At 71.7% G+C, this 57671-nt stretch carries 40 protein-coding genes (1 of these 40 cut by a window edge); 20 read left to right on the top strand and 20 right to left on the bottom strand.

Annotated features, from left to right (window positions below; all coding sequences use genetic code 11):
• The 11 genes from FRADC12_RS19960 to FRADC12_RS19910 all read left to right on the top strand — a co-directional run.
• Positions 1–628, top strand: partial view of a fumarylacetoacetate hydrolase family protein gene (locus FRADC12_RS19960; RefSeq protein WP_045877772.1) — the 3' portion only. The gene continues 185 nt to the left of window position 1, outside the view; only the last 628 of its 813 coding nucleotides appear in the window; its start codon lies off the left edge, out of view; it ends in the stop codon at positions 626–628.
• Positions 628–2190 (top strand): FAD-dependent monooxygenase, encoded by a 1563-nt coding sequence (locus FRADC12_RS19955; RefSeq protein ID WP_045877771.1) that lies wholly within the window; start codon positions 628–630, stop codon positions 2188–2190. Before FRADC12_RS19960 ends, FRADC12_RS19955 begins: the two co-directional genes overlap by 1 nt.
• The gene (locus FRADC12_RS19950; protein ID WP_045877770.1) at positions 2187–4280 is read left to right on the top strand and encodes an acetate--CoA ligase family protein; all 2094 of its coding nucleotides are present in this window, start codon (positions 2187–2189) and stop codon (positions 4278–4280) included. The genes FRADC12_RS19955 and FRADC12_RS19950 overlap by 4 nt, the downstream gene beginning before the upstream one ends.
• Positions 4261–5961, top strand: a complete 1701-nt coding sequence (locus FRADC12_RS19945) for a (2,3-dihydroxybenzoyl)adenylate synthase (protein WP_045877769.1) — start codon at positions 4261–4263, stop codon at positions 5959–5961. The genes FRADC12_RS19950 and FRADC12_RS19945 overlap by 20 nt, the downstream gene beginning before the upstream one ends.
• Entirely contained in the window at positions 5958–6683 is a 726-nt protein-coding gene (locus FRADC12_RS19940; protein WP_045877768.1) for a maleylpyruvate isomerase family mycothiol-dependent enzyme, read from the top strand. The genes FRADC12_RS19945 and FRADC12_RS19940 overlap by 4 nt, the downstream gene beginning before the upstream one ends.
• Before the next feature lie 221 nt (positions 6684–6904).
• On the top strand, positions 6905–7453 hold the full coding sequence (locus FRADC12_RS19935; RefSeq protein WP_045877767.1) for a quercetin 2,3-dioxygenase: 549 nt from the start codon (positions 6905–6907) through the stop codon (positions 7451–7453).
• Positions 7454–7576: 123 nt separating this feature from the next.
• Entirely contained in the window at positions 7577–8545 is a 969-nt protein-coding gene (locus FRADC12_RS19930; protein WP_045877766.1) for an amidohydrolase family protein, read from the top strand.
• Between the two features lie 34 nt (positions 8546–8579).
• Complete coding sequence (locus FRADC12_RS19925) at positions 8580–9515, top strand: alpha/beta hydrolase (protein ID WP_045877765.1); 936 nt, start codon at positions 8580–8582, stop codon at positions 9513–9515.
• Positions 9516–9569: 54 nt separating this feature from the next.
• Positions 9570–10340, top strand: a complete 771-nt coding sequence (locus FRADC12_RS19920) for a dienelactone hydrolase family protein (protein ID WP_045877764.1) — start codon at positions 9570–9572, stop codon at positions 10338–10340.
• Positions 10340–11788: a ferredoxin reductase family protein gene (locus FRADC12_RS19915; protein WP_084011059.1), complete on the top strand. Its 1449-nt coding sequence runs from the start codon at positions 10340–10342 to the stop codon at positions 11786–11788. The genes FRADC12_RS19920 and FRADC12_RS19915 overlap by 1 nt, the downstream gene beginning before the upstream one ends.
• A gap of 585 nt (positions 11789–12373) precedes the next feature.
• Complete coding sequence (locus FRADC12_RS19910) at positions 12374–13489, top strand: ABC transporter ATP-binding protein (protein WP_045877763.1); 1116 nt, start codon at positions 12374–12376, stop codon at positions 13487–13489.
• A 114-nt stretch (positions 13490–13603) separates the two neighbouring features.
• Here FRADC12_RS19910 and FRADC12_RS19905 read toward each other — a convergent pair whose 3' ends face one another.
• The 4 genes from FRADC12_RS19905 to FRADC12_RS19890 form a co-directional block, all read right to left on the bottom strand.
• A complete protein-coding gene (locus FRADC12_RS19905; RefSeq protein ID WP_084011058.1) occupies positions 13604–16264 on the bottom strand; it encodes a family 78 glycoside hydrolase catalytic domain in 2661 nt (886 codons plus the stop codon).
• 63 nt (positions 16265–16327) lie between these two features.
• On the bottom strand, positions 16328–17233 hold the full coding sequence (locus tag FRADC12_RS19900; RefSeq protein ID WP_045877762.1) for a carbohydrate ABC transporter permease: 906 nt from the start codon (positions 17231–17233) through the stop codon (positions 16328–16330).
• Between the two features lie 4 nt (positions 17234–17237).
• Positions 17238–18035, bottom strand: a complete 798-nt coding sequence (locus tag FRADC12_RS19895) for a carbohydrate ABC transporter permease (protein ID WP_232303912.1) — start codon at positions 18033–18035, stop codon at positions 17238–17240.
• A gap of 200 nt (positions 18036–18235) precedes the next feature.
• Positions 18236–19552, bottom strand: a complete 1317-nt coding sequence (locus tag FRADC12_RS19890) for an ABC transporter substrate-binding protein (RefSeq protein ID WP_232303911.1) — start codon at positions 19550–19552, stop codon at positions 18236–18238.
• A gap of 380 nt (positions 19553–19932) precedes the next feature.
• Between FRADC12_RS19890 and FRADC12_RS19885 the strand changes: the two genes are divergently transcribed.
• Positions 19933–21000 carry a LacI family DNA-binding transcriptional regulator gene (locus FRADC12_RS19885; protein WP_045877760.1) on the top strand — a complete coding sequence of 356 codons (1068 nt, stop codon included), beginning with the start codon at positions 19933–19935 and terminating at the stop codon, positions 20998–21000.
• A 77-nt stretch (positions 21001–21077) separates the two neighbouring features.
• Here FRADC12_RS19885 and FRADC12_RS19880 read toward each other — a convergent pair whose 3' ends face one another.
• Entirely contained in the window at positions 21078–26012 is a 4935-nt protein-coding gene (locus FRADC12_RS19880; protein WP_045877759.1) for a diguanylate cyclase, read from the bottom strand.
• A gap of 259 nt (positions 26013–26271) precedes the next feature.
• Here FRADC12_RS19880 and FRADC12_RS19875 point away from each other — a divergent pair, with 259 nt between their 5' ends.
• Positions 26272–27087, top strand: coding sequence for an alpha/beta fold hydrolase (locus FRADC12_RS19875; RefSeq protein ID WP_052711031.1), 816 nt, complete (start codon positions 26272–26274; stop codon positions 27085–27087).
• A 72-nt stretch (positions 27088–27159) separates the two neighbouring features.
• Here FRADC12_RS19875 and FRADC12_RS19870 read toward each other — a convergent pair whose 3' ends face one another.
• The 3 genes from FRADC12_RS19870 to FRADC12_RS19860 form a co-directional block, all read right to left on the bottom strand.
• Positions 27160–28272 (bottom strand): ABC transporter substrate-binding protein, encoded by a 1113-nt coding sequence (locus FRADC12_RS19870; protein ID WP_045877758.1) that lies wholly within the window; start codon positions 28270–28272, stop codon positions 27160–27162.
• A gap of 217 nt (positions 28273–28489) precedes the next feature.
• On the bottom strand, positions 28490–29962 hold the full coding sequence (locus FRADC12_RS19865) for an aldehyde dehydrogenase family protein (RefSeq protein ID WP_045879909.1): 1473 nt from the start codon (positions 29960–29962) through the stop codon (positions 28490–28492).
• 80 nt (positions 29963–30042) lie between these two features.
• Positions 30043–31260 (bottom strand): cytochrome P450, encoded by a 1218-nt coding sequence (locus tag FRADC12_RS19860; protein ID WP_045877757.1) that lies wholly within the window; start codon positions 31258–31260, stop codon positions 30043–30045.
• Positions 31261–31476: 216 nt separating this feature from the next.
• Between FRADC12_RS19860 and FRADC12_RS19855 the strand changes: the two genes are divergently transcribed.
• The 4 genes from FRADC12_RS19855 (at position 31477) to FRADC12_RS31575 (ending at position 35517) form a co-directional block, all read left to right on the top strand.
• Positions 31477–32010 carry a TetR/AcrR family transcriptional regulator gene (locus FRADC12_RS19855; protein ID WP_052711029.1) on the top strand — a complete coding sequence of 178 codons (534 nt, stop codon included), beginning with the start codon at positions 31477–31479 and terminating at the stop codon, positions 32008–32010.
• A 54-nt stretch (positions 32011–32064) separates the two neighbouring features.
• Positions 32065–32916 carry a coniferyl-alcohol dehydrogenase gene (locus FRADC12_RS19850; protein ID WP_157488955.1) on the top strand — a complete coding sequence of 284 codons (852 nt, stop codon included), beginning with the start codon at positions 32065–32067 and terminating at the stop codon, positions 32914–32916.
• Positions 32917–33404: 488 nt separating this feature from the next.
• Positions 33405–34457: an NAD(P)H-dependent amine dehydrogenase family protein gene (locus tag FRADC12_RS19845; protein WP_045877755.1), complete on the top strand. Its 1053-nt coding sequence runs from the start codon at positions 33405–33407 to the stop codon at positions 34455–34457.
• A 250-nt stretch (positions 34458–34707) separates the two neighbouring features.
• Positions 34708–35517 carry a hypothetical protein gene (locus FRADC12_RS31575; protein WP_045877754.1) on the top strand — a complete coding sequence of 270 codons (810 nt, stop codon included), beginning with the start codon at positions 34708–34710 and terminating at the stop codon, positions 35515–35517.
• A gap of 128 nt (positions 35518–35645) precedes the next feature.
• Here FRADC12_RS31575 and FRADC12_RS33875 read toward each other — a convergent pair whose 3' ends face one another.
• Positions 35646–35768 (bottom strand): hypothetical protein, encoded by a 123-nt coding sequence (locus tag FRADC12_RS33875; protein ID WP_255355212.1) that lies wholly within the window; start codon positions 35766–35768, stop codon positions 35646–35648.
• A gap of 190 nt (positions 35769–35958) precedes the next feature.
• Positions 35959–36768, bottom strand: coding sequence for a class I SAM-dependent methyltransferase (locus tag FRADC12_RS19835; protein ID WP_045877753.1), 810 nt, complete (start codon positions 36766–36768; stop codon positions 35959–35961).
• A gap of 82 nt (positions 36769–36850) precedes the next feature.
• Here FRADC12_RS19835 and FRADC12_RS31570 point away from each other — a divergent pair, with 82 nt between their 5' ends.
• Complete coding sequence (locus tag FRADC12_RS31570; RefSeq protein ID WP_157488954.1) at positions 36851–36991, top strand: hypothetical protein; 141 nt, start codon at positions 36851–36853, stop codon at positions 36989–36991.
• Between the two features lie 123 nt (positions 36992–37114).
• Here FRADC12_RS31570 and FRADC12_RS19830 read toward each other — a convergent pair whose 3' ends face one another.
• A complete protein-coding gene (locus FRADC12_RS19830; RefSeq protein WP_232303910.1) occupies positions 37115–38281 on the bottom strand; it encodes a TetR/AcrR family transcriptional regulator in 1167 nt (388 codons plus the stop codon).
• A gap of 430 nt (positions 38282–38711) precedes the next feature.
• Here FRADC12_RS19830 and FRADC12_RS19825 point away from each other — a divergent pair, with 430 nt between their 5' ends.
• Positions 38712–40331, top strand: a complete 1620-nt coding sequence (locus FRADC12_RS19825) for an MDR family MFS transporter (RefSeq protein ID WP_232303909.1) — start codon at positions 38712–38714, stop codon at positions 40329–40331.
• A gap of 78 nt (positions 40332–40409) precedes the next feature.
• On the opposite strand, the gene FRADC12_RS19820 is transcribed toward FRADC12_RS19825, so the two are convergent.
• The 9 genes from FRADC12_RS19820 to FRADC12_RS31565 form a co-directional block, all read right to left on the bottom strand.
• A complete protein-coding gene (locus FRADC12_RS19820; RefSeq protein ID WP_045877752.1) occupies positions 40410–41174 on the bottom strand; it encodes an SDR family NAD(P)-dependent oxidoreductase in 765 nt (254 codons plus the stop codon).
• A gap of 186 nt (positions 41175–41360) precedes the next feature.
• Positions 41361–42533, bottom strand: a complete 1173-nt coding sequence (locus tag FRADC12_RS19815; protein WP_045877751.1) for a CaiB/BaiF CoA transferase family protein — start codon at positions 42531–42533, stop codon at positions 41361–41363.
• Positions 42534–42694: 161 nt separating this feature from the next.
• Positions 42695–44902: an enoyl-CoA hydratase-related protein gene (locus FRADC12_RS19810; RefSeq protein ID WP_084011384.1), complete on the bottom strand. Its 2208-nt coding sequence runs from the start codon at positions 44900–44902 to the stop codon at positions 42695–42697.
• Between the two features lie 47 nt (positions 44903–44949).
• Entirely contained in the window at positions 44950–46209 is a 1260-nt protein-coding gene (locus tag FRADC12_RS19805) for an acetyl-CoA C-acyltransferase (protein ID WP_045877750.1), read from the bottom strand.
• Between the two features lie 171 nt (positions 46210–46380).
• Positions 46381–47052 (bottom strand): alpha/beta hydrolase, encoded by a 672-nt coding sequence (locus tag FRADC12_RS19800; protein WP_045877749.1) that lies wholly within the window; start codon positions 47050–47052, stop codon positions 46381–46383.
• Between the two features lie 568 nt (positions 47053–47620).
• Positions 47621–48580, bottom strand: coding sequence for an SGNH/GDSL hydrolase family protein (locus FRADC12_RS19795; RefSeq protein WP_052711027.1), 960 nt, complete (start codon positions 48578–48580; stop codon positions 47621–47623).
• A gap of 649 nt (positions 48581–49229) precedes the next feature.
• Positions 49230–51308 carry an ABC transporter ATP-binding protein gene (locus FRADC12_RS19790; RefSeq protein WP_232303908.1) on the bottom strand — a complete coding sequence of 693 codons (2079 nt, stop codon included), beginning with the start codon at positions 51306–51308 and terminating at the stop codon, positions 49230–49232.
• Positions 51309–51420: 112 nt separating this feature from the next.
• Positions 51421–54012: a HelD family protein gene (locus FRADC12_RS19785; RefSeq protein ID WP_045877748.1), complete on the bottom strand. Its 2592-nt coding sequence runs from the start codon at positions 54010–54012 to the stop codon at positions 51421–51423.
• 170 nt (positions 54013–54182) lie between these two features.
• Positions 54183–54842: an HhH-GDP family DNA glycosylase gene (locus FRADC12_RS31565; RefSeq protein WP_045877747.1), complete on the bottom strand. Its 660-nt coding sequence runs from the start codon at positions 54840–54842 to the stop codon at positions 54183–54185.
• A gap of 297 nt (positions 54843–55139) precedes the next feature.
• On the opposite strand from FRADC12_RS31565, the gene FRADC12_RS28595 reads away from it, so the two are divergent.
• Positions 55140–57530 (top strand): serine/threonine-protein kinase, encoded by a 2391-nt coding sequence (locus tag FRADC12_RS28595; protein WP_052711025.1) that lies wholly within the window; start codon positions 55140–55142, stop codon positions 57528–57530.
• Positions 57531–57671: the final 141 nt, after the last annotated feature.

Below are 57671 nucleotides of genomic sequence, written 5' to 3'. Positions count from 1 at the left end.
GCCTGCCCCACGCAAGGTGCTGTGCGTCGGGCTCAACTACCGCACCCACATCCTGGAGATGGGCCGCCAGCTGCCCACCCACCCGACGCTGTTCGCGAAGTTCGGGCGGGCGCTCGTCGGCGCCTTCGACCCCGTCGTGCTGCCGGCCGGTTCGCGGGAGGTCGACTGGGAGGCTGAGCTCGGCGTCGTCATCGGCGCCGAGGTCCGGCACGCCACACCCGGGCAGGCCGCCGCCGCCATCGCCGGCTACACCGTGGTCAACGACGTCACCGCCCGCGACTTCCAGTACCGCACGACGCAATGGCTGCAGGGCAAGACCTTCGAACGCAGTACGCCCGTCGGGCCGTGGCTGGTCACCGACACAGAGCCAGGCGAGATCTCCTGCGACGTCGACGGCGAGCAGGTCCAGAAGGCCCACACCGCGGATCTCGTCTTCGGACCGGCCGACCTCGTCGCGTACATCTCACAGATCATCACGCTGGAGCCGGGAGACCTCATCGCCACCGGCACCCCGGGCGGCGTCGGGCACGCCCGCAAGCCACCGCGTTACCTGTCAGCTGGTTCACGGATGGTGACGCGGATCGAGGGTATCGGCGAGCTGCGCAACACGTTCGTCGAGGAAGCCTGATGCGCATCGCCGTTGCCGGAGGAGGCCCCGGCGGGCTGTTCTTCGCCACCCTGGTCCGGCGGGCCCTCCCGTCGGCCGAGGTCACCGTGTTCGAGCGCAACCGCGCCGAGGACACCTTCGGCTTCGGAGTCGTGTTCTCGGACCGCACCCTGGCCGGCATCGACCAGGCAGACCCGGTGCTGCGCGAGGCGCTGAGCACGCACGGACGCCACTGGGAGGACATCGAAGTCCGGGTCAAGGGCGAGCGGATCCGCTGCGGTGGTAACGGAATGGCCGCGATCGCCCGGCAGGCCCTCCTGTTCCTCCTGCAGCAACGCGCCGAACAGGCCGGCGCCCGGCTGCGGTTCACCACGCCGGTGTCGCTGACCGGCCTCGGCGGCTATGACCTCCTCGTGGCCGCCGACGGCACCAACTCCACCGTCCGGGGCCAGCTCGGCACCGACCTGGGCGTCGAGGTCGACACTGCCACCGCGAAGTTCATCTGGTTCGGCACCGACTACCTGTTCGGCGGCCTCACCTTCGTGCACGAACGCGGCCCGGATGGCATCTTCGCCGTACACGGCTACCCGATCTCCGACCGCGTCTCCACCTTCATCGTCGAGACGGACGAGGCGTCCTGGCGCCGCGCCGGCCTCGACGAGTTCGACGTGACCCAGACGCCCGGCGCCAGCGATATGAAGTCGAAGGCATACCTGGAGAAGCTGTTCGCGGACCAGATCGACGGCAGGCGGCTGCTCACCAACAACTCCCGCTGGGCCAACTTCCGCACCCGCCGCACCCGCCGCTGGCACACCCTGAGCCCGCGGCCCGTGGTACTGCTCGGCGACGCCGCGCACACCGCGCACTTCTCCGTCGGCTCGGGCACGAAGATGGCGATGGAGGACGCGATCGCGCTCGCCGCCAGCCTGGGCGAGCACCCCGATGACCTCCCCGCCGCCCTCGCCGCGTACGAGGTGGCCGCGCAGCCACCCGTCCGCCAGATCCAGGACTCCGCGCGGCCCAGCCTCTCCTGGTGGGAACACTTCGGCCGTTACCACGACGCGTTCGAACCGTGGCAGTTCGCCTACCATTTCCTCACCCGCAGCATCACCGACGCACGACTTGCGCGCCGCGCCCCCGCCTTTGTCGCCGCCAGCCATGAGGCGTGGACCGCGCTGCACGGCGCCGAGCCCCTGCAGACCCCGGTCTTCCACGCCGGCTGGGCCGCGTCGGAACGGGTTCTGCGCGTCACCACCGAACCGGACGGCACGCCATGCACCGTCGATGGCCTTCCGCTGTCGACGCACCCGCGCCCCGCCCCGTGGGGCGCCCTGCTCACCGCCCCCGACGACGAGGCCGGACTCGCTGACGCGGCCCGCCGGCTGGTGAGCCTCATCGTCGACGCGGCCCCGGTCCTCGTCGCGGTCCACGGGGGAACCCCGCTCACGCGTACCTTGCTGTGCGAGCACGCCCGGATGGAGCTCGGCCTGCCCGCGCTGCTCATCGAACCGACGCTCGACCAGGACCACGCCGTGACCGCGGTGCTGTCCGGCCGTGCCGACCTCGTCGGCGTCGCCGCATGAGCCGCACTGCGCCCGCCGCGCTGACGGCAGACGAACGCCTGACCGCACTGTTCGACCCGCGGGGCATCGCGGTCGTCGGAGCGTCTCGCGGCCCCGGCAAGCTCGGTGCCGCGCTGGCACGCTCCCTCGCGCCGTTCGCCGCCACCGGGCGGCGCCTGGCACTGGTCAATCCGCGCGACGACACGATGTACCGGACGGTCACCGACGCGGCGCAGGACGGGCCGATCGATCTGGTGACGATCTGCGTCCCGGCCGCGGCCTGCGCGCCGGTCCTCGCCGAAGCCGCCGGCGCCGGCGCCGGCGCCGCTGTGATCTGCGGGGGTGGGTTCGCCGAAGCCGGCGGTCCCGGCGTCGGGTACCAGCACGACCTGGCCCGTATCGTCGCGGAGACCGGCATCCGGCTTCTGGGCCCCAACACGAGCGGATTTCTCGCCCCGCACAGGAGCCTCACCGCCAGCTTCGTGCCCGGCGCCGGAACCGTCCCGGCCGGGTCGGTCGCGATCGTGGCGGCCAGCGGCGGCGTCAACCATGCTCTGGCGTTCATGCTCACCGAGGCCGGACACGGGATCAGCCTCGCTGTCGGGCTCGGCAACGCCGTCGACGTGTCGGCCCCCGACGTCCTCGACCACCTCGCCGGCAACCCGGCGACCCGGGCCGTCGCACTGCACGTCGAGTCCGTCCACGACGGGCCGCGTCTCGTCGACAGTGTCCGTCGACTCGCCCGGTCCCGGCCCGTCGTCGCGCTCGTCGTCGGCCGGTACGACATCGGTGCCTTCGCCGCCTCGCACACCGGCGCCCTGGCCACGTCCTGGCAGACCACCCGGGCGGCACTCGCACAGGCCGGCGCCGTCCTGGTGTCCGACGAGCGCGAGCTGGTCGACGCGGTCGGCGCACTCGCCGTCACGCGCGCGCGGCCCACTATCGATCCCGGGGTCGGCCTGGTCACCGCTCAGGCCGGCCCCGGGCTGCTGCTGTTGGACGACCTCAAAGGCCGGCGAACCCGCATCCCCGATCTGACGGCGGCCACCCAGGACCGGCTCGCCCAGCTGTTACCGCCGCTGACCTTCCAGCGCAACCCCGTCGACACTGGCCGGCCCAGCGAGGTCCTCAGCGAGGTTCTCACGGCCGTGAGCGACGATCCGGGTGTCGACGTCATCGCCGCCTACGCCCTGCACGAGCCCGACGCGGTCGACCTCGTCGCCGCGGCCAGCACCGGCCGCCGCCCGGAGGTACCCCTGGTGCTGGGCCTCGGCGGCGTCGGTGCGGCCGTCGACCACGACCGGCGTGCCCTCCTCGCTGCCGGGGTCGCGGTCGCCAGCAGCCCGCGCGGCGTGGCGGCCGCCGTCGCCGCGCTGACCTCCGACGCCCACGCCCGCGCGGCCACGGCCAGCGGCATCGGCACGACCAGACCCGCCGGTCCTGTGGTCCACGGCGTCACCGGCGCACACGACGAGGACCAGGCCAAGCACCTGCTCGACCAGCTCGGCATTCGCACGCCGCGGCGCCGCGCCTGCACCGACAGGGCCGCCGCGCACGCGGCGCTTGCCGAGCTGGGAGCCCCGGTGGCGGTGAAGGTGCTTGACGGGGCAATCCTGCACAAGAGCGAGGCCGGGGGCGTGCACCTCGACATCCACAGCGCCGCGGACCTCGACCGAGCGCTCGACCGGCTCGACGCGATCGGGGCGCACAGGTATCTCGTCGAATCCATGGCGCCGAGCGGCATCGACCTCATTGCCGGCGCGCGCCGCGACCCGGTCTTCGGGCCAATCGTGCTCGTCGGCCTGGGCGGCACAACCGCGGAGGCCGTGGCCGACGTGGCAATCCGCCTCGCTCCCATCGACCCTGCCCACGCCGCTGCCATGCCCTGCGACCTGGCCGCACGAGAGGCCCTCTTCGGATGGCGCGGCGGCCCGGCCCTTGACACCAGCGAGCTCGGCCGAATCCTCGCCGCACTCGGTGATCTGCTCACCGCCAACCCGGCGCTCGACGAGATCGAGGTCAACCCGATCCGGCTGACAACAGACGGCCTCGTAGCGCTCGACGCCGTGGTCATCACCAGGGATGTTGATGATGCCCAGCCCGATCTCTGACCACATCGTCCCGTGGCCCCCGGCCGAGGCGCGGCGGTTCATCGCCGAAGGCTACTGGCCGGGCACACCGCTCGGCGCGCTCCTGCGCTCCGTGGCCGACCGGGCACCGCAGGCGCCAGCCGTCGTGGACCCCGGCGCGGACGGCGGACGCGGTGTGCAGCTCACCTACGCTGACCTGCTCGACCGCGCAGACGCGGTCGCCGTGCGCCTGCACGACCTGGGCATCTGTCGCGGCGACCGGATCGTCGTGCAGCTTGGCAACGGCTGGGAGTTCGTCGTACTCACGATCGCCTGTCTGCGCGCCGGCGTCGTGCCCGTCATGGCTCTGCCCGGACACCGCCGTGCCGAGCTGACCTACCTCGCCACCCATGCCGAAGCCGTCGCGATGGCCGTACCGGACCAGCTTCGCGGCTTCGACCACCAGCAACTCGCGGATGCCCTCGCCGGGCCGGTCACCGCGGTCACCGGCGCCGCGTGGCATGTGCTCGTCGCTGGTGACCACATCGCGCCCGGAAGTGTCGACCTGCGGGCGCTGTGCGCACCTTCCGAATCACCGGACGCGGCCCGGTCCCAGATGGACGCCACCGCACCGGACGCGCCCGACATCGCCGTGTTCCTGCTGTCCGGTGGTACCACCGGGCTTCCCAAGCTCATCGCCCGTACCCACAACGACTACGCCTACAACGCCCAAGCCAGCGCCAGGATCAGCGGGATCGACGCCAACACCACATACCTCGTGAATCTGCCGGCCGGGCACAACTTCACCCTTGCCTGTCCCGGCATTCTCGGCACCCTGCTCAGGGGCGGCCGCGTCGTCACCGTCACGTCGCCGGAGCCCGCCCGCGCCTTCGCGACGATCGCCGCGTACGGCGTCACGCATACCGCCGTCGTCCCAGCTGTCGTCGGCCGCTGGCTGGACTACGCCAACGAGCACGGCGCCGGGCAGCTGGCCAGCCTGCGCGTCCTGCAGGTCGGCGGGGCCCGGCTGGCCGACGAGCTCGCCCGCGCCGTGAAACCCATCCTCGGGACGACCCTCCAACAGGTGTTCGGCATGGCCGAAGGGCTGCTCAACTTCACCCGGCTCGAGGACCCCGACGAGGTCATCTGCACCACCCAGGGCCGTCCGCTGTCGCCGGCCGACGAGGTCCGGCTCGTCGACGAGCTCGACCGCGAGGTACGCCTCGGGCAGTCTGGCTCGCTGCTCACCCGCGGGCCATACACCCCCCGCGGCTACTACCGCGCCGCCGAGCAGAACGCCCGCGCCTTCACCGCGGATGGCTGGTACCGCTCCGGCGACATCTGCCGGTGGACACCCGACGGGAACCTCGTCGTCGAGGGCCGCGACAAGGATATGATCAACAGGGGCGGTGAGAAGATCTCCGCGGAAGAGGTGGAGAACCTCGTCTACCTGCTGCCGGCCGTCAGCCAGGTCGCTGCCGTGGCCATGCCCGACCCGGTCCTCGGCGAGCGGGTCTGTGTCTACGTCGTGCCGCGTCCCGGCACGACCACCACACTGCAGGACGTTCGCGAGACGATGGAAAAGGCCGGAGTCGCCCGGTTCAAACTCCCCGACCGGCTCGTCCTCGTTGGCCGACTTCCCATCACCAACGTCGGCAAGATTGATAAGAAGGCTCTCCGCGCCGACATCGCCCAACGGATCGCGACGGGCGCTATGGCATGACCGGCCGGCACGATATCTCCGTCACCCTGCCCTGGCTCCGAGAGGGCACCACCCATCTGCTCAGTCAGGTCGCCAAGCTAACCGACGACGAGTTCCGTACACCCAGCCTCCTGCCCGGCTGGACCCGCGGACATGTCATCGCGCACGTCGCCCGCAACGCCGAAGCCCTCGGCCGGCTGGTGGACTGGGCCCGAACCGGCGTCGAATCCCGGATGTACTCCAGCGCTGGGCAACGTGCCGACGAGATCGCCCGGACCGCGGCCGAGGCCGCACCCATCCTGCGCCAGGACGCCGCCAGCACCGCCCAAGCCCTGGACCACAGCCTCGCCCAGCTCAGCGACGAGCAATGGCACAGGCAGATCCGCAGCGCGCTCGGCCGGGTCATTCCCGCCGCCGAGGTGCCATGGCTACGCATCCGCGAGGTGTGGCTGCACGCCGTTGACATCGACACCGGCGCGACCGTCCACGACATCCCCGCCGATATCATCGACCTGCTCCTCGATGACGTCACCACCACACTCTCCGCGAAACCCGGCTGCCCCTGCCTCGTCCTGGCACCAACCGACCGCGAACGTGCCTGGGCGCTGGGCGGCGCCGGGCAGCACGCCGGACCGCACCCTGCGGTCCGCGTGCCGGCAGCCACCACCGCCGGCTGGCTGACCGGCAGACCCGCCTTCAATGATCTTCCAATATCGTTGCCGCCACTACCGGCCTGGCTATAAGGCACTGCCCCACATCCCTACGCCGGCGCACCGCCGAATGTGACGCAAGCTGGCCCGCCATCGTGGGCCATCGAACCGTCCTTGGCGAGTCCGGCTTCATTGAGGTTGAGGTCGATGGCCCGGCAACAGGACGGCTGAGAACTCCTAGCGCCTGACCCGCCGGTCCCCGTTCGCCCCACCCTCCGTCTGGTTCCGCATCAAGTCACGACAAGGAGCATGCAATGACCAAGGAAATCCGCACCCATAAGGACTGGACCGCGCTTCCGGGGCGGCCCGCGCCGTTCGTACTGCGGTCCGGGGAGGGGGAGCACTCGATCGTTGTGGATCAGATCGCCACGGTCATGCTGAGCGGCAAGGAAACCGGCGGCCAGTTTGGCCTCCAGATCGTCGAGGGCCCGCGTGGCGACGTGATCCCGGCTCATCTGCACCCCGACGCGCACCACACCATCTGGGTTCTGAACGGTGCCGTGCGGGTGTGGGCCGACGACCGCAATGGCCTCAGCATGGCCACGACGCTCGAACGGGACGACTTCCTGTTCATCCCGGCCGGGACGCTGCACACCTACCAAATCGTGTCCGGTACCGCACGGATGGCCGGGATCAACACCGGCGGGTTCGAGCGGTTCGTACACGCCATGGGCGTGCCGACCGGGCAGAAGGATCTCCCGGTCGGGCCGATTCCGCCTGTCGCCGAGGACTACCAGGCCGCCGGCGTGGAATTCGGCATCGAATTCCATCCGGAATGGGACCCCACCGGCGCACAGCGCTGAGCGGCGTTACACCGCGACGGGCCGAAACGGTGGCTGATCCCTCGTGGACCGTTTTGACCGCCCACCCCGGCCTGACATGACCGGCACCGTCTCTTGATTATTCCGCCGAGGAGGAGTGTCACCGTGTCCGCTGATGAGCCGGGTCTGGTCGACGTCCACGCCCACTTCGTCACCGATTCCTACGTCACCCAGGCGAGTGCTGCCGGCCACGGGCGACCCGACGGCCTGCCGGCCTGGCCCGGCTGGTCGGCCGAGGAGCACCTGGAACTGATGGACCGTTGCGGCATCGACACCGCGCTGCTGTCCCTCTCGTCGCCAGGCGTGCATTTCGGCGACGACGCCGCCGCCCGCGAGCTCGCCCGGGAAGTCAACGAGTTCGCGGCCCAGGTTGTGGAGGAGCACCCAGGCCGCTTCGGCCTGTTCGCGACCCTGCCACTGCCCGATGTCGACGGGGCGCTGAGCGAGATCGCGTACGCCTTCGACACGCTCAGCGCCGACGGCGTGGTCCTGGAGACGAACGCCCACGGCATCTACCTCGGTGACCCGAAGCTGGAGCCGGTCTTCGCCGAACTCGGCCGCCGCGGCGCGGTTGTGCTCCTGCACCCCACGTCCCCGGCGTGCTGGGAGAAGTCCGCGCTCGGACGCCCCAGCCCTATGATCGAGTTCATCTTCGACACCGCCCGAAGCGTCACCGACCTGCTGTTCGCCGGCACCCTCGAGCGCCAGCCTGAGCTGAAGGTCGTCGTCCCGCACTGCGGCGGGGCACTTCCCGTGCTCGCGGACCGCATCAACGCCTTCATGCAGCTGTTCATGGCCGGTCAGGAGACCGCCGCCCCCGACGCCGCCGCCCAGTTGCGCCGCCTGTACTACGACACGGCAGGCACCCCCTTCCCCCGCCAGATCCCGGCGCTGCTGGGCCTGGCCGACCCGGAGCGGCTGCTGTACGGCAGCGACTACTGCTGGACCCCGGCGCCGGCCGCCCAGGCCCACGCCGCCTCCTTCGATGCCGCCGAGGCGCCGGTCAAGGGCGCCAGCTGGCGGTCCTTGACCACCGCCAATGCCCACCGCCTGCTGCCCAAGCTCGCACGCTGATCCCACCCCACCGCAACCTCCCCGAGGACGAGTCATGGCCCCGATCGACCCATCGCGCTTTCCCTTCGCGCTCCTTGCCCCGCCCGATCCGGCGGCCCTGCCGCTGCCCCCGGCGGCATACCCCGTCCCAGGCGTACGGCAGCTGCGCGGCGCCATCTACGCTTTGCCGGAAGGCCAGCGCCCGCTGGAGCTCGACCTGTGGCTGCCCGACGGCACCCCGGACGGCGCGCCGCCCCCGCTCGTCGTCTTCGTCCACGGCGGAGCCTGGCGCATGGGCCGGCGCGACACCTTCGGCCCCCGTTTCAGGGCCTGGCAGCCCGACCCCTTCGCGCGGCTGGCCCAGGCCGGCCTCGCCGTCGCCTCCCCCTCGTACCGGCTCAGCGGCGAGGCCACGTACCCCGCCCAGCGCGACGACCTGGCCGCTGCCCTCGCCTGGCTGCACACCCGCGCCAAGGAGATCGGGCTCGACACCAGCCGCACCGTGCTGTGGGGTGAAGCGGCCGGGGGCCACCTGGCCGCCTTGATCGCGCTCACCCTCCGCGGCGCCGAGGACACCGCGACCATCACCGGCTGCGTCACCTGGTACGCGTCCAGCGATCTGAACGCGCTTGCCGCCGACCACCCCGACGGCGTCTACGACGCCCACGATCCCCATACGTTCGAAGCGCGCCTACTCGGTGCCCCGGCGGGCGACGACCCCGCATTCGCCCGGGACGCCAGCCCCGTCTCGCATGTCACCCCCGACGCGCCCCCCTTCCTCATCCTGCACGGCACGGAGGACGCCCTCGTTCCCAGCGGCCAGTCCGTCCGCCTCGCCGAGGCACTGCGCGAGGCGGGCACCACACCGGACCTGCTCCTGATCAAGGGCGGCAATCACCTGTGGGTCGGGCTGCCTGACGCCGGCGTCGAGGAAGTGTTCAACCGCACGCTCGACTTCATCGTGGGTCACACCCGCCCGGCCGGCGCCTGACGCCGCGCCCGGCCGCGCCGTACCAGCCAAGCAGCAGAAGGAAGATCACCGCAAATGATCGTTGTCCGCGGCACGACCGTTGAAGTTCCGACCCAGGACGGCGCCGCCGACGCCTACCTGGTTCACCCCGCCGACAATGCCGCCCACCCGGCGGTACTGCTCTACATGGACGCCTTCGGCCTGCGCCCCGGGCTGATGGGGATGGCCGACCATCTCGCTGGCGCGGGCTACACCGTGCTGGTCCCCAACCTCTTCTACCGCCACGGGCAGGCCCCGGTCGTCGCTCTCCCCGACTTCATCGACTCGGCCCATCGCCCGGCCTTGTTCGAGCAGATCCGCCCGATCGCGGCGGAGCTGACCCCGGACCGCGCGATGCGCGACGCCGACAGCTACCTGGCCTGGCTAGCCGCGCGCCCGGAAACCACAGGTGGACCAGCCGGCGTCGCCGGCTACTGCCTGGGCGCCGGCCTCGCCCTGCGCACGGCGGGGACCTACCCCGAGCGCGTCGCGGCCGCAGCCGGTTTCCACGGTGCGCGCCTGGCCACCGACGCCCCCGACAGCCCGCATCTGCTCGCCGACCGGATCACGGCAGAACTGTACTTCGGCCACGCCGGCGAGGATCCCTCGCTGCTTCCCGAAGAGGTCGAACGCCTCGACAAGGCACTCGCCGCGGCCGGCGTCCGCCACCGCACGGAGGTCTACGCCGGCGCACAGCACGGCTACACCCAGGCCGATACCGTGGTCCACGACACCGGCGCCGCCGCGCGGCACTGGGCCGCGCTGCTGGATCTCCTCAGCCGTGTTCTGAAACCTACGGGTGCGTGATGACCGACATCCCACAAGGGGTCACGGGGCCCGACGCGGCGCACGGCCCGGCGGACCGCCGGGCGCGCGACCGGGCGCAGCCCGTGCCGCACCGCCGGACCCTCGTGACCTCCGGTCTCGTGCCGCCCTGGTACCGGCAGGCGGGGCCGCTGACCGTCGTCCTGCTCGTCACGGCGTACGCGGCGCTCTGGGTCGCCGCACGGCCCGCCGGCGTCGCGACGGTCACCTTCCTCGGCCAGCTCGCGGGCGCCGAGACGATACTCCTGCTCTCTGTCGGCCTGGTTCTGGTGAGCACCCTGCCGTGGGTCGAGCGTTGGTTCGACGGCATCGACCGGGCCGCGATCTATCACCGCAGGGCCGCGATCGCCGGCCTGGTCCTCCTGGTGCCACACGTGGCCCTGGCCACCAACCCGGCACCGAGCGGGCCAGGCCCGGCCCTCGCGGCGGTCGCGACGATCGGCCTGCTCGCACTCGTCGTGTGGTCGGTGCTGCCGCGGTGGCGATCGGTGCTGCCGCCTGTCCTGCACCGGGTAACCGAACGCGCGACCCGACTGCCCGGCGTCGCCCTCGTCCGCCGCATCCTCGGCGGCTACGAGCGCTGGCGCAGCTTCCACCGGCTCACCGGCCTGTTCGTCGCGGCCGGGTTCCTCCACGGCCTCCTCGACGCGACGACGTTCGGCTCGCCGGCGCTGCGCTGGTCCTACGTAGCCATCGCCGGCGCCGGGCTGGCGTTCTACGTCCACCGCGAGCTCTTCGCCCGCCGGTACCTGCCGCTGCACGACTACCAGGTCGACCGGGTGACGACCGTCGGCGACGGGCTCGTCGAGATCGAGCTGCGGCCGCTCGGCAGCCGGCTCGACTTCGTCCCTGGCCAGTTCGCGATGCTCTTCCTCGAGGCTCGCGACGGCTGGCACCGGCACCCGTTCACCATCGCGAGCGCCCCCGGCGAGCACGTCGTCCGGTTCACGGTCAAGGCGCTCGGGGACTGGACTGGCGGTCTCGCCGACCTCGTCGAGCCGGGGATGCCCGCGGTGATCGCCGGGCCGCACGGCCGATTCACCCACCGCAAGGGCACCGCGCACCAGGTCTGGGTGGCCGGCGGCGTCGGGGTGACACCGTTCCTGTCGTGGCTGCGCACGCTCGAAGAGCAGCCCGTCCACGGCGAGGTCGACTTCTTCTACACCTCGGCCGAGGACCCGGTGCCGTACGCCGAGGAGATCACGGCAATCGCGGCCCGGCACGCCGGCGTCCGGGTACACGTCGTCCGCAGTGCCGTCGACGGCCGGCTCACCCCGGCGACCGTGCTCCGCCTCGCCACTGCCCCGCCACGGGACCTGTCGGTGTTCCTCTGCGGCCCCGAGCCGCTCGTCGAAGCGATGACCGAAGGCCTGCGGGCCGGCGGCGTCCCCGCCGGCCGGTTCCACCGTGAGTACTTCGACTGGCGCTGACGAGGCTCGGCCCCGCTCGGCCCACCGCTGCGCCGGTGGGGTGTGGTGTGGAGTGCGGGCCCAGGCACACGTGGTCCGGCCAGGAAGGCATCCCCCCTTGACGCGACCCCCCAGGCCGCCTAGCGTGGAAAGCCATACTATGAATCGTTTCAATTTGCTCCGCCCGGCGGGCCGCCCTCGTCTCCCGGTGCGCCCGCCTGACAAGGCGAGAAGGTCCGCTGGGCCGGGTCGGGCGTCCCTGGATTCCGCACCCTCGTCGCCGGCCCCTGACGGCGGCAAGCAGCTCGCCAGCCAGCACGGGCGGGCCGCGAGGCCGCTCGCGCCGGGCCCGGCCGACCAGCCGCCGGCGATCCGCGTCCCGTGTTCCTGCCCTCCGTGCGCCGGACGCGGTCACGCGGCCGTCACCTATTCCCTACGGCCCCGTTTCGGCGCCGGCGACGGCTCGAAAATTTCACCGAAGTATTGACCAGGTTAAGCTCGACAGCTTACATTCCTTCGTATCGTCTCGTCCGGCCTGCACCAATCCAGCGCCGGACATCACTCGGATCGTCCGGCACGTTCCTGCCGGTGAGAGGGACGCCTGCGATGGCAACTGTCAACTTCGCCAAGGTCAGTAGAAGCTACCCGGGTAGCACAAGCCTGGCGGTGGACACGCTCGACCTTCAGATCGCGGACGGGGAGTTCCTCGTCCTTGTCGGCCCGTCGGGCTGCGGCAAGTCCACTTCGTTACGCATGCTCGCTGGGCTCGAGGAGGTGGATTCCGGGGAGATCTGGATCGGCGACCGCGAGGTCACCGATGCCGCTCCGAAGGACCGGGACATCGCCATGGTCTTCCAGAACTACGCGCTCTACCCGCATATGACCGTCGCCGACAACATGGGTTTCGCGCTGAAGATTGCCGGCGTCGGGAAAGACGAGCGCCACCGGCGGATCAGCGAAGCCGCGAAGCTGCTGGACCTCGAGCCCTATCTGGAGCGGAAGCCGAGAGCGCTTTCGGGCGGGCAGCGGCAACGGGTCGCGATGGGACGAGCCATCGTCCGGGAACCGCAGGTGTTCCTGATGGACGAGCCGCTGTCCAACCTGGACGCCAAGCTGCGCGTTTCCACCCGCACCCAGATCGCTTCCCTGCAGCGCCGGCTGGGGATCACCACCGTCTACGTCACCCACGACCAGGTCGAGGCGATGACAATGGGTGATCGGGTGGCCGTTCTCAAGGCCGGCAAGCTGCAACAGGTCGATGCTCCGCTCGCCCTCTACGAGCGGCCGGCCAACGCCTTCGTGGCCAGCTTCATCGGGTCACCCGCGATGAACATCGCCGAGGTGCCGCTGCGCAACGACGGTGTCCAGCTCGGCGATGCCGTCATCCCGCTACCGCGCGAGACCGCGCAGGCAGCGGCCGCCGAGGGCGCCACGACGGTGACAGTCGGGTTCCGGCCTGAGGCGTTGGAGGTGAACGGCGGCGGCCCGGCCTTCGAGGCCTTGATCAATCTTGTCGAGGAGCTCGGCCCCGACGCCTACCTCCACGGAAGCATCGTCTCCCCTGTGCTGGCCTCGCCCGCGGAAGAGGGCAAGAACGCCGACGTGGTAGCGCGAGTCAGCCCCCGCGGCGTCCCGCAGCGGGGCGAGAAGGTCCGGATGAGCATTCGCGAAGGCGAGCTCCACGTGTTCTCCGTCAAGACCGGTCTGCGCCTGCCCGGCTGAACCAGCTTCACGGCGCGTCCCACGGAACTCATTCCGTGGGACGCGCCGTGATTCCGTAGAAGCCGGATACCGGCCAGGGTAAGACGGGTAAGACCGATCGACGGCAAACGGATGTCAGGCCGAGCAGCGGTCCGGTGTGTCCCGGCCGGACCGCTGCTCGGCGTGAGCGTGGTTACCCGACAGTGCGGCATGACCGCGGCCAGGGGTTTCGACGGTGTGCTTCCCGGGCCCCAGGGTGAGCCGCTCACGCCCGGGGAGCTCCACCATCCCGGCGCATCCCTCGGGCACCGTGACGCGGGCGGTCATTCCGTCCCCGGTCAGCTCCCAGGACAGCGCCGCCGTCCCGTACGGAGTCTCGTGGCGGGTGTTCGCCCACGTGATTCCGCCGCCGGGACGCGGCCTGTAGGCAATGGTGCGGTAGCCGGGCGCTGCTGGGGCGATGCCTCCGACGACGCGGTGCAGCCAGTCAGCCACGGCACCGAAGGCATAGTGGTTGAACGACGTCATGCCGCCGGGGTTGAGGCTGCCGTCGGGGCGCAGGCTGTCCCAGCGTTCCCAGATCGTGGTCGCTCCCCGGGTCACAGGGTAGAGCCAGGAGGGGCACTCGGTCTGCTTCAGCAGCCGGTAGGCGACGTCCAGGTGTCCTGTATCCGTCAGGGCATCGCAGATGAGTGGGGTGCCGACGAACCCGGTGGCGACGCGGGCGTCTTCCGCCAGGACCAGGGCGGCGAGCCGGTCGCCGGCGGACTGGCGCTGCGCGGGGTCGACGAGCAGGCCAAAGGCGAGGGCCAAGCAGTAGGCGGTGGGGCTGTCGCTCGTCAGGCGGCCGGACGGCAGCACGTAGCGGCGGCGGAAGGCCCGCGCGACGTCGTCGGCCAAGGTGGCGTACCGCGCCGCGGCGCCGGAGTCGCCAAGCTCCGCCGCCGACCAGGCCAGGAGCCGGGCCGACCACGCGAAGTAGGCGGTGGCGACGAGGTAGCGGTCGGTCCGCGAGGCCGCCGGGTCGTCGGGCGGAGCGGAGGGGTCGAGCCAGTCCCCCAACTGGAACCCGGTGTCCCACAGCAGGCTGGGTCCGGCGAGCCGTGCCACGAGGTCGACCCAGGCCTGGCCCGCGGGGAACTGCCGGCGCAACAGCTCACGGTCGCCGAAACGCTCGTAGAGCACCCAGGGAGCCACGGTCACGACGTCGCCCCAGGCGGCACCGGGACGGATCGGAGTCCACAGCGGGCCGCCGGGGATCACGGGGACATACCAGGGGACAGCGCCGTCCGGCCGCTGTTCGATGGCGACGTCGGTGAGCCAGGAGTCGAGCATCCCGGCGCAGTCATACAGGAAGCTCGCGGTGGGGGCGAAGATCTGCAGGTCGCCCGTCCAGCCGAGCCGTTCGTCGCGGGCCGGGCAGTCGGTGGGGATGTCCACGAAGTTGCCGCGCATACTCCAGACGACGTTCTCGTGGAGCCGGTTGATCAGGTCGTCACTGCACTCAAACCAACCGGTGCGGCGCATGTCGGTGTGGTGGACCAGCGCGGTCACGGCGTCGGTGTTCAGCTCGCCCGGCCAGCCAGTGACCTCTGCGTAGCGGAAACCGTGCAGGGTGAACCGCGGCTGCCAGCTGCGCGGCCCGTCGCCCGCCGTAATGTACGTGTCGGTCGCGCGGGCTTCCCGCAGCGGCCGGGTGGCCAGTTCTCCGTCCTGCAGAACTTCCGCATGCCGCAGGGTGATGGCGGTCCCGGCCGGGCCGTCGACGGTGATACGCAGCCGCCCGACGAGGTTCTGGCCAAAGTCGAGCAGGTAGCGGCCGTCCGGTCGGCGGGTGATCGCGACCGGGCTGACCTCCTGGGTGCACCGCACCGGCGGGCCTTGCGGCGCGACGAGGGTGCGGGGGTCGCGGGTGCCGACGGCGACCGGCGCCCAGCCGGCCGTGCGTTCGGCGAATGGCGTCGCCCAGTTCGGGTTGTCCAGGCGAGCGTCGAAGACCTCGCCCTCGTACAGGCCGCTGGCCATGACCGGCCCGGGCGCGGCGACCCATGAGGAGTCCGTCGCGATGACGGTGCGGGTGCCGTCGTCGTGGGTGACCTCGAGCTGAGCGATCAGGGACAGGTCAGCGCCGTAGATGTTGCGGGTCCCGCCGTTGAAGCCGAGACGGCCCCGGTACCAGCCATCGCCGAGCCACGCGCCGATGGTGTTGGCACCCTCGGACAGCTGGTCGGTGATGTCGTAGGTGCGGTAGCGCAGCCGCGCGTGGTAGACGGTCCACCCGGGAGCCAGGACGTCGTCACCGACCCGCTTTCCATTGATCTCCGCTTCGAACAGGCCGTGGGCGGTGATGTACAGACGGGCGCGCGCGACGCGCCGGGCGAGGGTGAAGTCCCTACGTACCCGGACCGGACGCCGGTCGCTGTCAGGGATTTCGAGCGAGTCCGCGCGGACGGGGACGGCGAGCCAGTCCGACGCCGCCAGCAGGCCAGCCTCGACGGCTCCCGGCGGGCTCCAGTCGGACGGCTCATCAGGTCGTTCCCCGGCCCAGACCCGGACCCGCACGGTGACACGCTCACGGGACGCGAGCGGTACGCCAGGCCAGGGAACCAGAACCTGGTCGGAGCTGTCGATGCGGCCAGTGCGCTGCACGTGGCCGCATCGGTCCAGCTCAATCTCATACCCGGCCTGGACCCCGGCGCCGGCCGGAAGCACCCATGACAGACGCGGTTCGGCGACCCCGACGCCGATGCCGTCCCGAAGGTGCTCGAACGACACCGGGCCAGGCTGGCGGAGCATGCATCAGACCTTCCGTGACGGCGCGGTGCCCCAACCTGCGGCACCGACGGGGATGGGCGGGCGTCAGCCCTTGACTGCTCCTCCGGTCAGGCCCTTCATGACCTTCTGGTTGAGGAACAGATAGATCACGAGCGTGCCGATGACGTTGATGCAGATGGCCGCGAACAGCGGGCCGTACTGGGTGGCGCCGAAGTCCCCGGTGAAGTTGAGCAGGCCGACCTGGATGGTGCGGAGGTCCTGGTTGTTAGTGAACGTCAGCGCGATCAGGAGGTCGTTCCAGATAAAGAAGAACTGCACCAGGCCGACGGTCAGGATGGCGTTGCGGACCATGGGGACGCTGATGCTCCAGAACGAGCGGAGAATCCCAGCGCCGTCGATCGTAGCCGCCTCGAACAACTCCCGTGGAACGGCCCTGTAGTAGGTGGCCATCATGAACACGGTCAGCGGCAGGCCAGTGCCGGTATAGGTCAGGATCAGCGGCCACAGAGTGCCCGACAGGCCGGCCCGGAAGTAGACGGTGAACAGCGGCAGCAGGATCATCTGGGAAGGCACCATGATGCCCGCGAGGAAGATCAGCAGCGTTACGCCGCGCCCCTTCCACACCATGATCTGCAGGGCGAACCCAGCGGCGGTGCCCAGCGCGATGATCAGGAGCAGGGCCGGAGCGGTGGCGAGCAGGCTGTTCCTGACGTACAGCCCGATGTGCCCGGTCGTCCAGGCCTCACTGTAGTTCCCCCACTGCCAGCTCGTCGGCAGGCTCCAGGTGGAGTTGTTCAGGTAGTCGCTGTTGGACTTCAGCGAGGTCAGGAACATCCACAGCAAGGGGTAGACCTCGACGACCAGCAACAGGCCGATGACTGCCTTCACCCAGATCCGTCCGGGGTGACGGCGTCGCCACAGGACGCGGCTGCTGCCGGCCCGGCGGGCACTGCCCGCGGCCTTCATCATCGGGGGCGAGTCGAGCGCCATGGTGTCAGCCCTTCGTGAGGTCGCGCCGCGAAACACGGAAGATGACCAGGGTCACCAGCAGGCACACAACTGTCAGCAGCAGGGCGATCGTGCTTCCGTAGCCGTAGTCGCTGTAGGTGAACGACGTCTGGAACATGTAGAGGGTCAGCGGCGTGGTGGCATTGCCGGGGCCGCCGTTGGTCAGCGCGACGATGGAGTCGAAGACCTTCAACGTCCCGTTGATGCTGAAGATCAGGGCCGACATCAGGACCGGGAACGACAGCGGCAGCACGATGTGACGCACCAGCCGGAGGCCTGAGGCCCCGTCAAGACGGGCCGACTCCAGCACCTCGTCGGGGATGTCGACCAGGCCAGCGAACAGCAGGACGGCGTAGAAGCCCATGGAGCGCCAGATGTCCATGATGACCAGGACCCAGAATGCCTTGCCGGGGCTGCCGAACCAGTCGACCGAGCCCACGCCCACCGTGGACAGCAGCGAGTTCATCGGACCGATCTGCGGGGCGACCTGGAAGAACTTCTGGAAGAGCAGGCCGACCGCCACGGTGGGCATGATGACCGGGAAGAACACCAACGTGCGGATGACCGCGGAAGCGCGCTTGAGGAAGAAAATGTACAGCAGAGCGAGCAGGTAGCCGACGAGCACCTGCCCGATGGTCACGGCGACGCCGTACTTGAGGCTGAACCAGAGTGCCTTGTGGGCGGCCGCGTCGCTGAACAGGCGCTGGAAGTTGTGCAGGCCGTTGCCGCTGAAGCCGTCGATGGTGTTGCCTTTGGTGAACGAGTACCCCAAGGACCACACCATCGGGACCAACATGACGAGGGAATAGACGAGCAGGGCGGGACCTATCAGGGTCAAAATGGCCCTGCGGTCACCTAATACGCGGTGCATAAGCGCTGTCCACTTCGTATGGGATGCAGGCAGACCGTCAGATCGAGATTTGTCAGGGGGTGGCTCAGGAGCCGCCGCGGCGGGCGGCTCCTGAGCCGTGCACGGCTGGGGGCTCAGCTACCTGACAGGGCGCTCTGAACAGCCTGCATGAACTGCGACGGGCTCATGGTCCCCGTGACCAGCGAGGCCGCGTTCGTCTGGCTGACGTTGGTGGCCTTGGTGCTGAACAGAGCCTCGAACCACAGGACGTTCTGCGTCGACTCGCCGATGGTCTTCCTCACCTGCGTGGTGATCGCGTTCGGGTCCTGAACGGCGGTGTTGACCTTGAATCCCGAGATGGAGCCCTGGTCCTTGAGCGCGACGCTGCCATAGTTCTGGGCGATGCACTTGACCCAGTCGCCAACCTTGCTGTCGAAGGTCTTGGCGCCCAGGGTCATCGCCAGGCCGACGTTGGAGGGGTACTGGTCAATCGATCCCTTACCACCGGAGACGGCGGGGAAGGGCATGAAGCCGATGTTCTCGGCGCCCACCTGGTCCTGCTTGGGGTCGCCGATGTTCGTCAGCGCCCAGCTGCCCATGTAGAGCATGGCCGCCTTGCCACTAAGGAACTGGTTGAACGCGGTGTCGTAGTCGATCGACCCGACGCCCTTGCCGAAGTAGCCGTTCTTGCCGAGTTCGGCCACCTTCGTCGCGGCCTCGACGTACTGGGGGTCGGTCAGCTTGGCCTTGCCGTCGGCGATGTCCTTCATCGCGTCCGGCCCCAGGCTGCGGTACAGGTAGCCGCTGATTAGCCGGGTGATGGGCCAGCCCTGCTGGCCGGAGGCCGAGAACGGCTGCACCCCGGCCGACTGCAGCGTGGCCGCGTCCGACACCAGCGCGTCCCACGTCGTGGGCACCGACAGGCCGTGATCGCTGAAGATCTTCTTGTTGTAGAAAATGCCCTCGATGTTGTACTCGTAGGGCAAGACCTCCATCTTGCCCCCGTACAGGGCCTTGATCGTGGAGATCGCCGCCGGCTCGATCTGGTCGTAGACGCCGAGAGCCGTCAGCTGCGTCTCGAGGTCGGCGATCTTGCCGGCCTTGTAGAGCTGATCCGTCAGCGCGGGGGCGTTGCCCGCGGCGAACTGGACCGGCAGGGCGTTCTGCCCGGCGAGCAGCTGGAGCTTCTGGTCCAAGCTGGTCTGCGGAACAGTGTCCACCTTCAGAGGTAATGCCTGGTTCTGCGCCTTGCATGCACCATTCGCCAGGGTGCCCAGGCCCGTCTTGATGGTGGTGTTCTCGACGTTCGTCAGGTAGCTGAACTGCTTCGGCGCCGAGGACGAGCCCGAGCCCGTGCCTCCACACGCCGCTGCCAGAAGCGCGACGGCGGTGGCGCTCGCCGCGAGTCCAGTGATCCGCGCCCGTCGGGCGCGGAGAGGGTTGATGGTCACAGTTGCTCCCTGTTGTCGTTCAGGCAGAGTGAGGCGGCGACCCGGGTCGCACCGGCTGCGTATAACGTTCTCCATGCGGAAGTGGCACAAGGCTGCCCTTCGCCCACGGCCGTGTCAAGACCCAATGGCCGCGGCCGGGGCCGGCGCCAGCTGGCTGGAGCACCGACGACCGGCGAGCCCGGGCACACGGACCGCCAGGTCGACCAGCACCTCCGGGACCTGCGCCGGCCAGGGCGCACGCCCCGCGGCGGGCCCACGGTCTCGGAGCCGCGACGGCAGCGCCCCGTGCGAACGATCAGACCGCGCCTATGATCGGCCTAGCTCTTTCGCGTGACACCATGTAGATCGTTCTATAGGCATGACTCAGGAGTACACCAGGCATGGACTCGTCGCCGAAACGAACGAAACGCGTCACGATCGCAGATGTTGCCCGGCACGCCGGCGTCTCGACCCCCGCGGTCTCCAAAGTGCTGCGCAACGCCTACGGGGTGAGCCCCGCGATGCAGGAGCGGGTTCGTGCGGCGATGGCCGAACTGGACTACCGACCCCACGCCGCCGCGCGCGGCATGCGTGGACGCACCTATACGATCGGCGTGCTGCTGGACAACATCCGCAACCCCTTCTTCGCCGACATCCTTGACGGAGTCCACGACCAATTACGCGACAGTGACTACACCGTCCTGCTCGGGGCGGCCGGATTCGGTGCTGATGACCAGGCCAAGACGATCCGCTCCATGGTCGACCGCCGGATGGACGGCCTGATCCTGATCGCGCCCGGAACCCCGCGCAGCGAAGTGCTCACCATGGCCGCCGCCACTCCTACGGTCGTCATCGGCCACCACGACACCGCCGAGGTTCATGACTCGGTCGTGGATGCGGACGCTGTCGGCGCGAGACTCGTGGTGGATCACCTCGTGTCCCTCGGCCACCGCGACATCGCGCTGGTAGCGGCAGCAGGGACCAAGGTGAGCCTGTGGAAGCGCACTCCGGAGGTTGTGCTTACAAACGGCTATCTGGAGGCGATGCGCGGCCACGATCTGCAGGAGCACGCCCGCGTCTGTCGCACTGCCTACTCAGACGACGGCGGCTACAAGGCAGGCAGGCAGCTGCTTACCAGCGCAGAACCTCCTACGGCCATCATGGCAGGCGCGGACGTGGCCGCCCTCGGCGTCTACCGCGCGGCACACCAACTGGGCGTACGCGTCCCCGAGGAACTGTCCCTTGTCGGCTACAACAACACCGCCATCGCGGCCCTTGCCCCCGTACAGCTGACCAGCGTCGACCAGGCCGGCCAGGAAATGGGGGCCGCCGCCGCGAAGATGCTCATCGAGCGAGTGGAAGGCCATCGGAACCGTGCTATGCAGACCTCGATGACACCCCAGCTCGTCATCCGCCACAGCACGGCACCCCCGAGGCTTACACCGGTTCTCGGACTTCGCTCGTCATGAGAAACAAAGCCGTGCGGCGATAATCGCTCTCCTCTCGCGGCCCCGGCGAGATCGCCGCTGGCGGGGGGCTAGGCGCGCTATTCCGATGCGGTGCCCGGGAGCTCAGCTTCCACCCGGTTCCGTCCCCTGTTTTTGGCGTGGTACAGCGCGGCGTCGGCGAGGTCGACGAGTGATTTCAGCCTGTCCTCGGGAGCAGGAACGACCGACGTGGCGCCGATACTCACGGTGACAATCTGGTAGGGAACCATCGGGCTGGGTTCAGCGGCCTCCTCAACCGCGGCGCGGATTCGCCGGGCGATGCGGGTGGCGGTGGCGATGTCGGCGCCGGGCATCACGACGGCGAACTCCTCGCCCCCGTAGCGGGCGGTCAGGGCGGTGCCGCGGGCGTTGCCGGCCAGGCAGGTGGCGACCCGCTGAAGGCATCGGTCGCCGGCAGTGTGGCCGAAGTGGTCGTTGTAGAGCTTGAAGTGGTCGATGTCGACGATTGCCAGCGCGAGGGGTGCGGCGTTGCGGAGGGCTCTGTGCCATTCGGCGTCGAGGACCTCGTCGAGCCGGCGCCGGTTGGCCAGGCCGGTCAGCGGGTCGGTGATCGAGAGCTGCCCGAGCCGCTCGTTGGCAGCGGCGAGCTGCTGGTTGGCGGCCGCGAGTTGCCGAGTTCGTTCGGCGACCTTGTGTTCCAGCGAGGCGTAGACCAGGGCATTGTCGAGCGAGACGGCCAGCTGCCCGGCGATGAGCATGATTCCCTCGAGGCGTTCGGTGGTGAACGCGCCGCGGATCATCCGGTTCTCCAGGAGCAGCATCGCGCGCAGCTCGCCTCGGATCATGATGGGGATGGCCAGCAGGGAGCAGCGGTCCAGGTCGGTGAGGTAGGGGTCGCGGCTGAACCGGTCGTCGCGGGTGGCGTCGGCGACGACGACCGGTTCGTGGGTGCGTTCGGCGTACCGGATGGCCGAGGGTGGGAGCAGGCGCCGCCGGGCGGCCTCGTCGAGCGTGACGGTGCCGTGGTCGTCCACCGGTACCGACCACGTGCGCTGATCGCGGTCGCGGAGCAGGAGGTGGACGCTGGTGGCGCCGGTCATCGCGGACAGGATTCCCGCGACTCTGGCCCGCAGGCCGTCGATGCTGGTTTCGGAGCTGAGGACCTGGGAGGCGGCGACGACGCCGAGCAGGTCGAGGGTGCCCGTGGTGACGGCGGGGACGCGGGCGGCGGACCCCGCCGGCGGCCGCACGAACGGATTCATCCCGGCGGGCTCGGCCCGGAGCGTCGGGTGAGCCCAGTCGAGCTGGCTGACCTTGGCGGTGGCCCCCCAGGCCAGGTACTGGCCGCGGGCCTCGGCAAGCAGCACATGGCCGGCTCGCTCCATGCTGTGGGCCGAGTAGAACCGCGCGGCGCGTTCCAGGATGAGCGCCTGGTGCCACGGGCGTACCTGGGCGTATGCCTCCCGCTGTGCCACGTCGAAGGCGTGCGCCGCTTCGCGGAAGTCGCCGGCGGCCCAGGCCCGCTCGGCCTCCGCCAGACGTAGCAGGTGCAGGAAGTTGACGGGCGCGTCGACGGCACGCGAGGCCAGCCACTCGACCAACAAGTCCAGCTCGGCCAGCATGGCGCCGCGTTGGCCCGGTTGTGCCGTGCGGGCCTGCCCTGCCAACGCCAGTGCCCGCAGCAGGCGTGCCACCACCACCCTGTACTGGGCCTCGGTGATCGGCAGCAACGGCATCATGGCCGCCGTGTGCCGGGCCAGCTCACCTTGGTGGTCGAGGATGGCCGCGGCGAGCGCCCGGCTGATGTGCAGGTCAACGACGGCGATCGGGTTGGCGGCCAGCATGTCCAGCTGAGCCGCCTCGTCGGCCGGCGATTCGGTGCTCTCGCCGCGCAGTGCCCTCGCCAGTTGGCGGTACTGCCGGTACGTGTCCTCGGCTCGGCCGTTACCGGTGCGGGTAGCCAGTGCGAGTGCCTCGTCGACCTCGGCGGCGAAGCTGTCAAGCGACGGCGCGCTGTCCAGCAGGCAGCTCAGCAGCACGTAGTGGTTCCAGCATGCGTACTGCAGCTCACCCCCCTGGATCAGGCCCTCCAGCGCGCGGCGTGCCGCGGGCAGGCTGTCCTCGAGCGGGTCGAACCAGTGGCCGATGCTGATCAGGTACACAAACTGCGCCTGCCACACCTCAGGCTCATAACCGCGGGCCCGAGCGACAGCGAGGATCCGCCGCGCGATGCGATACCCGGTGTGATAGTCGTGCCTGCGGGCGATGGTCACATCCGCGGCATGGCTGGCTGGGCCGACCATGGCCGGATCCGGGCCGCAGCGTGCCCACATCTCCACCGCCTGCAGCGTCAGCCAGGTCATCATCGGCTGGTCACAGAGGTACGCCGCTTGCGTGAGCCGGTCGATGAGCTTCATGGCGTCGAGCCGCGAACAGTCGGTGATCTTCGGTCGCCGCAGATCGTCGGCTTCGCTGGTCTGGTCAATCCACTGGTAAAGCGTGTCGAGCCCGCGGTCGATCTCGGGGTCAAGGCGGCCGCGGTCCGGGACGGCGAAGCCGAGCTGCCGCAGCTGGTCGAGGCCGAGCCGCATCGCCTCGCCGGCAGGCCCTTGGTTGGTGAGGCTGCTGACCTGCACCACGGTGGCGGCCGTGCGCCCGGCCGGGTGGGTACACAGCCGGCAGATGGTCTGGTAGACCTGGTTGGCCTCCTCCAGCCGGCCAAGGCTGTACAAGGCGGCGTGACGGCCGGTCTGGAGGGTGACCAGCTCGTCGGTGTCGGCTGGGTCGACGAGCGCCACCGCCGCGGTCAGGAGCCGCTCCACGAGCGGGTAGTTGCTCAGCAGCCGGGCTTCGCCGGCGGCCTGGCGGAAGAGCCTTGCCATCAGCTGCCGTTCGGCGGCGCCGTGCACGGCATCGGCCACGAACAGGTACTGCTCCGCCGCCACGGCGAAGAACTCGGGCCGCTGCGCGAGGCGCCGGGCCAGCCGCAACCGCGTGGCGCCCAGTGCCTGCGAGCCGAGGCAGCGCAGGACGGACTCCCGCGCCCGGTCGTGCTGGTACCGCACGCCGGGCCGGCCGTCGGACTCCAGGACCAGCAGGCCGGCGGCGAACGCGGGCGTGAGCCGCCGCTCGACCTCGTCCGCCGCCAGCCCGGTCGCGGCTTCCAGCAGGCCCAGTTCCACCCGTCCCGCCAGACACGCCATCACCGTCAGCACCTCCCTGGTGGCCGGCGGCAACGTGGCCAGGCGCGCGGCGACCAGTTCGGTCACGTCCACGCGCCCCAGCCGGCCGCGCAGCGTGGCCTGGTCCCATCGCCACCCGCGCTCGCCGAGGATCAGGACTCCGTCATGGCGCAGCGAGTTGAGCAGCTCCACCGTGTCGTACGGATTGCCGCCGGTGGACGGCGCGATCAGCCGCGCCAGCTCGGCGGCGGGCTTCGGGGCCAGGCGCAGCAGGTCGGCCACCATGGCCGCCTGGCCATCCGGCGTCAAGTCGGCCAGCCGCAGGTGGTAAAGGCCGGCCGGCTGACGTTGCCAGCGGGCGAGCATCGGCGCCAGCGGATGAGCGGCATCCACGTCGCTCTCCCGGTAGGCGCCGACCAGAAGCAGCCCCTCGACTTCTTCCTCGCCACCGAGGATCAGGTCGACGAAGCCCAGCGGTGTCCGCCCGGCCCACTGCAGATCGTCGACGAACACCACCACCGGCCGCTTCCGAGAAGCGACCGCACGCAGGATCGCCACCCCGGTCCGCTGCACTCGCGCCTGCGCGGTCATCGGATCCCCGGCCCGGGGAGGGACCCTCACCAGCGCCGCCAGCTCCGGCACCAGGGCGGCGATCAGCCCGGCGTTGGGTCCCAGCGCCCGCAGTATCCGCTCCCGCACGTCGACCAGGTCGGCCTCCGGCTCGGCCAACAACAGCCGGCCCAGCGTGCGGAACGTCTGCCAGACTCCGTCAAACTCCCGGTCACGCCGATACTGGTCGAACTTGCCCGCAACGAACCAACCGTCGACACCAGCCACGATCGGCCGCAGCTCATTGACCAGCGCCGTCTTGCCCACCCCCGGAGCCCCGCCCACGAGCAGCCCGCGGCAGCGGCCCTCTACTGCCGCGGCGAACGCCGCGCCCAGCTCGCCGATCTCCTCCTCACGCCCAGCCAGCCGGGACGGCGCGAGCGGTCGTACGGGGAAGTCATGCTCGCCCGGATGCACCACGACGAGGCCACGGCCTACCAAGGTGAGATCGTGCACCAGCCCCTCGGCGCTCTGATAGCGGTCGTCCGGCTCCTTCTCCAGCAGGTGCATGATGATCGCCGACAGGCCGCCCGGCACCGCCGGGTTCACCGCCGCCGGCAGCGCCGGCACCCGCGCCAGATGATCATGAATCATCCGCAGCGGGTCCTCGGTGCCGAACGGCGGCGCGCCGGTCGCCAGCTCGTACAGAGTCGCCCCCAGCGCGTACAGATCGGCCCGCTGGTCCACCGGGCGACCGGTCCGGCCGGTCTGCTCCGGCGCCAGGTACGGCACCGTCCCGACAATCTCGCTGGGATGCATGAAGCCAGGCTGAACGGTCATGAAGGTGGTGGCGAGTGCGAAATCAGTCAGGTATGGCGCGCCCTGGTCCTCGCTCACGACAATGTTCGACGGGTTGATGTTCCGATGCACCACACCCCGGCCGTGCATCCCCCCGATCGCCCGCGCGAGCAGCTCGGCCAGCTTGATCAGCTCAGCCGGGTCCAGTGGGGTGGCCCGCGCGGACAGCGCCGTTCCGCCGACATCGGCCAGCAGCATCGACCCCGGGTACGGCGGCGCTCCAGCCACCAGCTGCACGAGCCCCTCGACCCCGGACAGCCGGCCGAGGATTTCCACCTCATGGCGCAGCCGCTGCTGCGCCCCGGGCCCCAGCGGCTCCTTCCGGATCACACTCCCGGCCGGGAACACCAGCCGAGTGACCCGAGACCGCTGCGTCTCATGCAGCACCGCCACCCGCATCGCCACCGGCGGATCCGGGCCCGGTGTCATCCTCGGGGACCCCATATGTCGACCCTCACTTCACGTCACGAGCTGCATACGTGTCAATCTGCCCTGCCTCGGCGGCCCCGAACGGGCCGCTGACCCACAACCACGCGGCGACGGTGCTCCACTGAGCGAGCGCGCCCCGGCCTCGGCACGCACCCCCCCGTCTGGGGAACTATGGGCTCGCGCTGGCGCTCGCGGTGGCGCTCGCGGTGCGGAAATGCCCGGCCATCAGCCATCACGGGCCGTAATTTAGTGATCTCGTACTGTAGGAGGCAGCATGGCGGAACTGGTCGACGTGGGTGGCTACAAGCTGGCCGTCGATATCACTGGAGGTGGCGTACCACCGGTGGTGTTCGTGTCTGGCCTCGCCGCCGGCCCGAGCGAGTGGGATGGAGCCCTGGCCGCGGCGAGGGTCACGACGACGCGGGTCGCCTATGGGCGCCCGGCGCAGGGGGGCAGCGGCCCTCTCCCGCCCCGCCTGGCCGAGACGCCGCGACCGGCGAGCTGGGCCGCCGCTCAGCTGCGAACCCTTCTGAGCGAGGCAGCCGTCCCCTCACCACGGGTGCTGGTAGGCCATGCGATCGGCGGACTGATAGTCGAGGCATACCTAGCACGCTGGCCCGAAGAGACAGCCGGGCTGGTGCTGGTCGACCCGACGGAGCCAAGCGCGCTGCTCGACCGCGCCAACCCCGTACTCGTCGCCGCCGACCACGGGGCCGGCAGTATCCACTTCGACATCGTCGCCTGCGCGGCAGAACATCGGGCTCCCCCGCCCCCGGCACGGGTGCCCGCCGTAGTGGTTACCTCGGCGGTTGGCACCCGGCTGCGCATGACCAATCCGGACCGCCTGCTGCCGCTGTCCCCTGCCGAGGTCGACGCCAGGTGGCAGACGTTCCAACGGGAATGGGCCGCCCGGACAGCAGCCACCCAGATCATCGCCGACAACGCCGGGCACTTTGTGCACAAGGACGCCCCGGACCTCGTCGCCCTGGCGGTTGACGCGGTGGTGAACGCGGCCCGCGGCCACGCCCCCGTGCGGCTCGATCCAGCTGCCGTGAGCCAGGCTGGCGGCCGGGTGCCGCGTCCGGTGTAACGGCGAGCCGGCGGCGTCGAGCCGGCCGGTGGGAGGCCCGCCACCGGCCGCCAGGATGTCCCGGCTCGCAGCTCACTCCTGTCCGAAACGGCTCACGAGATGGGAGCTCACGCCGTCCGGGTCCAGCCGCCGCGCCACGAGGTACCCCGCACCCATCCAGCCTCGGCGGGTCCATTTCCCGAACGACAGCCGGGTGCCAGGCGCACCGGACGCGGCGGGCAGCATCTTGACCCGCTCGAGCGCTTCCTTCACTCCCCGCGGGCTCAACGGATGGGCGTCGGCGAATGCGTGCAGCAGCACCGTGGCCAGGTCGTGGTTGACAACAGGCACGCAGTACTGCGGACGCCGCCCGTAGGCCCCTTCGAACTGGTCGAGGAAACGCTGGCCGACGAGGTTTCCTTCGTCGTACTGGTCGAGGCCGGTCCAGCCAAGGATCGCGTTCCACAGTACGGGGCTGACCCAGGCGGTCTGAAACGCCGTGCCCATGAACCGCGGCGGGTCCCAGCCCAGCGCCTCCAGTGCCGGGTTGACCTGAACCACGCCGAAGCCGAAGCCGCAGTGCACGAGCGCCGTCGGCTTCGCCTGGTACACCTTGCGGACTGCGGCTCCGACGTCCTGCGCTGTCTGGGCGATCCGCTCCTCGGCGACGATCCGGATGCTCTGAGCGACACACGCCCGGCGAAAGTTCCTGATGTAGGAATCGCCGATGAGCGACTGCTCGACAAGGCAGCCCACCTCCGCATGCCCGCCCTGGGCCAGCAGCTGCGCCCAGAAGATCGGCTCGTCGGTCATGGACCCCTGCGGGAGCGCGAACGTCCACTCGCCCAGCCAGTCCTCGGAGCCCGCGACGCTGATCGCCGGGACGTGGAACCGTTGCTCGATCGCCTCCCGGGTGGGAACGCAGTTGTCGCTGATGACCGGCCCAAAGACGGCGAGGCAGCCTTCGTCGACCAGTTCGCCGTAGGCGTCGATCACCGCCTTGACTGATCCCTTGGGCAGCCCCTCGACCTCCCGGAGAATGATCTCCACCGGCCGGTCGATGATTCCCTGTTTGAGGCCCTCGCTGAACACAAGCTCGAAGGACTGCCGCAGGTTGTCCCGCCGTTCCTGCGGATAGTCATCCGGATGCAAGAAATCGAAGAGGTAACCGAGCTTGATCGGCTCGGCACGGCTCTCATAGGACATCAGCTGTCTCCTCCCGCGCGGGCAGGGCCGGCCCTGCCCGCTGGAACCCTGTTGGTGCTGGCCCCGGAACCAGCGGCGTCATCACGCCGGGATGGAACATCAGCTCCCGGCCGAAGCAGTGGCCGCGGAGCCGCCGGCCCGCCGCGGGCCTCGGCGAGCCGGCCGCGACGGCATGACGGCGTCGGTCTCGGGGGTCCGGTGGGACGGTCGAGGCCGCTCACTCCGGCCAGGCGACGGACTTGGTCTCCAGGTGCTGTGCGAAGCCCTCGATGCCGTTCTGGCGTCCGAGGCCGCTGTGTTTGTAGCCACCGAAGGGCATGTCCGGGCCGTGGGCCGCGCCGCCGTTAACGCTGATCATCCCGCCGCGGAGACGGCGGGCGACGGCGATGGCGCGGTCCCGCGAGCCGAACACGTTGCCGGCCAGGCCATAGACGCTGTCGTTGGCGATCCGGACGGCCTCGTCGTCGCCTTCGTAGGCGAGCAGGCAGAGCACCGGCCCGAAGATCTCCTCCCGGGCGACGGTCATGTCGTTGTCGACGTCCACGAACAGCGTCGGCTCGACATACCAGCCCTTCGGCTGGCCGGCCGGCCAGCTGCCGCCGACCGCGAGGGTGGCTCCCTCGGCCGTGCCCTTCTCGATGTATCCGAGCACCCGGTCGCGCTGCCGGGCCGAGATCAACGGGCCCATGAGGACGTCCGCGCGCTGCGGGTCCCCGTAGCGCACCCCCGCGAACAATCCGCGCAGCTTCGCCGCGGCTTCGTCGTGGCGGTGCCGGGGCACGAGCATCCGGGTGCCCGCCGCGCAGGCCTGCCCCGCGTGGTAGCAGACAGACAACCCGGACAGCAGCGCGGTGTCGAAGTCCGCGTCATCGAGCAAGATCGTGGCTGACTTTCCCCCGAGCTCCAGGAAGATGCGCTTCATCGTCGCCGCGCCCTTCTCCGCGATGCGCCTGCCGACCTGGGTCGAGCCGGTGAAGGAGATCATGTCGACCTGTGGCGAGAGGGTGAGCTCCTCACCTACGAGGTGGTCGGACGACGTGACGACGTTCACGACCCCGGCGGGGAAATCCGTCCGTTCGGCGATGATCCGGCCCAGCAGCGTGGCGTTCCACGGCGTGTCGGGAGCGGGTTTGAGCACCACGGTGTTGCCCGCGGCCAACGCCGGGCCGATCTTGTTGATGGTCAATTCGAACGGGTAGTTCCACGGGACGATGGCGCCGACGACACCAACGGGCTCCTTCCAGATGCGTCGGCGGTTCGGCCTGCCATGGTGGTCCTTCCCGTCGGGCAGCTCGATCTCCCACGGGAACTCGTCGAGGAGCTTGGCCGCGTAGCGCAGCGCCGCGTCGACCGGCCAGTCGACCTGCGGTCCGTGGGTAGTCATCCGTGGACAGCCGACCTCGAGAATCAGCTGCTCCCGCAGTTGTTCGCGTTCGTCCTCGAGCGCGGACTGAAGCTGCTCGAGACAGCGCTTGCGCAGCGCGCGGTTCGTCGACCAGTCGGACGTGTCGAAGGAACGCCGGGCCGCGGCGATGGCGCGCCGCATCTCGGCCGCGGACGCGTCGCCGACTTGGCCGATCTCCTCTTCCGTCGCCGGGTTGATGTTCGCGAATCTCCGCCCGTCGTCGGCCTCGACGAGCCCGCCGTCGATGAGCATGCGGTGTTCGGGATGAACTGCGGGCGTGGCCATGCCTGTCTCCTCGAGGCTGTTGCGCAAAACGTTCGGGGTGCCGCCGGAGTGGCGGGCGCCGGTACTCGCGTCCCGCCGGGCTAACGGATCGCCGACCACGTGACCGGCATCTCGAGGAACCCCTGGACCATGTTGTGATGATTGCGGCGCAGCGTCGCCGGATCGGCCGCCAGCTCAAGACCCTCAAAGCGGGCGAGGATCACGTCAAAGATCACTCGGGCTTCGACACGGGCGAGGTTCGCGCCGAGACAGAAGTGAGGGCCGCCGCCGCCGAACGCGATGTGGTCGTTGGGTGACCGGGTGATGTCGAGGTCGTCTGGAGCGTCGAAGGTCCGCTCATCACGGTTCGCCGACGGATAGCACAGCATCACCCGGTCGCCCGCCGGGATTGCCACACCGCCGATGCTGGTATCGACGCGCGCCTGCCGGCAGAAGTACATCAACGGCGACGTGAACCGAAGCAGCTCCTCGATCGCCGAGGGCAGGAGGCTGGCGCTGTCGCGAAGCCGTTCAAACTCGTGCTGGTGCTGTAGCAGCGCCGCGGTGCCGGACACGACGAGGTTCCTTGTCGTGTCGGCGCCGCCGCTGGACAGCAGCAGGAAGAAGTAGCCGAGCTGGTGGTAGGTCAACCGCCCGCCGCGGACTTCGGCCGTCGCGAGGATCGACAGCAGGTCGTCCTGGGGAGCATCCCGTCGCAGGCCGCCGAGGTGCTCGGCGTACTCGAAGAGCTCCTCGATCGCGCGGGCCGACTCGGCGGGGGTCACCGCCGGGTCGAATCCCGCGAGCCGCTCCGACCACTCGAAGACCATCATCCGGTCGGACTCCGGAATCCCGATGAGGTCGCCGATCACGTGCAGCGGGAGCCACATCGCGAGGTCGCCCACCAGATCGGCGCCGGTGCGCCCCCGGAGTGAATCGGTGATCGACTCCATCCGCTGGCGGAGCCGGTCTTCCAGCTCGCCGACGCGTCGCGGCGTGAAGGCTCTGCTGACCAGCCGCCGCATCTCCGTGTGGTCCGTGCCGTCGAGGTCCAGGAGAAAGGACAGCTCCGGCTCGGCCGGCCGGCCGGGAGCCGTGTGGATGAACGGGCTCGGCGCGTTGGACCAAGTCGCCGAGTCCCGCGACACGGCCTGCACATCGGCATGCCGGGCCACGGCCCAGTACCCGCCCGCATAGCCCGGATGCTCGTGATGGGAGACCGGGGCCTCGTCCCGTAAGCGGCGGAAGAGCTCGTATGGATACCCGCTGTCATAGAGCCTCGGGTCATGTAGCCCCGGTCTGCTGTCTACCCTCGCCACGCGTCCTCCTCTCGTGCGAACCAACCTGTCGCCACGACCTGGAGACTGCCGTCCACCTGATCATCCCTGTTCACCTGACCAGTCCGGGCCGAGCGCACAGGGAATTTTTAGCCGTACGGCTAGCAAATGTCCAGCAGGCCGGCTAGCGTTCAGGATGTGGGAGAGGCTCAGGCGGCCATCGCCAGCGGCCGGAAATCCTTGCGGTCACGCATCCTGGTGACCGCCAGCGATCTGATTGCCGAGCACGGCGTCGACGGAACGTCGCTGCAGATGATCGCCGATAAGCTGGGCGTGGCAAAGGCCGCGGTTTACTATTACTACAAGACCAAGGACGCCATCGTCGCCGCTGCCTGCGCGGGCGCGTTCGCCGAGTTCTATGCGGCCATCGACGAGGCGGAGGAGATCGAAGCCGCCCGGTCGCGGGCGGACGCGCTCGAGGTGCTGATTCCCCGCCTGGTCGGGCTCGCCGTCGAGGGGCGGCGGACCTTCACCAGAATCCACCTCGACCCGGTCATCGTCCGCCTCGTGGCGCAGGACGAACAGCTGCGGACGCTGCGCCGCCGCTTTGACCGGCTGGTCGCGGGTGGCGAGGCTGGCGCCGAGGGCCTCGTCCGCGGAGCGGTCGTGGTGGCCGCGATCGTGAGCGCCGTCGCCCAGCAGTCCGTCAGCGAACTCGACGACGAGGCCCTCATCCTGCACCTGACGCGAATCCTCGGTGAGGTCGTCGCGCCGACCCTCGGGGAGCACTGACCTGCCCGGTCGCCGGGCAAACGCGCGTACGAGGCACCCTGACGCGAAGGAGAAGTGAGCAACGTGGAAGCCGAGCAAGGGGACACGATGGCAGACCTGTTCCGTTACGACGGCAAGCGCACGCTCGTGGTGGGCTGTTCCTCCGGTATGGGCGCGGCGACCGTTCGCATCGTCCAGCGTCTCGGTGGGGAGGTTCACGGAGTCGACTACAAGAAGCCCGATGCCGACCTCGCCAGCTTTACCAGCTGTGATCTCCGGAATCCAGGTGAGATCGACGCGTGGCTTGCCTCGCTGGAGGGTCCTTTCCATGCCGTCTTCTACTGCGCCGGGTTGCCGATGACCCACCCGGCCCTCGACGTCATGAAAGTCAACTTCGCGGCTATGCGAGCCGTAGTGGACGGTGTGGGGCCACTGGTCCCCGGTGGTGGCGCGATCGCCGTTATTTCCTCGGTCGCGGGACTGCAGTTCCAGCGGAACCTGACCCCGATAAACGAGCTTTTAGAGACCGGCGGTTTCGGCGGGGCGATGTCCTGGTGCGAAAGCCACCTCGACACCGTCGGTGACGGCTACACCTTCTCGAAGGAGGCGATCATCGTATACACGATGACGCGTGCCCTTCATTTCGTGGATGCTGGTGTTCGGTTGAACTGCCTCAGTCCAGGGCAGACGGTGACCCCGATGATGCCTGATTTCGAAAAGGTCGCCGGTGTCGACTTCATGCGGGCCTTCGAGGGGCCGATGCACCGCAAGGCGCGGCCCGAGGAGATGGGCTGGCCATTGGCGTTCCTCAACAGCGACGCCGCGAGCTACATCACCGGGCTGAACCTCGTCGTCGATGGCGGGTTCGGGCCGGGAGTCCTGACCGGAGCGATCGACGTCCACGCGCTCCTGGCCGCCAGGAAGTGAGTCGGGCCCAGCGTTCCGGCGACGGACAGCGCGGCCTCGGCGGCGGGGGGTCACCGGAAGCCTCGATGGCCCACCCGTAATGATCACACTCTCGACTCGCAAGATCACAACGCCGCTGGTCGAGGAACTGCGGCTGGTGCTGGCGGCGCATCCGGGGACGACCCCGGTGCACCTGCGCCTCGAAGGCCCCAGCACACCCACCTGCTGCGGCTCGAACCGCAGGTGCAGCGGTGCAGCGCGCTGTTCGCGGACCTCAAGAGCGCGGTCGGGGCGAAGGCGATTTCCGCGTGACCGGCGGGGCAGGGACAGGGGCAGTCCTGGGTACCCGCGGCCCGTCGACGCCGACGCGGCGTTCCCGCGGCGGCGGATGGCGATCTTGGCTGGACGCTCCCTGGGCCTTGACTGCGGGGACGGCATACGAGAGCCTCGGGCCGGCCCGGCGGCTCACTACCGCATAGCCGGCGTCATCCCCACGCGTAGGAGGTGGCATGACGTATCGCGTCGTGCATTGTGGAACCGGCCGTATCGGCGTGGCCGGGCTGAAAGGTGTCCTGAACCACCCCGACCTGGAGCTGGTCGGCCAGTACGTATGGTCGCCCGGGAAGGTCGGAGTCGATGCCGGCGCGTTATGCGGCATGCCAGACACCGGCGTCCGGGCGACCAACGACTGGGACGAGCTGTTCGCGCTGAACGCCGACTGCCTGTCCTACTTCGGGGACACCGTGGGGCGCGAGATGCAGAGCGTCCAGGATGTGTGCCGCTTCCTCGAACGCGGCACCAACGCGGTGACGATCTCGGTGCTGCCCTGGGCATACCCGCCACAGATGCCGCCGGAGTTCGGGAAGCCGGCGCTCGAAGCCTGCGAGAAGGGCAACAGCACCGCGTTCTTCACCGGCATCGACCCGGGCTGGGCCACCACTGACCTTGCCATCGCCGCGCTGGCCTGCGCCGACCGGGTCGACTGCGTGCGGGTGCAGGAGGTCGGCTGGTGGGGCAGCTACACAGCCGAGCTCGCCAGCCGGGAGTACTTCGGGTTCGGTAAGCCGCTGGACAACGAGCCCCTCCTGATCACCGGCGGGTTCCTCAAGCATGCGTGGGGACCGACCTTGATGCACATCGCCGACGTGCTGGACGTCGAGATCGAAGACTGGAACGTGGTCTTCGAGTCCGGCAGCGTCGACCACGACGTCGAGACCGGCTTCGGCATTGTGGAGGCTGGGACCGCCTCGGTGGTCTATTTCCAGCTCCAGGCCCTGTCCGGCGGCCGGCCGATCGCGATCGCCGAGCACTCCGACCGGGTCGCCCGCGACGCCGGGCCGCAGTTCCCGGCCCCCAACGGTCCTGGCGATCTCTCGTACCGCATCGTGGTGGAGGGCAGCCCGAGCTACACGCTGGAGCTCAACTTCGACGGTGAGGATGGCCGGCTGATGACCGCGCAGACGGCGATCAACGCGATCCCCGCCGTCTGCGCGGCCACGCCGGGGCTCAAGGGGCCACTCGACCTCCCCCGTTACTACACCCGCAACGCCCGGCGGGCCTGACGCGGAAGGAACGGACACTTCACCGGCCCGGTGTAGTGCTGGTACGAGCCCGAGCCGGTCACCTTCGCCCCCGCTGGCGCGCCGACGGCCTGCGCGCGGCGAGGGAGAGCGCGGCACTACGGAGCGTGGAAATGTTGGTTGGCCCCGACGCAGGGTAGGGCAAGGTCGTCAGATCTTGGAGGCCAGCGGCAGGGTCACCCACCCCGGCCCCGCACGGCCCCACGCCCGCGCACGCCAGGAAGGGACACCGATGAGTACCACGATCAAGGACCGGCTCTCGCACGTCACCGAGGCGGTCCCGGTGAGCGGGATTCCCGGTGCGGCGCGCTCCGCCGCCGACCGTGCCGGGCACGCCGCCGCCGACGCCACGGTGAAGGCCGGCCACGGGGCGGCTCAGGCGGGACGCACCGCCGCTGCCGCCACCCGGGATGCCGGCAGCGCGCTGGCCAGCAAGGTGCCCGGCACCTCGGGCACCGGTGTCGACGCGGCCAGCCGGCAGGCCAGCAGGACGACGAAGGTCCCGGCCCGTACGGCGGTCAGGATGGTGTCCAACGCCGCGGCCGTCTCCGGCCGCACCGCCCGGCGGATCGAGAAGGCGCGCGGCGCGGCGGAGCTCTCGGCCGAGCACGCCCGCGGGGCGACCGAGCCGCGGGTCGAGAAGGCCCGGTCCGGCCGGGCCATCCGGTCCGAGCAGAAGGCCCAGGAGCGGGCCGACAAGGCCAGGCGGATGCTGGAGACCCGGCTCGCGAAGGCCGAGGGGAAGCTGGCCCGGGCGCACCGGCGGCGCCGCCGCGGCCTGGTCACGGTGCTGCTGGTCGGCGGCGGCGCGGCGGCCGCCGTCGCGGCCCGCAGGTACCGCCCCGGCCCCGGCCAGCAGGACGATGCAGGCATCGGTTACGACGAGGAGCTGACCCGCTCGGCACCGCCGGCGGTCGCCCGCACGGAATCGCCGGCTAGCACCGGCTTCCCGGCGTCGACGAGCCTGGAGGCCGCCTCGGACGTCATGGCCGGACGGATGGACCAGATGCCCGGCGTCGACTCCTCGCGACGCCATGGCTGACCGGGCCGCCTGAGACCGCGCCGGCCCGTGAGCCCGTCACGGTCAGTCAGGTCCGGCGTCGCGCTGCCCCCGCACGACCGCCTCGCGGCCCAGCCGGGCGACCGCCTGCTGGCCGAGCCCAGCCGGAGTCACGAGCGCTCGGATTTGCGCACCGAGTGGTCTGGCTCCGCGGCGCCTCGGCTCGGCTCGTTTTCTTCATCCTCGACGTAGCCGTCCAGCGAGCAGATCGTCGAGGAGATCAGCTTGGCCATACCTACCTCCAGCCAGCGTCGCGGTTCAGAGCCAACCAGCGGTGGCCATGGGTCAGCCGCCACCCCCTGAGACCGCGACGCAGCGCGGGACTCATCGGAACGAGGGCAAACCTCTACGCGGTGCGCCGCGGCCGGGAGGTCATCGCCCACCTGAACCGCCATGCCGGCAGCGGCCAGGTTCGGACGCCGGTCAGGCGATCGCGAGGATCTCGCCATTCGGGATCGTGATCGACGCTCCCGGCGTCGCCGCCCACACCCGCCACGCCCGCGAGATCCGTTCCAGGTCGTCCTGGCCGGCCAGCCCATGCGCCAGTGCCTGGCCGGCCATGTCCGAGCGCAGAATCCGGTCGGCCCACATCTCGCCCCACCAACGCCGGTCGGCGTCGGACTCATACACCCAGTCACTGGTCGTGGCCGTGACCTCGGCGTAGCCGGCCTCCCGGGCCCAGCCGGCGAGGTGACGCCCCGCGTCCGGCTCGCCGCCGTTGGCACGGGCAGTGCGCAGGTACAGGTCGAGCCATTCGTCGAGTTCGGGGGGACGCGGCGTCCAGCTGAAGTCGCCGTAGCTGCCGTCGCGGGCGGCGACGACCCCGCCCGGCCGGCTCACCCGACGCATCTCACGCAGTGCCAGCACCGGGTCGGCCACGTGCTGGAGGACCTGGTGCGCGTGCACGGCGTCGAAAGAACCATCGGGAAACCGCAGCGCGTGGACGTCCGCGACGACGAAGGTGATGTTCTGAGTGCCGCGGCGTGCCGCCTCCGCCCTGCTCAGGTCGAGCGCGGACTCGCTGACCTCTACCGCGGTCACGTGCCCCGGCGCGACACGCTCGGCCAGGTCGACGGTGATCGTGCCAGGCCCGGCGCCCACGTCGAGCAGGGTCATCCCGGGCCGCAGCCTCGGCAGCAGGTACGCCGCCGAGTTCTCGGCCGTCCGCCAGCGGTGCGAGCGCAGCACCGACTCATGGTGGCCGTGCGTGTAGGTGTTGGCCGGAGTCACCATCCCGTCCGCCTTCCCGTGCCCATCGAACTACCCCGCTCCCGGACGAGAATCATCCTACATCACGAGACTGTCGTCTCATTATATGGGACAGAGGGTCGGCTCGGCCAACGATCTGACCTCGCGCGGTGTCGCCGAGGAGGTCCCCGACTACTTCGGCGTCGGCGGCGCGAAGGGTGACGTGCTGGAGACGCGGCCGGCAGAGCTGAACGTCTTCAAGCACTGACCGAGAGGCGATTCGAGGCAGAGAGTGCCCCGGCCACCGGCCGACTTCTGGCCGCGAGACCAGATCCGTGCCGGTGAGGCGGAGATCGAGCAGGATTTGGCGCACCGTCCCGTGTCGGCGACGTCAGCAGTCGTCGGCGCTCAGCGTGGCGGCGATGCCGTCGAGGAGCCAGGTGAGGCCGTCGAAGAAGCGGCGCTCGGCGGCGTCGGTCTCGAACTCATGGACGCGGATCACCGAGTCGATGCCGAACTCGGCGATGTGCGGATACTCGCCCGTCTCGACCAGCCGGCGCAGGTAGCCCTCGGCCCCGCGCAGCTTCGAGTGACCAGCCGGTTTCATCCCCGCCGGCCCCGTCACATCGGCCTGGTCAGCGGTCGAAGCGGCACCCGACGCGGGAATCTCGTCGAACGCGGGACGTCGGCTGGCAATCTCCCGGACGACCTGGCCAACCGTGTAGGTGTCGACAGCGAACAAGATTGCGATCTTGCGCTCTCGGTCGATATCCAGGCTGGAGAGGGCCGCGAGGGACTGTTCGAAGTTGCGCAGTGCGTTCGGGCTGAGGGCGGCGCGGGTGGCGGCCACCGAAAGCATCCACGGGTGACGGCGGGCTCCGGCCCGGACATGGATCGAAATGAGGCGAAGCGCATCCCGCCAGTCCGTCGGCAGCTGGCCCGGGACCAGGCATTCGCCGATCGCCTCGTTGACCATGAGGTCGATCAGGTCCTGCTTGCGGCCGATATGGGAGTACAGACTCATAGGCCGCGCACCGAGCACCCCGGCGACCCGTCGGATCGAGACCGCGTCGATGCCCTCGGCGTCGGCGAGCTCCAACGCCGTGGCGACGATCGCCTCCCGCGTCAGCGACGCCGGCCGTCCTGCGGGCTCCGGCCGGAACCACAATGAACCGAGCGCCTCGTCGCCGGAGGGGTCGAGCGCGCCCGGCGCGGACGTGGGCGAGCCCGACGGGACACCGCGCCGACGGCGCCGGCCATGCCAGTCCAACAGCGCCCGCGCGTCGTCGCCCGCGCGCCGGCTGGCCGCCGGCCGGCCGGCGGTGCCCGTCCCCCGCGGCCGGCCGGCCCTGTTCCCGCCGGTCCCCGCCGCGGTAGGCAGGTCCGGGTCGGGTGGGCCGCCTACTGGCCCGGTCAGGTCGGCGGAGCGGCCGAACGACACCGGTCCACTCGGCTGTCCAGGCTGGTCGAGCGGGTGGGAACCGACCATGCCGGCGACCGGGTCTGACCCGGCCGTGGCGGCAGGCGGCGTGCGGGGCTGGTCCGCGTGGCCTCGCATCCTCCAAGGATACGGAGCCGGCTCGCCGGCGTCCGGCTTCCGTCGGTCCGCGTGGCCCAGCTCGGGCCACCCGCCGGATGGCCCACCGGCCCACCCGGCGAGCCACAGTTGATACACCGTATCGGCTAGCGATACGCTGTATCGGTCCGCTCGGCCAGGGCCGGCCCTCCCCGCTCGCCAGCAACTCGCACCGCAGAACGCGCACGGCAGCAAACCCGCGTGGCAGCACACCCTCACAGGCAGCAGAGCCTGCCCGGTCAGCAGGCCACCGGCGGGCAGAATCCGCTATCCGGCAGCTGTGGCGCGGGCGGACATTGGCAACCGGCTCAGCAGAGCACCGGCCTGAGACCGCCCGGCACCGATCAGGTTCCAACACCGCCCGGCCCGCCGACAGCGACGGCAGAGGCGCCCCGCCCCACGGAGAGGCCCGATGAGCTCGCCACCACCCGAGACACCAGTGCCAGCCCAGAGCGTGGCAACCGAGGATCCGGCCGCCGTAGCCGCCGTGGCCGGGTCCCCCCCGAAGTCAGACAAGCTCGACCCGGCGCTTGTCCGGCTGGCTCTCGTCATCCTGGTCGGCGTCGTGGCTGTGCAGCTTGACGCGACGATCACCTCGGTCGCCATCGACACGCTGGGACGCAAGTTCAACGTCGGCGTCTCGACGATCCAGTGGGTCTCGACGGGGTACTTGCTGGCGCTGGCGATGGTGATCCCGCTGACCGGCTGGTCGGTGGAGCGGTTCGGCGGCAAGCGGATGTGGATCCTGTCGCTGGCGCTGTTCCTGGTCGGTTCGACGCTGTGCGGACTGGCCTGGTCGGCAGGAAGCCTGATCGGGTTCCGCATTCTGCAGGGCCTGGGTGGCGGCCTGTTGTTGCCGCTGATGCAGACGATCCTCGCGCAGGCCGCGGGACCGTCTCAGCTGCCCAAGCTGATGGCGGCGATCTCCGTTCCCGCGATCCTGACCCCGATTCTCGGCCCGGTCATCGGTGGCGTGATCATCGACAGCATCAGCTGGCAGTGGATCTTCCTGATCAACATTCCGGTGTGCATCGTCGCGATCATCCTGGCGTTCCGGGTACTGCCAGACAGCCGGCAGGAGGAACGACATCCACTCGACGTCCTGGGACTGACGCTGCTCTCCCCCGGTCTCGCCATCGCCGTGTACGGATTCTCGGAGGCCGGCAGCAAGGGCAACTTCGCGCACACCCAGGTTCTCGTCCCGCTGCTCATCGGCGTCGCGCTGCTCGCCCTGTTCGTCCTGCACGCTCTGCACACCCGAGCGGAGCCGATCATCGACCTTCGCCTGTTGCGCAACCATGCCTTCCTCGGCTCGACCGGGCTGATGTTCCTGTTCGGCATGTCGTTGTACGGCGCCATGTTCCTGACGCCGCTGTTCGAACAGGTCGTTCGCGGCCGGGACGCGACCGGGGCCGGCCTGCTGCTCGCCCCGCAGGGCCTCGGGATGGGGATCGGGCTGATCCTTGTCGCACCCAGGGCGAACCGGCTGTCGGCCCGCGGGATGGTGACCGTCGGGCTGGTGCTCACCGCGCTGGGCTCGGTGGCCTACACCCAGGCGGGGCACAACCCGAGCGAGTGGCTGCTCGGCGCCTCCCTGGCGGTGCGGGGCGTCGGCATGGCGCTCGCGATGATTCCGACGATGACAGCGACCTACCACGGTCTGCGCCACGACCAGATCCCGCGGGCGACGACCACCTCGCGCATCCTGCAGCAGATCGGCGGCTCGATCGGCACGGCCGTTCTCGCGGTCGTCCTCGCCACCCAGATCCGCTCCCATTCGGGCGCGGGCGGAGTGGCAACGGCGGCCTCCGGCGGCGGGGATGGGCCTGCCTGGCTGGCCACCGCCTTCGGCACGACCTTCTGGCTGCCGGTGATCTTCTCGGTGCTTTCGGTTCCGCTGGCGTTCCTGATCCCGAAGCGGCTCGCCGGAGCCGAGGGCGACGGTCAGCCCGCAGCCGCCGCCGAAGCCGGTGCGACGCCCGCGCCACGCCCGTCCGAGGACACTGCATACCCCGCCGTCCTCGCGGACTAATGGCCCCAGCGAGGAACCGAAGCGGTGGGGCGGCCGACGGCTGTCGGCCGCCCCACCAGGGTTCCGGGCCAAGCCGACCTAACGCGGGGCCATCCGGATGGCGCCGTCGAGGCGGATGACCTCGCCGTTGAGCATCGGGTTGGCGACGATGTGCTCAACCAGGGCGGCGTACTCGTCCGGGTCGCCCAGCCGGCTGGGATGCGGGGTCTGGCTGCCCAGCGACTCCTGAGCGGCCTCCGGCAGGCTCGCCAGCAGCGGCGTCTTGAACAGGCCGGGAGCGATGGTCACCACCCGGATCAGCTTGTCAGCGAGGTCGCGGGCGATCGGCAGCGTCATGCCGACGATTCCGCCCTTGGACGCCGAGTAGGCGGCCTGACCGATCTGACCGTCGAACGCGGCGACCGACGCCGTGTTGACGATGACTCCGCGCTCGTTGCCCGGAAGCGGCTCAGCTCGGGCGATCCGCTCCGCGCCCAGGCGCAGCACGTTGAACGACCCGACCAGGTTGACGTTGATCACCTTGGCGAAGGCCTCCAGCGGGTGCACGCCACTACGCCCGAGCACCCGGGTCGGCGGCCCGATGCCCGCGCAGTTGACCACCACCCGCAGCGCGCCCAGTTCCTCGGCCAGGTCGAGGGCCGCAGTGACCGCGGCGGCGTCGGTGACGTCCGCCGGGGCGAACCGGGCCCGCTCGCCGATCTCGGTCGCGGCCTTCTCGCCCGCGCTGGCCGGCAGGTCGAGCAGGACGACGCTCGCGCCAGCCTTGTGCAACCGCTTGGCCGTCGCCAGGCCCAGCCCCGACGCGCCGCCGGTGACGACCGCTGTCGCGCCCGCTATCTCCACGTGCTCCGCCTTCCGTGCCTCCGATGGCCTCGTGCGTCGCCACGAGCCTCGACCATTCTGATAAGCACTCACTCGCAAAGCTTGGGGACGTCGCCAACCAGCGCCGACCTCGCCCGTCACCAGCCGCGAAGGCCACCCGCAGGGCGCCGCCCGGCGACCAGTCCAACCCAGTTCAGCCAGGTCGGGTCAGGAGGACAACCCGGGCACCTCCGCCGAACCAGCGGAAACCGCCGAAGCGCCGAGCCAGTCGGCGAGGACCGCCTCGGTGTCGCCACCCGTCACCGGCGGCGAAGACGGCACGGCCGCCACGGTCCGGGAGAACCGGGGCGCGGGCGCCGGCTGCCGGACGCCGTCGAGCGTCATCAGCGTGCCCCGCGCGACCAGGTGCGGATGCGTCGTGGCCTCGGCGAACGTCAGCACCGGGGTGACGCAGGCGTCGGTGCCGTCGAACACGGCTGCCCATTCGTCCCTGGTCCTGGTCAGGAACGTCGCCGCGAGCCGGGCGCGCAGTGCGGGCCAGCCCGCGCGGTCGTTCTGCCCCGGCAGCCCGGCGTCGCCGGCGAGGCCGAGGCCCGCGAGCAGCGCGGCGTAGAACTGCGGCTCGATCGCGCCGACCGCGACGTGCCGGCCGTCGGCGCACACGTAGGTGTCGTAGTAGGGCGCGCCACCGTCCAGGACGTTGGTGCCGCGCTCGTCGGACCAGAAGCCGGTGGCCCGCCAGGCCCACATCATCTGCGCGAGCACGCTGGCGCCGTCGACCATCGCCGCGTCGACGACCTGGCCCGCGCCCGAACGCTCCCGCTCCCACAGCGCCGCGAGGATGCCGGTGAGCAGGAACATCGAGCCGCCGCCGAAGTCGCCGACGAGGTTGAGCGGGACGACCGGCTTGCCGTCCTTCGGCCCGATCGCGTGCAGCACGCCCGTGACGGAGATGTAGTTCAGGTCGTGGCCGGCCGTGTGCGCCCACGGGCCGTCCTGGCCCCAGCCGGTCATCCGGCCGTAGACCAGGCGCGGGTTACGGCCCAGGCACACGTCGGGCCCGACGCCGAGCCGTTCGGCCACTCCGGGGCGGTAGCCCTCGATCAGCACGTCGGCCCGCTCGACCAGGGCGAGCAGCCGTTCCTTGCCGGCGGCGTCCTTGAGGTCGAGGGCCACGGAGCGCCGGCCGCGCAGCAGGTGGTCACCGGTGGCCGGGGCGCCGGGGATCGCGCCGCCGGTCGCCGGCCGCTCCACCCGGACCACGTCGGCGCCGAGGTCGGCGAGCACCATCGCGGCATGCGGGCCCGGCCCGATCCCGGCGAGCTCGACCACCCGCAGCCCGGCGAGCGGACCCGTCGGGTGTGCGGCGGCAGACGTCATCGGCCGTCACTCCTTCTCCACACCACGCTCGTGGCGGCCCCGGTGGGCGGCCCGGTCCCGCCCGGTGTCGGATCAGGCCCACGGCAAGCTGTTTCACCGGCCGCTCAACGGTCTACCCGCCCGCCCGCACCCGCGTCCACTGTTCGACCGGCGCCGCGGGCTCAGTCGTACAGCTCGCCGCGGTCGGCGCGCTCGACGAGGGAGGCCGGCGGCGCGAACCGCTCGCCGTACCTGGTCGCCAGCTCGCCGGCGCGGGCGACGAAGCCGGCCGGGCCGCCGGCGAAGCCGTTGACGTAGCCGAGCACGCCGCCGGTCCAGGCCGGGAACCCGGCGCCGGTGAGCGAGCCGATGTTGGTCTCCGCCACCGTGCGCACCACGCCGTCCGCCAGCGCCCGGGCCCCGGCCAGCGCCACCGCGACCAGCAGCCGTTCGACCAGCTCGTCGAACGCGATCCGCGCCGGGTCGAGCTTGCCGCCGAACCGGTCCCGCAGGCCTGGCCACAGGCCGGTCGGGCGCCCGTCGGCATAGTCGTAGAAACCGGCGCCACCGGGGCGTCCCGGCCGGCCGAGCTCGGCCATCCGGTCGAGCACCGCCGCCGCGCCGCCCGCGTCCTCGTCGGGCAGCGCGGCTCGGACGGCCGGCCCGGTCAGCTCGTCGAGCAGCCGCAGCGGGGATGACGGGAAGCCGGCCTGCGCGCCGGCCTGCTCGACCGACGCGGCTGGTATCCCGGCCCCGACCATCGCGGCTCCCTCGGCGGCGAACGCCCCGAGCAGCCGGCCGACGAACGAGCCGCCGAAGCCCCCGGCGGCGGCCTCATGCACGACGATCGGGGTCTTGCGCAGCTGGGTGACCAGGTCGATCGCCCGGGCCAGTGCGGCGTCGCCGGTCCGCCCGCCGACGACGATCTCGACGAGTGAAGTCCGGTCCGCCGGGCCGCCCAGCCACAGGCCGACGACATCGGACGCCTCGTCGGCGCCGGCCGGGTGCTGGTCCGCCAGCGGTGCGGCCGAGGCGACGCACAGCAGCGCGCCCGGCACGGCGGCCCGCGCCGCGGTCAGCGTGACGGCCGCGGCGGGACCGGCCGGGTCGGTCGCCTCGATGACGACGTCCGCGCCGGCCAGCGCGGCCTGGTCCGCGCTCGGCGTGATGCGGGCGAGCAGTGCCTCGCCGGCCGGTGGCCGGATGCTGCCCCGGCGCACCGCGTCGGCGACGATCCGCTCGGCGTAGCCCTTGCCCAGCGCGGCCGCCTCGGCCGTCGCGTCGGTGAGGACGACGTCGACCCCGGCCTTGGCGAGCGCGTACGCGAGCGCGGCGCCGGTAGGCCCGGCTCCGAGGACAGCGGCCGTCCGCGCGACGACCGGCGGCTGCCCGGCCGGCCGGACGGCCGTCCCGATCCGCCCGAGGTCGAAGTAGAAGGCCTTGATCATGTTCGTCGCCACCGGGCCGGTCACCAGCTCGGCGTAGTACCGCGACTCGATGACCGAGGCCGTCTCGACGTCGACCTGGGCGCCCTCGACCGCCGCGGCCAGGATCGCCGGCCCCGCCGGCGCGCCCTCGGCGGCGGCCTGGCGGCGCAGCCCGGCCGGCAGCGCCGGCAGCGCGGCGGCCAGTGCCGCCCCGCCGCCGGGAACCTGATAGCCCGGCACGTCCCAGCGGGCGGCCGCGTCCGGGTTCGCCTGAATCCAGGCCCGCGCGGCGGGCAGCAGCTCGTCCACGGAACCGACGAGCTCGTCGACGAGCCCGAGCGCGCGGGCCTGCGCCGGGCTGTACCGCTGGCCGTGCAGCAGCACGTTGACCAGCGCGCTGCGCACCCCGAGCAGCCGCACCGACCGGACGATCCCGCCGCCTGACGGCGCGAGCCCGAGCGTGACCTCGGGCAGGCCGAGCTGGGAGCCGGGCACGTCCGCCGCGATCCGGTAGTGACAGGCGAGGGCGATCTCCAGCCCCCCGCCGAGCGCGGCGCCGCCCAATGCCGCGACCACCGGGCGCCCGAGCGTCTCCAACCGGCGAAGCTGGTCCTTCACGGCGGTGGCCGTCTCGAACGCGGCGAGCCGGTCCGCCGGGCCGAGCTGGACCAGCTCCCGCAGATCGGCCCCGGTGACGAACGTCTTCTTCGCCGACGTCACGACGACCCCGGTGATCGAGTCCCGGTGCCGTTCGAGGCGGCCGACGACGTCGCCCATCGACGCGCGGAACGCCGCGTTGGTGGTGTTCGCCGCGTGATCCGGGTCGTCGACGGTGAGCACGACGATCCCGTCGGCGTCCCGCTCCCAGCCGATCACGCCGATCCGGTCGGCAGCCGCCGCGGGGCCGTCCGGGTCGGGCCACTCCATCGGCGGCGGGACCGTCGGCCGCACGGGCGCTGACATCGGCTCGGGCATCGTCTCGTCTCCGGATCGCGAGGGGCTTGGGTCGGTCAGATCCGTTCGAGCAGCGTCGCCACGCCCATGCCCGCGGCCGCGGACAGCGCGACGACGGCCCGGCGGGCGCCGCGGCGGGACAGCTCGGCCACGGCGGTGGCGACCAGCATCGCGCCGGTCGCGCCCAGCGGGTGGCCCAGCGCGATCCCGCCGCCGTTGACGTTGAGCCGATCGTCCGGGACGTCGAGGTCGCGCTGGTAGGCGAGCGGGACGGCGGCGTAGGACTCGTCGACCTCGAAAAGGTCGACGTCGGCGACGCTCAGGCCGGTGCGGGCGAGAAGCTTGCGGGTCGCGGCCCCGGCGCCGGTGAGCGCGAGCGTCGGCTCCGCCCCCGCCGACGCGGACCCGACCACCCGGGCCAGTGGCCGCAGCCCCAGCTCGGCGCCGACCTCGGCGTCGCCGATCAGGACGAGCGCGGCCCCATCGGCCGCGCCGGCCGCGTTCCCGGCCGTGTGGACGTGCTCGACCCGCTCCAACCAGTGGTAGCGCCGCAGCGCGACCGCGTCGAAGCCGGCCTGTTCGCCGGCCTGGGTGAACGCCGGCGCGAGCCGGGCGAGGAAGCCGGCGACGGCGTCGAGCCTCTCGGGCGCCACCTGTTCCCCCGGGCCGACGGGACCGACCCGTTCGTCGTGGTCAAGCACGGGCAGGCCGTGGTCACGCACCGGGACGACGGCCTGGTCGAACCGGCCGTCGGCCCAGGCGGCGGTGGCCCGCTGGCGCGAGCGGGCGGCGTAGGTGTCCAGATCCGTCCGGGTGAGGCCCGTGACGGTCGCCAGCAGGTCGGCGGCCACGCCCGGGGGGACGTAGTGGGTCAGGTAGTTCGTCGCCGGGTCGTTCGCCCAGGGGCCGCCGTCGACGCCTGCCGGCAGCCGGGACATCGACTCGACCCCGCCGGCGAGCAGCAGCGCGTCGCCGCCGGCGCGGACCCGGGCGGCGGCCAGGTTGACGGCCTCCAGGCCGGACGCGCCGATCCGGTTGACGACGAGGCCGCCGACATCGTCGGGCAGGCCCGCGACGAGCGCGGCAGCGCGGGCGAGGTCGCCGCCCTGGTCACCGAGCGGGGTGGCGACCCCGAGGACCAGGTCGTCGAGCCGGTCGAGGTCGAGCGTCGGGTTGCGCTCGCGGATCTCGCCGACCAGGCCCGCGACCAGGGACACCGGCTTGACGCCGTACAGCGCCCCGCCGGACCGGCCGCGCCCGCAGGGTGTACGGACCGCGGCGTAGACGACCGCCTCGGCGGCACCGGTCGTGGACATGACCGCGACGGTACCGCCCCGCCACCACCCACCGTCCGCCTGTGTCACCCAAGGCCAACAACGGGCCGGGTCACCCAAGGCCAACAACGGGCCGGGTCACCCAGAGCCAGCGCTTCGTGTGACCCGGAGCCAACAGCCGGCCGGGACACCTGAGGCCAGCGACGGCTGGGGCTACACGGCCGCACTGTTGGCCACGTCCTCGAGGAACGCGATCGTGTGGGCCGCGGCGGCGCGCCAGCTCGGGTCGGAAAGCACCTGGTGGCCACCGGGGACGGTCACCAGCTGGGCGCGCGGCGCGGTGCGGGTCGTCATCCGCACGACGGGCAGCGGGCTGACCTCGTCGTCGACGCCGTGCACGAGCAGGATCGGCAGGTCGGGCAGCGCCCGCGGCGGCGGCTCGGTCGGGACCTCGCCGGCGACGGGACGGTAGAGCAGCGGCAGTCCGAGCAGCACCAGCGCGTCGGGGCGCAGCGCCGGCGAGCCGGCGGCGGTGAGCGCGCGCAGCGCGCCGGTGTCCGAGCCGACCAGCGCGAACGGCCGGCCGGGGACCCGGCACTCGCCGAGGGCGAGCGTGCTGTCCTCGCCCGGCCCGAGGTAGGCCACCTCGTAGCCGTCGAGCGAGAGGCGGAAGGCGAGCTGCTCGAACATCTCCGCCGACTCGCCCCGGCCGGGCAGCACGACGACCGAGCCGCGCGGCTGGCCGGTCGGCTCGGCGCTGCGCCAGAGCCGGGCATGCCGGTCGCGGGCCTCGGCCTGGCCGGCCTGCGCCGGCGCGAACGCCGGCTCCTGGGCGGACCGGGCGGCCGGCACGGCCGGCACGGCCGGAATGAGCGTTGGGGTCATCGAACACTCCTGGTTTCTGGTAGTCCCGCGGCGGAGGCGACCCATGCCGGTCGCGGCGGCGTACGCGGGCCGCGGCCTCGTCCGAACCAGTGGGACGAGAACGCGGCGCGTGCACGCCGAAGTGGCCAGACACACAGTGCGACGGGCGACGGTACCCCGACCGCTCGGGGCGGATGACACGGGGGCACGTCTCGACGGTGCGCCCGGGAAACCTGGCCGCCGACACCACGGGGTAGCGCCAGGGCGAACTCCTGACGAAGAGAACGCCCTGCATCCGAGCGACCCGACAGGGCTACCAGGCGGCGCAGGGCGGCGTGTCAGGACGTCAACGGGTGTCGGGGCAGGACATCCAACAGGTCGCCGACGGTGGACAGGAGCGCGACCGCACGACGGCGGCCGGCACGCGGCCGAACGGCGGTCGGACGGTGGCGGAGGGCATACAGCAATGCTCACCAGTCTAGTGAAGAAAGTCAACGAGCCTCGTCGCGGCAGAGATCTTGGCGATACTTCCGCGAAACCTCGGTGAAACGTTAAAGCCCCGAGTCGAGACGGCGGACCCGACCGGGGATCACCCGAGGGCGCCCCGGGCGACCGCGAGGCCGTAGCGGCGAGCGCCGCTGGAGTACACCGCGCAGATCCCGGCCGGCACGACGGGATGCGGGCAGAAGTGCACGCCGTCGGGGGCCCGGACGGTGATCTGGCCGTCCGGGCCACACGGCTCCCCCGGGCCACACGGCAGGGACGGGACGAACCGGCCGGCCGCGGTCACCGCGAGGTCGGCCCGCACCACCCGGGTGTTCGGCGTCGCGGCGGCGATCGCGGCCCACAGCCGGCCGAGCTCGGTCCGCCCGGAGGCGTCGACCGTTTCGACCTTGCGGGCCGGTTCCTCGACCAACCGGACCGGGACCCCGGCGGACACCAGCTCATCGACCATCGTGGTCACGTCCGCGCGGTAGCCGGTGAGCAGGTCACGGCCGGCCATGCAGGCCGGCTCGTTGCCGGAGAAGGCGAGGATGGCGATGGTCGGCCGGAAGTCGCGGATCTGGCTCGGCACGTCGTCGACCCAGTCGCAGGGGGCGGTACCGCTCCAGGCGCGCAGGTCGATCGCGTGCACGCCCGCGTCCAGGGCCGCCTGCTTGAAGGGCACCTGCGACTCGACCATCAGCGAGTCCCCGTACACCAGCAGCCGTGGGTCCGCCGGCAGATAGCCGCGCAGCACGACCGCGGACGCGATCACAGCGACGATCACCACCAGCATCGCAACGGCCCGGCGCGACCACCGGGTCAGCTCGGCGCGACGGCGAGCCCGCAGCCCCGAGAGCGCACCGAGCAGCGCGAGCAGGTCGATCCCGGTCCGGCCCTGGTGGGTCGCCGAGCGAGTGCCAGCCGACCGGCTGGCACTGTCACGGCCCTGATCGCCGGGCTCCGGGGCCTGGCCGGGGCCGTCCGGGCATCCCGGCCGGTCGGAGCGGTCCTCGGGCGCCGGACGGTCGGCGCGCGGCGACCGCTTGTACTGCGCGGCGGGCAATGGCGCTCCTCGTACCGAAGGAAGGCTCTTCCACCCTTATCAACGCAGCCGCCGTGCAATCGGTTGAAATCTGTACGTGTCCTTTTGATGCTACTTTGCCGCGCGAGACAGCGACCCGCCTGGCCTGCGCCCACACGTAGGAGCCCGCGACCAGCGTTGTTCCCGACTGCGCGAGCACGTCGTGCCCCCGCCGGCAGCGATGCTGGCCAGCGCGGCAACGCCGAGGACAAACCCGCCCACGGCCCACGGCCCGCGGTGCCGGCGCCGAGCCCCGCGCGAAAGCGACCACGACCACGGCCACGGCCACGAGGAGCTGGACCGCGACAAGCGCGTAGGCGAGGTCGGCGACCAGCCGCTCCGATCTGAACTGGCTGTGTTCTCGCGACAGGTTGTCAATGCTGATCGCGAAGCCGATCACCGCGATCGCGAGGATGACCAGCCAGCTCCCGTTCCCCCAGAGCAGCGACGGAGTCCAAGCCTCGGCCTCCCGGCACCACCTGGGTGCCTGACCCTTCGACGACGGCTGGACGCCGCCGGGGGCCAGAAAGGTCCTGGACCGTCGGAGGCGCGGCGATCATCGAGCTGCGCGGTCAGCTGCGCGCAACCGTCGTCTCGGGCTGACGACGGGCGCGGCCCGCACCCAGCCTGGTCAGGATCGGGCGGGGTCGTCGTCGCCCAGCTGGCGGGCGTAGAGGTGGGCGTAGGCGCCGTCGCGGGCGAGCAGGTCGTCGTGGCTGCCGGACTCGACGACCCGTCCGTCCGCCATCACGTGGATGACGTCGGCGTCGACGATGGTCGACAGCCGGTGCGCGATCACCACCCGGGTGCGGCCGACGCCCAGGCGTGCGAGCGCCTCCTGCACGATCTGCTCGGTGACCGAGTCGAGCTGGGAGGTCGCCTCGTCGAGGACGAGCATCGGCGGGTCCGCGAGCAGCACCCGGGCCAGGGCCACCCGCTGGCGCTCGCCGCCGGAGAGCTGGTAGCCCCGCGCGCCGACGACCGTCGCCAGTCGCTTCGGCAGCTTCTCCAGCAACGAGCCGAGACCGGCGTCGAGCGCGGCCGCCTCCAGCTCCGCGTCGGTGGCGGCGATCCGGCCGTAGCGGATGTTCGCGGCGATCGTGTCGTGGAACATGTACGGGTCCTGCGGGACGACGCCGACGATCGAGCGCAGCCGCCGCCAGTCCATCGTCGCGAGGTCCTCGCCGTCGCAGCGGATCTGGCCGCGGGTGGCCAGATAGAGACCGGCGAGCAGACCGCCGAGCGTGCTCTTGCCGGCACCGCTCGCCCCGACGATCGCGGTCTTCGCGCCGGCGGCGGCGATGAGGTTCAGGTCGCGCAGGGCCCACTCCTGCTCGGCGCCCGCGGCGGCCTTGGCCGCGGCGGCGAGCTCGGCCTCCTCGCGCTGGTTCTCGGCAGCCTCGGCGCCCTGGACGTCCCACCAGCGCCGGCCGAGCTCACGGCCGGCCGCGGTCCAGTCGGACTTCGGGTCGCGTTCGTAGCGGAACCAGAGGTTCTCGATCCGGATCTCCGGCGCCGACCGCCAGGCCCGCGTGTAGCCGGTACCGGCCTGGCCCGGCTGCTCGGGCACCAGTGGTGGTCGCGCCGGCCTCCCCGCGGGGGCGAGCCGCCCGGTCCCGACGACCGGCAGGTCACGCACGTCCGGGTCGACGTCGAGCAGCCCGAAGACCCGCTCGAAGGCGACCCCGGCATCCAGCAGATCCGACCGGCTCTCGGCCAGCCCGGTCACCGGCCGGTAGGCGTACACGAGAGCGCTCGCGAAGGCGAGCAGCGTCCCGATCGTGGCCCGGTCGGTGCTGACCAGCCAGGAGCCGAAGCCGACGACGATGACGACCGCGACGGCGGAGCCGGCCGACGACATGAGCCCGGCACGGGCGTTCACCCGGTTGCGCCGCTGCGCGGTCCGGCGCATGCCTTCGGCGATCTCGGCGTAGCGGCTCGACTCGTGCTCGGTCCGGCCGAACAGCCGGATGTGCAGCGCGCCGGAGACGCCGGTCGTGTCGCTGATCTGGGCGAAGTGCTTCACCCGCAGCTTGATCAGCTCGACGGACAGGCTGCGGCCCTCCCGGCGCCCGACCGCCAGCAGGGCGAAGACCCCGGGCGCGAGCAGCAGGGAGACGGCGGCGAGCCGCCAGTCGAGGACGGCGATCGTGGCGACGCCGACGACCGCGCTGATCGCGGTCGTCACCGCGCGCGGCAGCACCATCGCGACCGCGGTCTCGATCTCGCCGGCGTCCTGGCCGAACAGGGTGAACAGGTCGCCCTGGCGCTGCCCAGGGAAGAAGGCGAACGGCACCCGCAACAGCTGGTCGTGCACCGCCTGCCCGGCGCGCTGCCCGACCAGCTCGCCGAGCCCCGAGCTGAGCACCGTGGAGATCGCGCTGGCGACGGCCTGCAACAGCGCGACGACGAGCAGCGCCGCGATCGAGATGATCAGCGCGAAGTTCCCGTGCGGCGCCGCGAGGCCGGTGTCGATAAGGTGCCGCAGGATGAACGGCGCGGCGGCGAAGGAGAGCGCGCCGGCGAGGTCCAGCACGATGATCGCGACGAGCCGCGGCCCCGCGTCGTCGAAGAACCGCACGCTGCGGCGCGCGGTCGTGCTCCCGGTGAGCCGGCCCAGCAGCCAGGCCGTCGCCCTTGGGATCGCGGGCACCCGCGGGCCGGCCGCCGCCCGCGGCCGCGCCGCCGACACCCCTGTCGGGTCCGACACCTCCGCCCGCGAGTCTTTGAAGTCTTCCGCCACAGGAACCACCACCCCCGTGCTAGGTCCACCTGACAACCGGAGAACCTAACTCGGGTATGTGACAGTTTTCGGCCCTTGGTCAGGCCGCGGCGAGCTGGCCGAGGACGGCTGGAAGCTCGCCGGTGTGCACGACGGTCAGGGACCGGGTGGCGCGGGTCAGCGCGACGTAGAGGTCGGCGAGGCCGCGGGTCGGCCCGGCGAGCAGCTCCGCCGGCTCGACCAGCAGGACGGCGTCGAACTCCAGGCCCTTGCTGTCGGCGACGCTCAGCACGGCCACCCGCGCGTCCAGCACGTCCGCGGCCGTCCCGTCCACGCTCCTGGCGGCGGCGCCGGTCCGGGAGCTCGCGCCGTTCCGGGCGGCGGCGTCGGGGTTCCCGGCGGCGCCGAGCAGCTCAGGGGCGACCCGCCACAGCGCGGCGCGCACCGCCGGCAGCGACGGCGGCGCTGTGATCACGGCGATCCGGCCCTCGCCGATCATCCCGGCCGTCCGGATCGTCTCCGCGACGACCGCGTCGACGAGAGCCGCCTCGGCCCGAGCCCGGTCGGCCTGGCCCCGGTCGGCCTGGCCCCGGTCGGCCCAGGCCCGGTCAGCCGGACCGCCGCCGAACTGCCGCTGGTCAGGCTGGCCGCCGGGCAGGCCGGCCCGGATCGCCAGCGGCTTCTCGCCGACCGAGCGGACCGACTCCGGCGGCGTCGCGCCGGGCACGGCCACCGCCAGCACGTCGGCGGCGACGTCCATGATCTCCCGGGGCGTGCGGTAGTTGACGGTGAGCCGCTCCACCCGGAACCGGTCCCCGACATGCGGGGCGAGGACCTTCGCCCAGCTCGTGGGGGCACCCGGGCGGGCCGCCTGGGCGAGGTCGCCGACGAGGGTGGCGCTGCGCGCCGGGCAGCGCCGCCACAGCAGGCGCCACAGCATCGGCGAGACCTCCTGCGCCTCGTCGACGATCAGATGGCCGAACGCCCACTCGCGGTCGGTCGCGCCGTGCTCGGCCGCGCTCGCCCGCCGGCGCGGGCCGCGCCAGCGGTCGGCGACGGTTTCGGCGTCGAGCTGGCCGGCGAGGCCCAGCATCTCCAGGACGTCCTCGGCGTAACGCATCTCGGCGGCGCGCTCGCGGGCGGCCCGTGCCTCGGCCGCCGCCCGGCTGCCCTCGTCCGGGTCACCGAGCAGCTCGGCCGCCTCGTCCAGCAACGGCACGTCCGCCACCGTCCACACCCGGCTGACCCGGCCAGCGCGCGCCGGTGCCGGCCGTTCGGCGGCCTCCAGCGCGCTGAACAGGTCCGCACCGCCGGTGCCGGCCGGCGCGGTGCCCGGGTCCCCCGGCCCGCCGGAGCTGGCCGGCCCGCCGCGGCGCAGCAAAGCCTGCTCGGCCGGGGTCAGGGTCCTGGCGACCGCCCGGGCGAGCAGGTTCGGGTCGGTGTAGAGCCGGTCCAGCAGCTGCGCCGGCGTGACCCGCGGCCACAGCGCGTCTAGCTCGCGGCGGACCACCGGGTCGCTCCAGAGGCCCTCGCGGACGTCGGCGCGCTCGTCGTCGTCGAGCAGCCCGCCGGAGATCTGCTTCACGACCTGGCTGGTGAGCTCGTCCAGCAGCTCGCGCAGGAACACCAGCCTGGCGCCGTTGTGCGGCCGGCGGCTGCGCCGGGCCCGGGTCCGGGCCCGGGCGACGGTGTCCCGGTCGAGCCGCAGCACCCGGTCATCGTCATGGAGGATCTCGATCGTCCGGCGCGGCAGCCGCTGGTGGTCGCGCACCGCGGCCGCGAGCACGGCGGCCATCCGTTCGTCGCCCTTGAGGACCGCCACCGCGACCGGGTCGGTGGCGGTCGCCGCGACGCCAGGGTAGAGCCGCCCGGGGGTCGCGAACACCACGCCGGTCTCGCCGAGGGACGGCAGCACCTGGTCGATGTAACGCAGGAAGACCGGGCTGGGGCCGACGATGAGGACGCCGGAGCGCTCCAGGCGGGCCCGCTCGGTGTAGAGCAGGTAGGCGGCCCGGTGCAGGGCGACCGCGGTCTTGCCGGTCCCCGGCCCACCGTCGACGACCAGCACCGACCGGGCGTCGGCCCGGATGATGCGGTCCTGTTCGGCCTGGAGCGTGGCGATGATGTCGCCCATCCGGCCGGTGCGCGGCGCGGACAGCGCGTCCAGCAGCATCGTGTCGCCGGTGGGCGCGTCGACGGCCGGGGCGGGGCCGTCGGCGTCCGGGGCCGGCCGGCCGGCCTCGCCAGGGCCGACGGAGAGCAGGTCGTCGGCGACGCCGGTTACCTCGCGGCCCTTGGTGCGCAGGTGGCGGCGGCGGGTCAGCCCGCGCGGGTCGGCGAGCGTCGCCTGGTAGAAGGCCGTGGCGACCGGTGCGCGCCAGTCGACGAGGATCGGCTCCTGCTCGGCGTCGGAAAGCCCGATCCGGCCGATGTAGGTGCGCGCGCCGTCGAAACGGTCCATCGCTCCGAAGCACAGCCGGCCCTCGGCCGCCTCGAGCCTGGCCAGCCGTTCGGCGTGGGTGGCCGCGAAGACGTCGCGTTCGACCACCGACTGCGGGGTCCCGGTGCCGACCTCGAGGAGTACCTGGCGCAGCTGGCGCCGGGTGAGGTCGCTGACCTCGTCGAGCCGGGAGTAGAGCAGGTCCAGGTAGGCCTGTTCGCGGGCGAGCCGCGGGTCACGGGTCGACGACACGGCGCTCCTCCGCGGCTGGGAGCCCACGCTCCGCGGCCGGCGGGGGCGGACGGGCTCGGCTGGTGTGTCTGGCTCGTTCGGCGGCCGCATCGGCGACAGGCGCGAAGCCTGCACCGTAGCAGCCGAGCCATCAGCTATCTTCCCAGCCCCGCGCGCGGAGCCGACGCAGGCTAGCGAGCGGACGCCGCGTCGAGGACATCCTCGGTGTCGTGCTCCAGCCGGCTGCGCACCAGCGCGGCCACCAGCTTGGGGAACTGGTCCCGTTCGACCAGGGTGAGCAGCCGTCGCGGGTCGGCGGGCAGGCCCAGCTCGCGGGCGGTCTGGCGGGTGCGGGCGTCGACGAACGGGATCAGCTCGTCCCAGCCGGCCTGGGCCTCGCGCAGGAAGATGTCGGCACCGACCGGCCCGATGCCCTTGACCTGCATCAACAGGTCGTGCTCGCGGTCGCGGTGGTGGTCGGCAGCCTCACGCACCGCGCGGATGTCGCCGTCGTAGGTCTCCAGCAGGTAGTGGCAGGACTCGCCGAGGATGCGGGCGGTGCTCTCGTCATACCGCGCGTAGCCGTGCTTGTTGAGCACCTGGACCCGCTGCTCCCAGGTGGTCTCGGCCATGACGCGAGGGCTGGTCCAGCCCTGGTCGAACAGCGCGTTCGACGCTTCCAGGGCCGCCGAGGACCGGATTCGCGCGCTTGCGAGCGTCGCGAACACCAGCAGCCGGAACATGGCCTCGGCGGTGTCGGCGGGGACGTCGGCGGCGAAGTCCTCGGCGAACGTCCGGCCATGCCGGGAGAAGAGCTCGGCCACGACAGCCTCGGGATCGGCTACAGCCATTCCCACCGTTTACCCACGATCGCACGCGGTCACTCAGGGCTCGGACTACACAAAGCCCTTGTCAACACTCCTAGAACACTCTGCGAGGATTTCTCGGGACGATATGCCCTACCGTGGCCCGCGAACGTCAGCGACCGGTTCCGGCGGGCGCGGGCGCGACCAGCGAGGGGGGAGCGCGGCTGTGCTGCTCCACGGGGTCTTCCGCCGGTTCCCATGCCTGGCGGGCCGCCGGCGGCCCGGTACGGGACGCGGTGGCGCCCGGCCGACGGCGCCCCGAGTCCTCGGAGTGGCCCGGGCATGTTGACTCCCCTCGGCCCCACCGACCGGCGCTCCGTCGGCCCCTACCGGCTGCGCGGCCGGCTCGGCTCCGGCGGTATGGGCACCGTCTACCTCGGGGTGAGCCCGGACGGCCAGCCGGTCGCCGTGAAGGTCATCCGGGCGGACCTGCTGGACGAGCCCGAGTTCCGAGGCCGGTTCCGCCGCGAGGTCAGCGCCGCGGCCCGGGTCCGCGGCAGCTGCGTCGCCCAGGTCCTGGACGCCGACCTGGACGCCGACGAACCGTGGATGGTGACCGAGTACGTCGAGGGCGCCAACCTGATGGCGGCGGTGACCCGCGGCGGGCCGCTGCGCGACGCGAACCTGGTCACTCTCGCCGTCGGGCTCGCCGAGGGCCTTGTCGCGGTGCATGCCGCAAACGTGATGCACCGCGACCTCAAGCCCGCGAACATCCTGCTCTCCTGGGAAGGCCCGAAGATCATCGACTTCGGGCTCGCCCGGGCCGAGGACCTCACCAGCAACACCAGCACCGGCGACGTCATCGGCACGGTCGCCTGGATGGCGCCCGAGCAGCTCAACGGCGACCCGGCGACCCGGGCGACCGACGTCTTCACCTGGGGCATGTGCGTCGCCTTCGCCGCCCGCGGCCGCCACCCGTTCGACGCCCAGACCGCCGCCGCGACCGCGATGCGCATCCTGTCCACCGAGCCGGCGCTGGACGACGTGCCCGAGGACGTGCTGCCCGCCGTCACCGCCGCGCTGCGTCGCGACCCGGCCCAGCGGCCCGATGCCGCCGCTCTGGTCGCGATTCTCACCGGCCAGCCGGTCGTGGACCCGGTCGAGGCTGGGCCCGCCGCCCAGCGGCTGCTGGCCGACTGGGTGCCGCCGGGCACGACACCCGGGAACGCGGCCGGTCTCGCCTTGGTCAACGGCGGCCGCTCGGACGTCGACGCCCCGATCCCGGCCGGCCGCGCCGGGACCGTCCTCGAGCCGGCCAGTACCGCCGCGCGGGCCGGCGGGCCGGTCCCGCTGGCGGGGGGTGCCTCGACGCCCGCCGATGGCGTCGGCGCCGCCTTGGCCGGCCTGGTCAGGGCGCTGGCCAACCCGGCCGCGCCGGCGGTGGTCAACCCGGTCGACGACCCGAACGAGACCACCTCACCGCTGATCCGCCCGCCTGCCGCCGCCGGTGCGCGCGCCGCCGGTGCGCGCGCCGCCGGTGCGCGCGCCGCGGCGCCGCGCGCGGGGTCCGAGCGGGTCGATGTCATCGACGGGTCGGCGTTCGCACTGTTCTCCCAGCCAGTGGACGCAGCCGGGTCGGTCGCGGTGTCTGGCGCCGACGGCCGGCCGGCCCAGCGCGAACAGGCCGCCGCTTCGCCGGTGCCGGTACCTGCGGCCACGCCGGCGGCGCAACCGGTCCCGGCGCCGGGCAAGGCCGTAGCCACCGTGGCGGCACCCCGGGAGCTGGGGACTCGGGCGCTGCGGCGCCGGCATCGCCGCCGGCAGCGGCTGCTGCTGCTCGCGCTGGTGGCGGCCATGCTCCTGATCGCGGCCCTGGTCGCCAGGCCGCTGATCGACGCCGACGGCCCCGGACGCGGCCCGACCGCCGCCGCGAACGGGCTCGACGGCCAGCCGATGGCCGGCGCGCCCGGGCCGGCCGGCCTGGGCGGCCCAGGCGGTGGGCCAGGCCGGGTGAACGGCGCACCCGGCAACACGGCCGGCCCCAGCCAGCTGGCGGCCAACGGCACGAGCCTGGGCACGGCGGACGTGATCAGTGTCGCGACGCCGCCGAGCGGCCCGGCCACGGCGCCGCTGGCCCAGCCGAGCGCCTCCGGCCTCCCGGCCGACGCCGCCCCGCCCCCGCGCACAACCATCGTCAGCTCGAACGGCGGGCCTGTGACGGTCTACCTGGGCCCGACGACCCTCAGCCTGTTCGGCGGCGCGCGCGGCACGGTTCCCAGTGGCACGCCGGTGGACGTCTACTGCGGGGTGTACGCCCAGCAGGTCACGGCCGGCGACACGACGACCCGGCTGTGGCTGTACACCAGCTCAGGCTGGGTTCCAGCCGGGTACGTCGAGTCCGGCACCTCGGCGCCGACCGGCGCGCCGGCCTGCGTCGGCACGGTCAGCCGGCCCCAGCTCGGTTCCAGCGCACCCCGGCCGGACACCGGGCCGTTCCCCGTCACCCAGACCGTGTCCATCCTCCAGATCGTCGGCGGTGTCGTCGGCGCGCTGACGAGCGCGCTGCTCGGCGCGGACCCGGTGGGCCAGCTGCTCGGCGGCTCGCTGGTCGTGCTGCGCTGCCAGCAGACGGACGGGAACAACACCGTCTGGGACCAGCTGCTCTCCGGTGGCTGGGTCCAGCACTCCTACATCTACAGCGGCACGAACGGCTCGCCCGCCCCGTCCTGCTGACCCGTCCCGTCTGACCCGTCCCGTCTGACCCGCTCCGTCGGGGCGGGACGGCCTGCCTCCGGCCGGACTTCGGCACTTGTCCGGGACGACGGCGCTTCGCGGGGAAGGAAGTCGGTAACGATGGCATCGGCTGCCGGGGCT

Origin of the sequence: Pseudofrankia sp. DC12 (assembly GCF_000966285.1) — a bacterium.
Lineage (GTDB): Bacteria > Actinomycetota > Actinomycetes > Frankiales > Frankiaceae > Pseudofrankia.
This window is presented reverse-complemented; position numbering and strand designations above follow the sequence as displayed.

Bases quoted from the DNA above. Each gene is read 5' to 3' on its own strand.
- FRADC12_RS19955 (WP_045877771.1), top strand. From the start codon at position 628: ATGCGCATCGCCGTTGCCGGAGGAGGCCCCGGCGGGCTGTTCTTCGCC.
- FRADC12_RS19950 (WP_045877770.1), top strand. From the start codon at position 2,187: ATGAGCCGCACTGCGCCCGCCGCGCTGACGGCAGACGAACGCCTGACC.
- FRADC12_RS19945 (WP_045877769.1), top strand. From the start codon at position 4,261: ATGCCCAGCCCGATCTCTGACCACATCGTCCCGTGGCCCCCGGCCGAG.
- FRADC12_RS19940 (WP_045877768.1), top strand. From the start codon at position 5,958: ATGACCGGCCGGCACGATATCTCCGTCACCCTGCCCTGGCTCCGAGAG.
- FRADC12_RS19935 (WP_045877767.1), top strand. From the start codon at position 6,905: ATGACCAAGGAAATCCGCACCCATAAGGACTGGACCGCGCTTCCGGGG.
- FRADC12_RS19925 (WP_045877765.1), top strand. From the start codon at position 8,580: ATGGCCCCGATCGACCCATCGCGCTTTCCCTTCGCGCTCCTTGCCCCG.
- FRADC12_RS19920 (WP_045877764.1), top strand. From the start codon at position 9,570: ATGATCGTTGTCCGCGGCACGACCGTTGAAGTTCCGACCCAGGACGGC.
- FRADC12_RS19915 (WP_084011059.1), top strand. From the start codon at position 10,340: ATGACCGACATCCCACAAGGGGTCACGGGGCCCGACGCGGCGCACGGC.
- FRADC12_RS19910 (WP_045877763.1), top strand. From the start codon at position 12,374: ATGGCAACTGTCAACTTCGCCAAGGTCAGTAGAAGCTACCCGGGTAGC.
- FRADC12_RS19905 (WP_084011058.1), bottom strand. From the start codon at position 16,264: ATGCTCCGCCAGCCTGGCCCGGTGTCGTTCGAGCACCTTCGGGACGGC.
- FRADC12_RS19900 (WP_045877762.1), bottom strand. From the start codon at position 17,233: ATGGCGCTCGACTCGCCCCCGATGATGAAGGCCGCGGGCAGTGCCCGC.
- FRADC12_RS19895 (WP_232303912.1), bottom strand. From the start codon at position 18,035: ATGGTGTGGTCCTTGGGGTACTCGTTCACCAAAGGCAACACCATCGAC.
- FRADC12_RS19885 (WP_045877760.1), top strand. From the start codon at position 19,933: ATGGACTCGTCGCCGAAACGAACGAAACGCGTCACGATCGCAGATGTT.
- FRADC12_RS19880 (WP_045877759.1), bottom strand. From the start codon at position 26,012: ATGGGGTCCCCGAGGATGACACCGGGCCCGGATCCGCCGGTGGCGATG.
- FRADC12_RS19875 (WP_052711031.1), top strand. From the start codon at position 26,272: ATGGCGGAACTGGTCGACGTGGGTGGCTACAAGCTGGCCGTCGATATC.
- FRADC12_RS19870 (WP_045877758.1), bottom strand. From the start codon at position 28,272: ATGTCCTATGAGAGCCGTGCCGAGCCGATCAAGCTCGGTTACCTCTTC.
- FRADC12_RS19865 (WP_045879909.1), bottom strand. From the start codon at position 29,962: ATGGCCACGCCCGCAGTTCATCCCGAACACCGCATGCTCATCGACGGC.
- FRADC12_RS19845 (WP_045877755.1), top strand. From the start codon at position 33,405: ATGACGTATCGCGTCGTGCATTGTGGAACCGGCCGTATCGGCGTGGCC.
- FRADC12_RS31575 (WP_045877754.1), top strand. From the start codon at position 34,708: ATGAGTACCACGATCAAGGACCGGCTCTCGCACGTCACCGAGGCGGTC.
- FRADC12_RS33875 (WP_255355212.1), bottom strand. From the start codon at position 35,768: ATGGCCAAGCTGATCTCCTCGACGATCTGCTCGCTGGACGGCTACGTC.
- FRADC12_RS19835 (WP_045877753.1), bottom strand. From the start codon at position 36,768: ATGGTGACTCCGGCCAACACCTACACGCACGGCCACCATGAGTCGGTG.
- FRADC12_RS31570 (WP_157488954.1), top strand. From the start codon at position 36,851: ATGGGACAGAGGGTCGGCTCGGCCAACGATCTGACCTCGCGCGGTGTC.
- FRADC12_RS19830 (WP_232303910.1), bottom strand. From the start codon at position 38,281: ATGCGAGGCCACGCGGACCAGCCCCGCACGCCGCCTGCCGCCACGGCC.
- FRADC12_RS19825 (WP_232303909.1), top strand. From the start codon at position 38,712: ATGAGCTCGCCACCACCCGAGACACCAGTGCCAGCCCAGAGCGTGGCA.
- FRADC12_RS19815 (WP_045877751.1), bottom strand. From the start codon at position 42,533: ATGACGTCTGCCGCCGCACACCCGACGGGTCCGCTCGCCGGGCTGCGG.
- FRADC12_RS19810 (WP_084011384.1), bottom strand. From the start codon at position 44,902: ATGTCAGCGCCCGTGCGGCCGACGGTCCCGCCGCCGATGGAGTGGCCC.
- FRADC12_RS19805 (WP_045877750.1), bottom strand. From the start codon at position 46,209: ATGTCCACGACCGGTGCCGCCGAGGCGGTCGTCTACGCCGCGGTCCGT.
- FRADC12_RS19800 (WP_045877749.1), bottom strand. From the start codon at position 47,052: ATGACCCCAACGCTCATTCCGGCCGTGCCGGCCGTGCCGGCCGCCCGG.
- FRADC12_RS31565 (WP_045877747.1), bottom strand. From the start codon at position 54,842: ATGGCTGTAGCCGATCCCGAGGCTGTCGTGGCCGAGCTCTTCTCCCGG.
- FRADC12_RS28595 (WP_052711025.1), top strand. From the start codon at position 55,140: ATGTTGACTCCCCTCGGCCCCACCGACCGGCGCTCCGTCGGCCCCTAC.